Source organism: Nocardiopsis yanglingensis (genome assembly GCF_045809185.1).
Taxonomy (GTDB): domain Bacteria; phylum Pseudomonadota; class Gammaproteobacteria; order Xanthomonadales; family Xanthomonadaceae; genus Stenotrophomonas; species Stenotrophomonas yanglingensis.
This window is the reverse complement of record NZ_JBJNRH010000010.1, coordinates 56675-113614: the sequence shown is the minus strand read 5'-3', so window position 1 is coordinate 113614 and position 56940 is coordinate 56675. Positions and strand designations below refer to the sequence as shown.

The 56940-nt window shown below is 67.1% G+C and carries 46 protein-coding genes (2 of these 46 only partly in view); 22 read left to right on the top strand and 24 right to left on the bottom strand.

The window, feature by feature from the left end; translation table 11 throughout:
* The 3 genes in view from ACJ7C5_RS14340 to ACJ7C5_RS14330 are tightly spaced (at most 20 nt apart) and all read right to left on the bottom strand, a layout consistent with a single transcriptional unit that may run on beyond the window.
* A protein-coding gene (locus ACJ7C5_RS14340; protein WP_088027074.1) for a 2-hydroxychromene-2-carboxylate isomerase crosses the window boundary here: on the bottom strand, window positions 1–587 show its 5' portion. 46 nt of this gene lie to the left of the window's left edge; 587 of the gene's 633 nt are visible here — the first part of the coding sequence; the start codon lies at window positions 585–587; the stop codon falls past the left edge of the window.
* A 20-nt stretch (window positions 588–607) separates the two neighbouring features.
* Window positions 608–1870, bottom strand: a complete 1263-nt coding sequence (locus ACJ7C5_RS14335; RefSeq protein ID WP_412704268.1) for an amidohydrolase family protein — start codon at window positions 1868–1870, stop codon at window positions 608–610.
* Complete coding sequence (locus tag ACJ7C5_RS14330; protein WP_125430711.1) at window positions 1870–3279, bottom strand: amidohydrolase; 1410 nt, start codon at window positions 3277–3279, stop codon at window positions 1870–1872. Before ACJ7C5_RS14330 ends, ACJ7C5_RS14335 begins: the two co-directional genes overlap by 1 nt.
* 153 nt (window positions 3280–3432) lie before the next feature.
* Here ACJ7C5_RS14330 and ACJ7C5_RS14325 point away from each other — a divergent pair, with 153 nt between their 5' ends.
* Both ACJ7C5_RS14325 and ACJ7C5_RS14320 read left to right on the top strand, forming a co-directional pair.
* Window positions 3433–4209 (top strand): AMP nucleosidase, encoded by a 777-nt coding sequence (locus ACJ7C5_RS14325; protein ID WP_049415280.1) that lies wholly within the window; start codon window positions 3433–3435, stop codon window positions 4207–4209.
* Window positions 4210–4252: 43 nt separating this feature from the next.
* Window positions 4253–4792, top strand: coding sequence for a DUF924 family protein (locus tag ACJ7C5_RS14320; RefSeq protein WP_094002152.1), 540 nt, complete (start codon window positions 4253–4255; stop codon window positions 4790–4792).
* Window positions 4793–4869: 77 nt separating this feature from the next.
* Here the strand turns inward: ACJ7C5_RS14320 and grxD are convergent, their stop codons facing one another.
* Window positions 4870–5796: a Grx4 family monothiol glutaredoxin gene (gene grxD, locus ACJ7C5_RS14315; RefSeq protein WP_088027070.1), complete on the bottom strand. Its 927-nt coding sequence runs from the start codon at window positions 5794–5796 to the stop codon at window positions 4870–4872.
* Window positions 5797–5855: 59 nt separating this feature from the next.
* Here grxD and ACJ7C5_RS14310 point away from each other — a divergent pair, with 59 nt between their 5' ends.
* Window positions 5856–6635: a polysaccharide deacetylase family protein gene (locus tag ACJ7C5_RS14310; RefSeq protein WP_088027069.1), complete on the top strand. Its 780-nt coding sequence runs from the start codon at window positions 5856–5858 to the stop codon at window positions 6633–6635.
* A gap of 68 nt (window positions 6636–6703) precedes the next feature.
* On the opposite strand, the gene ACJ7C5_RS14305 is transcribed toward ACJ7C5_RS14310, so the two are convergent.
* From ACJ7C5_RS14305 to ACJ7C5_RS14295, 3 genes are read right to left on the bottom strand one after another with little or no spacing between them, the layout of a single operon-like run.
* The gene (locus ACJ7C5_RS14305; RefSeq protein ID WP_412704267.1) at window positions 6704–7411 is read right to left on the bottom strand and encodes a class I SAM-dependent methyltransferase; all 708 of its coding nucleotides are present in this window, start codon (window positions 7409–7411) and stop codon (window positions 6704–6706) included.
* Between the two features lie 13 nt (window positions 7412–7424).
* Window positions 7425–8042 (bottom strand): SGNH/GDSL hydrolase family protein, encoded by a 618-nt coding sequence (locus ACJ7C5_RS14300; protein ID WP_088027067.1) that lies wholly within the window; start codon window positions 8040–8042, stop codon window positions 7425–7427.
* A 3-nt stretch (window positions 8043–8045) separates the two neighbouring features.
* Window positions 8046–9320 carry a pyridoxal phosphate-dependent aminotransferase gene (locus ACJ7C5_RS14295; protein ID WP_094002155.1) on the bottom strand — a complete coding sequence of 425 codons (1275 nt, stop codon included), beginning with the start codon at window positions 9318–9320 and terminating at the stop codon, window positions 8046–8048.
* Window positions 9321–9443: 123 nt separating this feature from the next.
* Between ACJ7C5_RS14295 and rsgA the strand changes: the two genes are divergently transcribed.
* Both rsgA and ACJ7C5_RS14285 read left to right on the top strand, forming a co-directional pair.
* On the top strand, window positions 9444–10544 hold the full coding sequence (gene rsgA, locus ACJ7C5_RS14290) for a ribosome small subunit-dependent GTPase A (protein WP_412704266.1): 1101 nt from the start codon (window positions 9444–9446) through the stop codon (window positions 10542–10544).
* A 285-nt stretch (window positions 10545–10829) separates the two neighbouring features.
* Complete coding sequence (locus ACJ7C5_RS14285; protein WP_412704265.1) at window positions 10830–12083, top strand: flavohemoglobin expression-modulating QEGLA motif protein; 1254 nt, start codon at window positions 10830–10832, stop codon at window positions 12081–12083.
* A 515-nt stretch (window positions 12084–12598) separates the two neighbouring features.
* Here the strand turns inward: ACJ7C5_RS14285 and ACJ7C5_RS14280 are convergent.
* The 5 genes from ACJ7C5_RS14280 to ACJ7C5_RS14260 form a co-directional block, all read right to left on the bottom strand.
* Complete coding sequence (locus tag ACJ7C5_RS14280; protein ID WP_412704264.1) at window positions 12599–14896, bottom strand: TonB-dependent receptor; 2298 nt, start codon at window positions 14894–14896, stop codon at window positions 12599–12601.
* A 160-nt stretch (window positions 14897–15056) separates the two neighbouring features.
* On the bottom strand, window positions 15057–15581 hold the full coding sequence (locus ACJ7C5_RS14275; protein ID WP_412704263.1) for a hypothetical protein: 525 nt from the start codon (window positions 15579–15581) through the stop codon (window positions 15057–15059).
* Window positions 15582–15787: 206 nt separating this feature from the next.
* Window positions 15788–16528 carry an acetoacetyl-CoA reductase gene (gene phbB, locus ACJ7C5_RS14270; protein WP_012481221.1) on the bottom strand — a complete coding sequence of 247 codons (741 nt, stop codon included), beginning with the start codon at window positions 16526–16528 and terminating at the stop codon, window positions 15788–15790.
* 24 nt (window positions 16529–16552) lie between these two features.
* Window positions 16553–17884 carry a CitMHS family transporter gene (locus ACJ7C5_RS14265; protein ID WP_412704262.1) on the bottom strand — a complete coding sequence of 444 codons (1332 nt, stop codon included), beginning with the start codon at window positions 17882–17884 and terminating at the stop codon, window positions 16553–16555.
* Between the two features lie 72 nt (window positions 17885–17956).
* Complete coding sequence (locus tag ACJ7C5_RS14260) at window positions 17957–19093, bottom strand: OprO/OprP family phosphate-selective porin (RefSeq protein ID WP_412704261.1); 1137 nt, start codon at window positions 19091–19093, stop codon at window positions 17957–17959.
* A gap of 248 nt (window positions 19094–19341) precedes the next feature.
* Here ACJ7C5_RS14260 and ACJ7C5_RS14255 point away from each other — a divergent pair, with 248 nt between their 5' ends.
* The 5 genes from ACJ7C5_RS14255 (at window position 19342) to ACJ7C5_RS14235 (ending at window position 23851) form a co-directional block, all read left to right on the top strand.
* Window positions 19342–20031 (top strand): response regulator, encoded by a 690-nt coding sequence (locus ACJ7C5_RS14255; RefSeq protein ID WP_412704260.1) that lies wholly within the window; start codon window positions 19342–19344, stop codon window positions 20029–20031.
* Window positions 20024–21415 (top strand): sensor histidine kinase N-terminal domain-containing protein, encoded by a 1392-nt coding sequence (locus ACJ7C5_RS14250; protein ID WP_412704259.1) that lies wholly within the window; start codon window positions 20024–20026, stop codon window positions 21413–21415. The genes ACJ7C5_RS14255 and ACJ7C5_RS14250 overlap by 8 nt, the downstream gene beginning before the upstream one ends.
* Window positions 21412–22467 carry an ABC transporter substrate-binding protein gene (locus tag ACJ7C5_RS14245; RefSeq protein WP_094002161.1) on the top strand — a complete coding sequence of 352 codons (1056 nt, stop codon included), beginning with the start codon at window positions 21412–21414 and terminating at the stop codon, window positions 22465–22467. The genes ACJ7C5_RS14250 and ACJ7C5_RS14245 overlap by 4 nt, the downstream gene beginning before the upstream one ends.
* Before the next feature lie 81 nt (window positions 22468–22548).
* Window positions 22549–23232, top strand: a complete 684-nt coding sequence (locus ACJ7C5_RS14240) for a hypothetical protein (RefSeq protein ID WP_412704258.1) — start codon at window positions 22549–22551, stop codon at window positions 23230–23232.
* Window positions 23201–23851, top strand: a complete 651-nt coding sequence (locus ACJ7C5_RS14235) for a response regulator (protein ID WP_061479578.1) — start codon at window positions 23201–23203, stop codon at window positions 23849–23851. Before ACJ7C5_RS14240 ends, ACJ7C5_RS14235 begins: the two co-directional genes overlap by 32 nt.
* A gap of 601 nt (window positions 23852–24452) precedes the next feature.
* Here the strand turns inward: ACJ7C5_RS14235 and ACJ7C5_RS14230 are convergent.
* Window positions 24453–27095 carry a hybrid sensor histidine kinase/response regulator gene (locus ACJ7C5_RS14230; protein ID WP_094002162.1) on the bottom strand — a complete coding sequence of 881 codons (2643 nt, stop codon included), beginning with the start codon at window positions 27093–27095 and terminating at the stop codon, window positions 24453–24455.
* A gap of 66 nt (window positions 27096–27161) precedes the next feature.
* The gene (locus tag ACJ7C5_RS14225; protein ID WP_032129108.1) at window positions 27162–28331 is read right to left on the bottom strand and encodes an OprO/OprP family phosphate-selective porin; all 1170 of its coding nucleotides are present in this window, start codon (window positions 28329–28331) and stop codon (window positions 27162–27164) included.
* Between the two features lie 332 nt (window positions 28332–28663).
* Here ACJ7C5_RS14225 and ACJ7C5_RS14220 point away from each other — a divergent pair, with 332 nt between their 5' ends.
* Window positions 28664–30007 carry a dicarboxylate/amino acid:cation symporter gene (locus ACJ7C5_RS14220; protein ID WP_010480813.1) on the top strand — a complete coding sequence of 448 codons (1344 nt, stop codon included), beginning with the start codon at window positions 28664–28666 and terminating at the stop codon, window positions 30005–30007.
* A 275-nt stretch (window positions 30008–30282) separates the two neighbouring features.
* On the top strand, window positions 30283–32529 hold the full coding sequence (locus ACJ7C5_RS14215; RefSeq protein ID WP_412704257.1) for an NADP-dependent malic enzyme: 2247 nt from the start codon (window positions 30283–30285) through the stop codon (window positions 32527–32529).
* Between the two features lie 592 nt (window positions 32530–33121).
* On the opposite strand, the gene ACJ7C5_RS14210 is transcribed toward ACJ7C5_RS14215, so the two are convergent.
* Complete coding sequence (locus ACJ7C5_RS14210; RefSeq protein ID WP_412704256.1) at window positions 33122–33856, bottom strand: basic secretory protein-like protein; 735 nt, start codon at window positions 33854–33856, stop codon at window positions 33122–33124.
* Window positions 33857–33861: 5 nt separating this feature from the next.
* A complete protein-coding gene (locus ACJ7C5_RS14205; protein ID WP_412704255.1) occupies window positions 33862–37206 on the bottom strand; it encodes a GH92 family glycosyl hydrolase in 3345 nt (1114 codons plus the stop codon).
* Window positions 37207–37629: 423 nt separating this feature from the next.
* Between ACJ7C5_RS14205 and ACJ7C5_RS14200 the strand changes: the two genes are divergently transcribed.
* The 4 genes from ACJ7C5_RS14200 to ACJ7C5_RS14185 are packed head-to-tail and all read left to right on the top strand — an operon-like array spanning window position 37630 to window position 40857.
* Window positions 37630–37827 (top strand): zinc-finger domain-containing protein, encoded by a 198-nt coding sequence (locus ACJ7C5_RS14200; protein WP_005410967.1) that lies wholly within the window; start codon window positions 37630–37632, stop codon window positions 37825–37827.
* Window positions 37828–37842: 15 nt separating this feature from the next.
* Complete coding sequence (locus ACJ7C5_RS14195; RefSeq protein WP_412704254.1) at window positions 37843–38958, top strand: glycosyltransferase; 1116 nt, start codon at window positions 37843–37845, stop codon at window positions 38956–38958.
* Window positions 38939–40270 carry an O-antigen ligase family protein gene (locus tag ACJ7C5_RS14190; protein ID WP_097048930.1) on the top strand — a complete coding sequence of 444 codons (1332 nt, stop codon included), beginning with the start codon at window positions 38939–38941 and terminating at the stop codon, window positions 40268–40270. Before ACJ7C5_RS14195 ends, ACJ7C5_RS14190 begins: the two co-directional genes overlap by 20 nt.
* A 56-nt stretch (window positions 40271–40326) precedes the next feature.
* Window positions 40327–40857 (top strand): REP-associated tyrosine transposase, encoded by a 531-nt coding sequence (locus ACJ7C5_RS14185; RefSeq protein WP_412704253.1) that lies wholly within the window; start codon window positions 40327–40329, stop codon window positions 40855–40857.
* 109 nt (window positions 40858–40966) lie between these two features.
* Here the strand turns inward: ACJ7C5_RS14185 and ACJ7C5_RS14180 are convergent, their stop codons facing one another.
* The gene (locus ACJ7C5_RS14180; RefSeq protein WP_049444013.1) at window positions 40967–41884 is read right to left on the bottom strand and encodes an LpxL/LpxP family Kdo(2)-lipid IV(A) lauroyl/palmitoleoyl acyltransferase; all 918 of its coding nucleotides are present in this window, start codon (window positions 41882–41884) and stop codon (window positions 40967–40969) included.
* A gap of 60 nt (window positions 41885–41944) precedes the next feature.
* Here ACJ7C5_RS14180 and waaA point away from each other — a divergent pair, with 60 nt between their 5' ends.
* Window positions 41945–43243, top strand: a complete 1299-nt coding sequence (gene waaA, locus ACJ7C5_RS14175) for a lipid IV(A) 3-deoxy-D-manno-octulosonic acid transferase (protein WP_097048933.1) — start codon at window positions 41945–41947, stop codon at window positions 43241–43243.
* 215 nt (window positions 43244–43458) lie between these two features.
* The gene (locus tag ACJ7C5_RS14170; protein WP_412704252.1) at window positions 43459–44676 is read left to right on the top strand and encodes a hypothetical protein; all 1218 of its coding nucleotides are present in this window, start codon (window positions 43459–43461) and stop codon (window positions 44674–44676) included.
* Window positions 44677–44744: 68 nt separating this feature from the next.
* On the opposite strand, the gene ACJ7C5_RS14165 is transcribed toward ACJ7C5_RS14170, so the two are convergent.
* From ACJ7C5_RS14165 to ACJ7C5_RS14155, 3 genes are all read right to left on the bottom strand, one after another.
* A complete protein-coding gene (locus tag ACJ7C5_RS14165; RefSeq protein ID WP_094002171.1) occupies window positions 44745–46103 on the bottom strand; it encodes a TolC family outer membrane protein in 1359 nt (452 codons plus the stop codon).
* A 16-nt stretch (window positions 46104–46119) separates the two neighbouring features.
* Window positions 46120–46767 (bottom strand): protein-L-isoaspartate O-methyltransferase family protein, encoded by a 648-nt coding sequence (locus ACJ7C5_RS14160; protein ID WP_049398378.1) that lies wholly within the window; start codon window positions 46765–46767, stop codon window positions 46120–46122.
* A 136-nt stretch (window positions 46768–46903) separates the two neighbouring features.
* On the bottom strand, window positions 46904–47584 hold the full coding sequence (locus ACJ7C5_RS14155; RefSeq protein ID WP_032129095.1) for a TetR/AcrR family transcriptional regulator: 681 nt from the start codon (window positions 47582–47584) through the stop codon (window positions 46904–46906).
* 119 nt (window positions 47585–47703) lie between these two features.
* Here ACJ7C5_RS14155 and ACJ7C5_RS14150 point away from each other — a divergent pair, with 119 nt between their 5' ends.
* Window positions 47704–48834, top strand: a complete 1131-nt coding sequence (locus ACJ7C5_RS14150; protein ID WP_412704251.1) for an efflux RND transporter periplasmic adaptor subunit — start codon at window positions 47704–47706, stop codon at window positions 48832–48834.
* A gap of 4 nt (window positions 48835–48838) precedes the next feature.
* Entirely contained in the window at window positions 48839–52000 is a 3162-nt protein-coding gene (locus ACJ7C5_RS14145; protein WP_412704250.1) for an efflux RND transporter permease subunit, read from the top strand.
* Between the two features lie 284 nt (window positions 52001–52284).
* On the opposite strand, the gene ACJ7C5_RS14140 is transcribed toward ACJ7C5_RS14145, so the two are convergent.
* The gene (locus ACJ7C5_RS14140; RefSeq protein ID WP_412704249.1) at window positions 52285–53190 is read right to left on the bottom strand and encodes a LysR family transcriptional regulator; all 906 of its coding nucleotides are present in this window, start codon (window positions 53188–53190) and stop codon (window positions 52285–52287) included.
* 117 nt (window positions 53191–53307) lie between these two features.
* On the opposite strand from ACJ7C5_RS14140, the gene ACJ7C5_RS14135 reads away from it, so the two are divergent.
* Window positions 53308–54081 (top strand): SDR family oxidoreductase, encoded by a 774-nt coding sequence (locus ACJ7C5_RS14135; RefSeq protein WP_412704248.1) that lies wholly within the window; start codon window positions 53308–53310, stop codon window positions 54079–54081.
* A gap of 147 nt (window positions 54082–54228) precedes the next feature.
* A complete protein-coding gene (locus tag ACJ7C5_RS14130) occupies window positions 54229–55230 on the top strand; it encodes a hypothetical protein (RefSeq protein WP_412704247.1) in 1002 nt (333 codons plus the stop codon).
* Between the two features lie 48 nt (window positions 55231–55278).
* Here the strand turns inward: ACJ7C5_RS14130 and leuB are convergent, their stop codons facing one another.
* The 3 genes in view from leuB to leuC are tightly spaced (each overlapping or abutting the next) and all read right to left on the bottom strand, a layout consistent with a single transcriptional unit that may run on beyond the window.
* Window positions 55279–56340, bottom strand: a complete 1062-nt coding sequence (leuB, locus tag ACJ7C5_RS14125; protein WP_412704246.1) for a 3-isopropylmalate dehydrogenase — start codon at window positions 56338–56340, stop codon at window positions 55279–55281.
* Window positions 56330–56908 carry a 3-isopropylmalate dehydratase small subunit gene (gene leuD / locus ACJ7C5_RS14120; RefSeq protein ID WP_125430798.1) on the bottom strand — a complete coding sequence of 193 codons (579 nt, stop codon included), beginning with the start codon at window positions 56906–56908 and terminating at the stop codon, window positions 56330–56332. Before leuD ends, leuB begins: the two co-directional genes overlap by 11 nt.
* Window positions 56908–56940, bottom strand: the 3' end of a protein-coding gene (gene leuC / locus ACJ7C5_RS14115) for a 3-isopropylmalate dehydratase large subunit (RefSeq protein ID WP_088027040.1). Its footprint extends 1386 nt past the window's final position; 33 of the gene's 1419 nt are visible here — the last part of the coding sequence; its start codon lies off the right edge, out of view; its stop codon occupies window positions 56908–56910. Before leuC ends, leuD begins: the two co-directional genes overlap by 1 nt.

Here is a 56940-nt window from a genome sequence, read left to right as displayed (position 1 = left end):
CATTCGGGTTGCTGCAGCAGGCCCGGATCGGCCAGCACCGCGGCCATCAGCGGGTGCGCATCGTTGCCCCAGAACAGTTCCCCGTCGATGGCCAGGGTCGGTACACCGAACACGCCGGCACTGATCGCGGCCTCGGTGTTGCGCCGCAGCTGCTCCTTCACCGCCGGGGCGGAGATGGCGGTCTCGACATCCTCGATGCCCAGTTGCGCAGCCGGTTCGCGCAGCGCCTCGGCGCTGTCGGCGGCATTGCCGTCGCGCCAGATCCAGTTGAACAGCACGTCCACCGCCTGTGTGCTGGCGCCGGCGGCCAGGCACAGGCGCAGGGCAGACAACGGGTTGAACGGATGGCCCGGCGGGAACCGTAGCGGCGTGCCTTCGGCCTGCGCGGTCCACAGCAGCTGGCGGTAGATGAAGCGGCGCTTGGCCGGAATCTCGGCCGGCCCGAGGTTGCCCAGATGATGCAGTACCGCACCGAAGGCGATCGGCACGGTCTGGATCTGCGTGAACTGCGGCAGCTGTTTCAGCTTCTGCCAGTGCAGGTAGGAATAGGGCGAGATGAAGTCGAAATACCAGCGCAGCGTGGCCATTGGCGGCTCCTTGTAAGCAGTCAGGGATGCGCGTTGCGCTGCAGATAGCGGTCGCGCAGTTCGGTCTGGCGCGAGCGCATCGGCATCGCACGGCCGCCCAGCCAGACCTGTTCGGCGTAGTGCGCCACGTCCAGCGGGTCACCCTCCCACAGCACCAGGTCGGCACGTTTGCCGGGCTCGATACTGCCGATCTGGTCGGCCACGCCGAAGGCCTGCGCCGGCACCCGGGTCAGGCCGGCCAGGCCGTCGGCCCAGGGCAGGCCATTGGCCACGGCATTGCCCGCCAGCTGGCGCATCTTGCGTGCGTTGTGCGAGGCGTCGCCACGCTGCACGAACGAGACCGCCACGCCGGAACGTTGCAGGCGTGCCGCGTTTTCCAGGGTGGCGCCGATCTGGTCGAAGCTGGCCGGCAGGTTGGCCAGTACATCGACGAACACCGGTATCTGGGCGGCGGCCAGCTCTGGCGCCACCTGCCAGGCTTCGCTGGCACCGGCGATGGCGATCTTCACTTTCTCGCGGGCGGCCCAGCGCAGCAACTGGCGGATGTCCGATGCGCGGTCCACCTCCACCACGATGCGGCCCTGGCCGGCCAGGTAGCGATTGAGCGTGCGGCGCCCGGCCGGGGTCAGCAGCGCATGCGGCGAATCTGCAGCCACTTGGCCACGCGCCTCGTCGATCATCTGCTGCAGCAGCATCCATTGCGCGGCACGCGAATGCCCGGTCAGTTCGGAAGCCGCTGCACCGACACGCAGGAACAGGGCACGCGGGCCGATCGAGTCCGCGCTGCCATCAAGGCGCATCACGCCGCCCTGGCCGGCCACGAAGCCACCGCCGGTGGCCGCGCCCAGCGCGGTGAAGCCGATGCCTTCCAGTCGCGTTACCGGGATCAGCACCGAGGCCGGGTTGTAGGCCAGGGTGACGTCGAACTCGGGCCTCAGCGGTTGATCGCCAATCTTCAACGTGCTGTCGACCGTGCTCGCTTCGCCGGAGACCTCTTCGATGCCGATCTCGGTGATACCCCCGAACAGTGCCGGTGTCAGCGGGCGGCCATTGGCCTCCACCACGGTTGCGCCAGCCGGTACCGACAAGCCGCTGCCCACCGCACGGATGATGCCGCCCTGCACCAGCACATCGGTGTTCTGCAGACTGCCGCGTGTGCTGGCGGTGTGCACGGTGGCGTTGCGCACCAGCAGGTCCTGCGCCGATGCCGTGGTTGCCAGCAACAACAGCGCCACCACGGTAGCGCCGCGCCATGCCCGGCGACATTCATTCAACGCACCCATCAGCGCACCTCCTGGCCAAGCTGGAAATCGGAACGCGGCGTCGCCGCCGGTGCACCGCGGTCGTACAGTCTGCGGCCATCAATGAAGACCTGTTCGGCCAGCGCATACGAACTGAAGGGATTGCCGTTCCAGACCACCACATCGGCCATCTTGCCGGCTTCCAGGGTGCCGGTCTGACCTTCGATACCCAGCGCCTTGGCGGCGTTGGCGGTCATCCAGGTGATGGCGTGTTCGGGCGTGATCTCCGGCATGTGTGCACGGCGCGCGGAGGCCATCACCTTGGCGGCTTCCTGGTTCAGACGCTGGATGCCCTCGGGCGAATCGGAGTGGACGATGGCACAGCTGTTCTTCGGCCGGTCGACCAGTGCGATGTTCTCCGGAATGCCATCGAAGGCTTCCATCTTGAAGCCCCACCAGTCGGCCCACAGCGCACCACAGACGCCGTCGGCGGCCAGGCGGTCGGCCAGCTTGTAGGCCTCCACGCCGTGGTGGAAGGCGGCCACCTTGAAGCCGAACTCCTTGGCCAGGTCGAGCATGGTGGCCATCTCGTCGGCGCGGTAGCAGTGGATGTGCACGCGGATGTCGCCTTCGATGGCGCCGGCCAGCGTGTCCAGCTTGAGATCGCGCTTGCCGCCGGCATCTCCGGCGCTGTCGCCCTTGTCGCTGCCGAACCAGCCCTTGCGCTTGGCCGGCTTCGGTTTGTTCTTGGCGATATAGTCGGCGGCATCGATGAAGGCGGCGCGGTAACCGGCCACGTTGCCCATGCGCGTGGCCGGGGTCACGCCCTTGCCTTCGCCGTAGACACGCTTGGGATTCTCGCCGCAGGCCATCTTCAACCCCCATGGCGCACCGGGGAATTTCATGGCCTGGTAGGTGATGGCCGGTACGTTCTTAAGGGTCACGCCGCGGCCACCGACCAGGTTGGCCGAGCCGGGCAGCACCTGCATGCTGGTCACGCCGCCGGCCAGTGCGGTGGCGAAGCCGGGGTCCTGCGGCCACACCGAATGTTCGGCCCAGACGTTGGCGGTGACCGGCGCGGTCATCTCGTTGCCGTCGCTGTGTGCGCCGACGCCCGGGCTGGGATACACGCCCAGATGCGAGTGCACGTCGATCAGGCCGGGGGTGACCCACTTGCCCTGTGCATCGATGCGGGTCACGCCGGCGTCGGCCTGCAGCCGGGGCCCGACGGCAACGATACGACCATCGCGCAGCAGCACATCGGCGTTGTCCAGGCGCTGGCCGGTGCCGGTCAGCACGGTGGCGTTCTGGATCAGCACCGGCGCATCGGGATGCGCCTGGTAGGTGCTTGGGTAGGGATCGGCGACGAAGCGCGAGGCGCCCACCGCCGGTGCCGTGCTCAATGAAAGCAGCGCCAGTGCCACCCCGGCGCGCAACAACGTCGATGCCATGCAGTTCCCCTTGCAGCTTGGTCCAACCGTCGACGCTAGCCGGGCGGCGGCGGGCTGCCAAGTGACCTTCTTCACAGGCTGGCCAACGGCGGCTCGACGGCACCGCCCGGCTGGCCGAAAATAGCCGATCCCCCGCCGTACCGGTCCCCCACCATGAAGAGCAAGCAGGAAATCGTCGACAACTGGCTGCCGCGTTACACCGGCGTGCCCTTGGACCAGTTCGGCCAGCACATCCTGCTGACCAACTTCGGCGGCTACCTGCATACCTTTTCCGAGCTGACCGGCGCGCCCATCATCGGCCTGGACCGGCCGATGGCCAGTGCCACCATCGACGGCATCACCATGATCAACTTCGGCATGGGCAGCCCCAATGCCGCGATCATCATGGACCTGCTGTCGGCGGTGATGCCCAAGGCGGTGCTGTTCCTGGGCAAGTGCGGTGGTCTCAAGCGCAAGAACCAGCTGGGCGACCTGGTGCTGCCGATCGCCGCGATCCGCGGCGAGGGCACCTCGGGTGACTACCTGCCGCCGGAAGTGCCGGCGCTGCCGGCGTTCGCGCTGCAGCGTGCGGTCTCGACCATGATCCGCGATCTCGGCCATGACTACTGGACCGGCACCGTCTACACCACCAACCGCCGGGTCTGGGAACACGACGAGGCCTTCAAGGAGCGGCTGCGGGCGATGCGCTGCATGGCCATCGACATGGAAACGGCGACGGTGTTCGCCGCCGGCTTCGCCAACCACATCCCCAGTGGCGCGCTGCTGCTGGTCTCGGACCAGCCGATGATCCCCGACGGGGTCAAGACCGAGGCCTCCGATGCCAAGGTCAGCTCCCAGTTCGTGGAAAACCATATCCAGATCGGCATCGAGGCGCTTAAGCTTATCCGGCGCAACGGCAAGTCGGTCCGCCACCTGCGCTTCGACGAATGATGATGAAGGCCGGGCGCGGGGCGTCCAGGCCCAGGAGTAGGTAATGGACGTTGCCGCGCAAGTGGTGGATTTCTGGAAGGAAGCGGGTCCTGCGAAGTGGTTCGCCCGCGACGATGCCTTCGACGCGCAGTTCCGTGGATTGTTCCTGGATGAACATTACGCTGCGGCGTCGCGCGCGCGCGAGCATTGGCTGGGCAGTGCCGAAGGCGCGCTGGCGCTGATGCTGCTGCTGGACCAGTTCCCGCGCAACTGCTTCCGCGGTACCGCCCACTCCTATGCCACCGATGGCCTGGCGCGGCATTACGCCATGCGCGCGATCGAGGAAGGGCTGGACCTGCAGCTGGTGCCGAAGCTGCGTGCCTTCATCTACCTGCCGTTCGAGCACTCCGAGGATCCGCTGGACCAGGACCGTTCGGTGGCGATGTTCGATGTGCTGGGTGACAAGGAATACCTGCAGTACGCCGAACTGCACCGCGACATCATCCGCCGCTTCGGCCGTTTCCCGCACCGCAACGCGGTGCTGGGCCGCATTCCCTCGCCGGAAGAACTGGATTACCTCGCCGAAGGCGGGTTTGCCGGATAAGAAAAAGGGGACGGAGGGGATTAAGTCGTTTGAGGCACAAACGACTTAATCCCCTCCGTCCCCTTTTTCAGTGCCGATCAGTACTTCGGCACGCCGTTGTCCACGTCTTCCGACCAGGCGTTGATGCCGCCGGTGACGTTGAACACCTTGGTGAAGCCCAGGGCGCGGAACTGCTCGGCGGCCTGTGCGCTGCGGCCGCCGTGGTGGCACATGAAGGCCAGCGCGGTGTCCTTGGGCAGGGCTTCCAGCTCGGCGCGGCCGTTGCCGTCGAAGGTCTTGAACGGCACGCCGACCGCGGCGATGGAGCGCTCATCGGCCGGGCGCACGTCCACCAGGGTGATGTTGCCGGCACGCACCAGGTCGTCGGCATCACGCACGCTGATTTCCTGCACCGGCTTGGGCGCATTCGGGTTGTCGATGGCCAGGCCCTTGCCGCGGATGTCGTCCACCCAGTCGATGGTGATGCCGTTGGCGCGACGGGCGCTGGCCAGGTCGAACTGCACGCGCAGGCCGTTGGACTCGGCGGCAATCGCGCCTTCGTCGTGTGGGGCCAGCTGGAAGTTCGGCTGGAAGCCGGCGTCGATGCTCAGCTGCAGGGCGGCACCCGGGGCGTCGGCCAGCGCGCCCTTGAGCATTTCCACGGCAGCCGGGGTGACGGTGATGCTCGGCGGGGTACGGTCCGGCGCGGCCAGGCCCAGCACGCTGCTCAGCTCACCGCTGGCGGCCATCTGCAGCACGATGTCGCTGCCGCCGACCAGTTCGCCGTCGATGTACAGCTGCGGGATGGTCGGCCAGTCGCCGTAGGCCTTGATGCCTTCACGGATTTCCTGGTCGGCCAGCACGTTGACGTGGGCGAACTCGACGCCGAGGTCCTGCAGGGCGCCCACGGCCTTGGCCGAGAAACCACACTGCGGCATCGACGGCTGGCCCTTCATGAACAGCACGACGCGGTTGGCGTTGAGGATGGATTCGATGCGCGAACGCAGGGCGGGATCGAGGGACATGGACGTCGGGGTTCCGGGAATTCGAATCATCAATTCTAACCCTCATGGCATCATGGGGGATGAGCAGCGCAGGAACATTGCATCGCATCCCGGGCCGCCCCTGGCGCTGGCTGCCCTGGCTGGTGGCGTCGCAGCTGGCCGTGATCCTGGCCTGGACACTGGGCGGGTGGCCGTGGGGCCTGCCGCTGCTGGCGGCCAGCCATGCGCTGTTCGTGGTGCCGGTATTCCTGCCCAACAGCCGTTTCTATGCACCGGTGATGAGCCGGGCGCCGGAGGCCGGCAACAGCGTCTGGTTGACCATCGATGACGGCCCCAGCCCGGAAACCCGCGCCGTGCTCGACCTGCTCGAGCGCCACCAGGCCCGCGCCACCTTCTTCCTGGTGGGCGAGCGCGCGCTGGCGCAGCCGGAACTGGTGGCCGAGATCCTGCGCCGCGGCCACGACCTCGGCAACCACAGCCACAGCCACCCGCAGGCGCGTTTCTGGCGGCTGGGACCAGCCGCGATGCGCGCCGAGATCGAAGGTTGCCAGCACGCGCTGCAGGCCTTGGGCGGGCAGCCGGTGCGCTGGTACCGCTCGGTGGTGGGCATGACCAATCCGTTCGTGGCACCGGTGCTGCAGCGGTTGGGGCTGGTCCGGGTGGGCTGGAGTGCGCGCGGCTACGACGGGGTCGACTGCACCACGCAGGGCGTGCTTGACCGCCTGCTGCCGGACCTGCGCCCGGGCGCCATCGTGCTGCTGCATGAAGGTGCCGCACACGGCCACAACCTGGAGATCATCGAGCGCGTGCTGCAGGCGCTGGACGAGCGTGGGTTGAAGGCGCAGCTGCCGGCCGGATAACCGGTAGCGCCGGGCCACGCCCGGCGAGCGCAGCGGCATGGATGGAATCCGCCGAGCATGGCCCGGCGCTACCGGATGCGGTGCGCCACCAGCAGCCAGCTGTTGAAGGGGGTACGCCCGTGCAGCGGCCGGGGGGCCGTCACCTGCAATCCGGCTTCGGTCAGCGTCGCCTGCAGCACCTTTGGATCGGGGTAGTGGCACGGTCGCGTGCCCATCCAGCCGACCAGCCAGGCCAGCCGGTCGGCCACCCGCGTGGTGCGGTCGCGGCCATCGCCGGTGGCCAGGGGCGTACGCAGCAGCAGGCGCCCACCGCGGACCACACGCGCACTGGCGGCGCGCAGCAGCGCCTGCTGCGCACCCGCTTCCAGGTACTGCAGCACATCCAGCAGCAATACGTGCCCGGCCCGTGCCGGCAGCGGCGCCTGCAGGTCCAGACAATCGAAGTGCACATCGTCAAGTTGGGTGGCAGCACGCCGGGCACGTGCGATCTTGGCGGCATCCAGGTCCACACCCAGGTAGCACCGGCTGTCGCCGCGCTGGCGCAGCACGTGGGCAAACAACCCCAGCCCGCAGCCCAGGTCCAATACCGGCTGCCCGTCATCGGGAAGCTGCTGCAGCGCGCCGTCGTACAGCGGATCGCTACCGAGCTTGCTGCGGATGTAGAAGTAATCGCTGCGGTTGCCCCAGACCCTTACCGGGCGGAACGCCTCGGCGATGGAACGCGCCTGTGCGTTCGTCAGGGCAGTGCAGGGCAGCGGCGTGCCAGTCCGTGGCAAGCCGCCCATCGTCTCAGTCCGCTGCGCCGAGCAGGTGCGCAGCCACCGGCAACGCCCGCTTGCTCCACAGCGCGTACATCCGCGCCGAAGGATGCAGGCCATCTTCGGCAATCATCGCCGGGTCTTCGCCCTGCGCGCGGCTGATATCGGTGATGTCGACGAAGGCCACGCCCTGCTGGGTGCTGATCACCTCGGCAGCCGCGTTGAATTCGTCGGTCTCGATCTCGATCGCGGCCAGGTCGCGGCCACTGCCGGCGCCGAACGGGGTCGCACCCCAATCGGGGAAGGACAGCACCAGCACGCGGCCTGCATCACCGCCAGCAAAGCCGATTGCCCGCTGCAGCAGGGCCTGGAACTGGTTACGGTATTCGTCCAGCGGACGCCCGCGGTACTGGTTGTTGACGCCGATCAGCAGGCTGACGAAGTCGAACGGCCCCCTCGGCGCAGCCGCATCGATGCCGGCATCGAGTTCGTCGGTGGTCCAGCCGGTGGTGGCGATGGTCTGCGGGTCGCCCAGGTCAATGCCGTGCGCGCGCAGGGCGGCGGCCAGCTGGTGCGGCCAGCGGCCTTCGACCGCAACCGCTTCACCGATGGTGTACGAATCACCCAGCGCCAGGTAGGACAGCGCCACGGCTCAGGCCACCGAACGGCGTGGCTTCAGCGGCACGACCTTGGTTGCGTCCTCGGCACGGCGGGCCAGCACGCGGTCGATGCGGGCGAACACATCGCGCATCACCGAGGCTTCCGGCAGCAGGGTCACGCGGAAATGATGGCGGTAGGGCACGTTGAAGCTGGAACCCGGTACCACCAGCACGCCTTCGTTGTTCATCAGGTCCAGCGCGAAGTTGTGGTCGTCAAAGCCCTTGGCAGCGGCACCGACCACGGCCGGGAACGCATACAGCGCGCCGGCCGGCGCGACCAGCGACAGGTGCTCGCTGGCTTCGCAGGCCTCGATCACCGCGCGGCGGGTTTCATACAGGCGGCCACCCGGGGTGCACAGCTCGGAGATGGTGTCCGGGCCATTCACTGCGGCCTCGATGGCGTACTGGCCCGGCACGTTGGCGCACAGGCGCAGCGCGCCGAGCAGGTCCAGCGCGGCGCGGAAGTCGCCCAGGCGCGCGTCGTCGCCGCTGAGGTGGGCCCAGCCCACGCGCCAGCCGCAGGCACGGTGCACCTTGCTCAGGCCGCTGAAGGTCAGGCACGGATGGTCGCCGGCCAGCGGCGCGACCGGCTGGAACACCGCATCGTCGTACAGGATCTGGTCGTAGATCTCATCGACCAGCAGCAGCAGGTTGTGGCGGCGCGCGATCTCGACCACGCGCTCCAGCAGTTCGCGCGGGTAGCTGGCGCCGCTGGGGTTGTTCGGGTTGATCAGCACGATGGCGCGGGTGCGCGAGGACACCAGCGTCTCGATCTCGCTCGGGTCCGGCTGGAAGCCGTTCTCGGCGGCGCAGCGGTAGTACACCGGGCGGCCATCGTTGAGGATGGTCGAGGCCGACCACAGCGGGTAGTCCGGCGAGGGCACCAGGACTTCGTCGCCCGGGTTGAGCAATGCGCGCAGCGACAGGTCGATCAGTTCGCTGACGCCGTTGCCGACGAACACGCGGTCCGGGTGTGCATCCGGTGCGCCACGGCGGGCGTAGTAATCGGCGATGGCTTCGCGTGCCACCGGCAGGCCCTGCTGGTGGGTGTACGGATCGGTGCGGCCCATGTCGTCTGCGATCGCGCGCTGCAGGTGCTCGGGCGCGCGGAAACCGAAGTTGCCCGGGTTGCCGATGTTGAGCTTGATCAGCTTGCGGCCCTGCGCCTCCAGCTCCCGGGCTCGCCGCGCCAGTTCTCCGCGGATTTCGTAGCGCACTTCGGAAAGGCGCTCGCGGATGGCCAGGGGCTTGGGCGAGATGGTGGACATGGGGGCTGGGCCGTCAAAAGGCATGGGGATTCCATCCTACCGGAATTGCTGCAGTGCATGGCAAGGGCGCCGGGCTTGTCATTACTGGGCTGGCAGGGGGCCGTGACAGGTAGAATGGCGGCGATGACCCAGACCCCCGATTTCATCGCCCTGCAGACCATCGGCTGGCCCTGGCCGGGCCCGGCGCAGCAGGCCGACTGGCAGGCCGCGATGGCCGCGCACCCGCAGGCCCGCCCGGCACGGGTGATCGAACAGCACCGCACCCACTACGTAGTGGCCGATGGCCCGGATGCGTCGATCAAGGCCGAGTCGCTGCCGGAATGGCAGCGTCCGCGCTTCCCCAGCCACGAGCGGCCGGCCGTGGGTGACTGGGTGCTGCTCGATGGCATCCGCATCGTCGCCCTGTTGCCGCGGCGTACCGCGATCAAGCGCGGTGCGGCCGGCGAGCATTATCACCAGCAGGTGATCGCAGCCAACATCGATACGGTGTTCATCGTCTGTGGCCTGGATGCCGACTTCAATCCGCGCCGCATCGAGCGCTATCTGCTGCTGGTCGGCGGTGGCGGTGCCGAACCGGTGGTGGTGCTGACCAAGGCCGACCAGACCGAGTACAGCGAAGACGCGCTAGCGGTGCTGGAAGAGCTGGAGATGCAGGGCATCGCGCTGCATGCGATCAACGGCCTGGATGCCGACAGCGTAGCCGTGCTGCAGCCGTGGCTGGGCCCGGGCCGCACGGTGGTGCTGGTGGGTTCGTCCGGTGCCGGCAAGTCCACGCTGACCAACACCCTGCTCGGCGAGCAGCGGATGAAGACCAACGCGGTGCGCGCCAACGATTCGCGCGGCCGGCACACCACCACCCATCGCGCGCTGATGCCGCTGCCGACCGGCGCCTGCCTGATCGATACCCCCGGCATGCGCGAGCTGAAGCCGACCGGTGAAGAGACGCTGTCCGAAGGTGGCTTCGCCGACATCGAGGCGCTGGCCGCACAGTGCCGCTTCAACGACTGCAAGCACCAGCAGGAACCGGGCTGTGCCGTACGCGCAGCGATCGAGGCGGGCGAGATCGAAGAGAGCCGGCTGCTGAACTACTTCAAGCTGAAGGAAGAAGTGGCTGCCGCCGCCGCCAAGCTGGCGGTCCGCCAGGCCGAGACCGCGCAGGAACGCGGTGGCAAGAAGGGCAAGGGCCAGCAGTTCCGCCCGGCTGGCAAGAACCGCAGGCGCTGATGGGTATCGCGGGGTCGGATCCCATTGCGTCGCAATGGGCTCTGACCCCTGCAATGGCCCCGCCTCTGCCTGCTTCGGGTGGGTGCCGACTGCCCGCTCCTGGTAGGTGCCAACCTTGGTTGGCATGAATCTGTCCGCAGCCCGCCTCTGCCCGCTCCTGGTAGGTGCCAACCTTGGTTGGCACGGATGTATCCGAAGTCCGCCTTCGGCGGATGCCAACCAAGGTTGGCAGCTACCCGATCCATTGCACCTACCAACGCACGGGCAGGGCGCTATAGTCCGCGCATGGAACCGATCGCGACGCTGGACCGTGACGTGGCCCACCATGCAGCGCTCGATGCGCGCCTGGTCGAGGCCGTGGGAGGCATCCGCCTGCTGGGCCTGACCAGCTGGCCGGCAACGGTGCAGGCACCGTTCCTGGACAGCGTGGCGCGTGGCCAGCCGGTGCTGCCGAAGGTGGATTACCCACGGCTGGACTTCAGCGAAGAACGTCGCGCACTGGCCGCGATCGCCGCCGACTGCGACGACAGCCACCCACTGGGCCACTACGTGCGGCAGTCGGCGCAGAGCTGGGACCTGGCCGCGCAGCTGCTGGAAGGGCTGGGCACCGCCGCCGTCGATACCTGTTCGGTGCAGCTGTTCGGCGCGCCCGAGCAGCCGCTGCCGGGCAATGGCCCGAGCACGCGCGAAGCGGCGCGCCACTTCATCCAGATTGCCGCCGAACTGGACCACGAACTGCTGGCGCCGGAAGAACAGGTGCCGGTCTCGGCCATCGCCCTGCAACTGCAGCTGCAGAACGATCTGGACGCGTTCTTCGAATCGCGCATCATCCAGGTGCAGCTCGATCCGGAGCTGGTGTCCAAGGCCGCAGCCGGCCCGACCCGCATCCGCCTGCGCACCAGTGCACGCTTCAGCGCCTACGACCGCGCGCAGTTGTTCCACCACGAAGCGCTGGTGCATTCGCTGACCGCATTGAACGGCCGCGAACAACCGGTGTTGCCCAGCCTGGCGTTGTCCTCGCCACGGGTGACGGCCACCCAGGAAGGGCTGGCCACCTTCGCCGAACAGATCACCGGCAGCATCGACATCGAGCGCCTGAAGCGCATCAGTCTGCGTACCGAAGCGATCGCGATGGCACGCGAAGGTGCCGATTTCATCGAGGTATTCCGCTACTTCTGCGACGCCGGGCAGAACCCTGAAGAAAGCTTCGCCTCGGCGCAGCGCGTGTTCCGCGGCGTGCCGCCAAGTGGCGGTCTGGCCTTCACCAAGGACACGGTGTACCTGCGCGGGCTGGTATCGGTGCACACCTTCTTCCGCCACATGCTGGCCGAGGACCGCCTGCAGGTCTGCCGCTGGTTGTTCGCCGGCAAGATGAACCTGACCGATGCGATCGCGTTCGCGCCGTTGTTCGAGGCGGGGGTGTTGAAGCCGCCGCGCTGGCTGCCGCACTGGGTGAGCCGGGCCAACGGCCTGGCGGGCATGCTGGCGTTCTCGCTGTTCGCCAACCGGATACGGATGGACCAGCTGGCGCCGGAATGAAATGCGTTGGCGGCTTGTGGCGTCTCGATTGATATCGGGGAGAGCGGGGGGCTTGCGCTGGCCAGGACACGCCGCAAGTACGTCCCTGTAGGCTCGGCCACGGCATCCATGCCGTGGACGGTCCTGGCCAGCGCAAGCCCCCCGCTCCAGACAATTTCCCGCGAGACGGCCAGCAATCCACCAGAGGGATTGCGCTTGAAGAGCTTGAAAGGCAAAGAGCCGGGCAACGCCCGGCTCTTTGCTTTTGCTCTTCTTTGCCCTCCGCACCGTGGCGCGGGAAACCGTCGAGCAGGGTTGGATGGGCCTGCGCAGGACCGTTGGCGCCATGGGCCCGAGGCATGCCTCGGGCGGGTTGGGCAGGACGCCCAACCCCGGTCTTGCCGTGTGCGCAGGACAGCGCACACGAGCAAGGCGCCATCGAGCCCCCATGGATGGGTTCACGGCGTGTCCTGCGCCGGCCCATCCGACCCTGCCCCGCGACAACAATCAAGACGCCGCGGGGCAGCGCTTCTGACTTAGAACTCCGCCGCCACCGTCATGAACAACTGCCGCGGCGCGCTCGCATGGATCGCATAGCGCTTGCCTTCCGGATCAGTCGGTGCGAACGAGCTCAGCTGGCCGGCGTAGCGCTTGTTGGTCAGGTTGGTCGCGTTCAACGACACCCGCACGTTGCGCAGGCCCAGGCCCGGGCCGAAATCGTAGCCCGCACCGGCGTCGAAGGTGGTCACGCCCGGCACCGACTGGTCGTTGGTGTAGGTGTAGTAGCGCTTGCCGGTGTACTTCGCACGCAGGCTGGCGAAGAAGCCATCGCGGTTCCAGCTGATTTCACTGGAGGCCATGCGCTGCGGCGTATCCACCGTGATCTTGCCGGCCACCGGCACGACCGCGCCGCCGGACAGGTAGTCATCCTCGTAGGTGGTCTTGTTCCAGGACAGCGCGTTGTACCACTGCAGGCCGTCGATCGGCTTGAGGATGAAGGTCAGCTCCGCACCGTGGCTCTTCACCGAACCGACGTTGATGAAGCGTGTCACGCACTCCGGACGCGTGCCGACTTCGATGCTCGAGCACGGGTTCAGCGACAGCAGGCGGTTGTCGAACTTGACGTTGTAGGCCGCGATCGAGGCCTGGTACTTCTCGCCGAAGGTACGGAAGCCGGCTTCCAGGCTCTTGGACTTCTCCGGCTCCAGCCCGGCACTGGCCGCGAACGATTCCGGCGACACCTGCAGCGGGCCGCCGCTGCCACCGCCGACGAAGGCGGCGATGTTCTCGGCGTACGAAGCGAACAGCTCATTGTTGGCATTGAGCTTGAAGCCCAGGCCCAGCTGCGGCAGCACCGACTTCTTGGCGGTCAGCGTGCCCGAGGCGATGCTGGTTTCCACGCCCGGCTGGGCGGTGGCGCGCATGCGGGTATTCGGGCTCTTGATGCCCACATCCACGGTCAGGCGCTGGTCCAGGAAGCGCATGCGGTCCTGCACGTAGAACTGGCGCGTGCGGATATCGAAGTCCTGGTTGAACAGCAGGCGGTCCGGGTTCTTCAGGTACAGGTCGTCCAGGAACGGGCCACTGATGTAGTAGAAGTTGCGCGACACGTTGTGGTCGTTCTGCTCGAACCACAGGCCGGCTTCCAGTTCGTGGATGCCCACCGTCCACGACAGCGCGGCGGTCAGGCCGTCGCGGTTGATCGTGTAGTTGGTGCTGCGGATCGAGATCGGCAACATCTTGTCGGTGCCCGGGTAGGACGGCTGGCCCGGCGCCCACCAGTGACCCTGGCCACGGTTGTCGTGGTGGTAGGCCAGCAGCTTCAGGCGGCCCTGCTCGCCCAGGCGCAGGTCGGCATCCACCGAGTACAGATTGTCGTCGCGCAGTGCGCGGCTCTGGTAGTAGGCGTCGTCGATGCTGGTGACGCCGCCACTGAACTTGCACTTGCTGCGGTCAAGCGTGCCCGGTGCGCAGTACGCGGCGGCGACGGCGCGATCCCAGTCCGGTGCATAGATGTTCCAGTCATAACCCAGGCCACGTGCCAGCATGTCCTTGGACAGATAGGCGTAGTTGGCCTGGCTGGCGCGCGAGGTGGCCACGAACGCACCGAAACGATGGTCGCCCACGTTCCACACCGCTTTGGCGTTGAACTGGCGGGTGGTCTGGTTCTGGTACGGCGCGGCCCACATGTCCTGGTCCTGGTGCACGCCGGACACGTAGGCCGAGAAGCCGTTGATGTCGCCGGTATCCACGCGCAGGTAGCCACGGCGCTGGCTGTTGTCGCCAACGGTGACGCTGGCGCGGCCACCGAATTCGGTCGACGGGTCCATCGAGAAGTACTGGATGGTGCCGCCCAGGTTGCTGGTCGAGGCCACGCCCAGCGAACCGATGCCCTGCGACAGCTCGGCACCGGCCAGGTTCTCGGCGATGATCGCGCGGGCGATGCTCAGGCCGTTGTAGTTGCCATAGCTGTTGTCGCCCAGCGGAATGCCGTCCAGCGTGTAGCCGAGGCGGCTCTTGTCGAAGCCGCGCAGGCTGATGGTCTGCGACTCCTCGTTGGCACCGAAGGCATCATTGGACTGCACCGACACGCCCGGCAGACGATCAAGAATCTTCTGGCCGCTGGTACCCGGCGGCAGTACCTGCTTGTCGACGGCGGTGATGCGCTGCACCTGGCGGGTCTCGCCCTGGCCGATCACGGAGACGGTATCCAGCGTCTGCGCGCTCAGCGCGGCATCGGTGCTGGCGCCGGTATCGGCGGCGGAGGCGGCATGTGCGCTGGCGGCGGCGGAAAGCGCGATCGCCACGGCGATCGTCAGGTGTCGGGTCTGCATGGTGGTCCGTTGCATTGGGGGTGGTCACCGGCACGGATGCGCGGTGCATGGCCACTATGCGAACGGAACATGAAACCTTCTTTACGAAAAACCAACGAACGGTGCAGGGCAGTGGTGTGCGTCCTGCAACCTGTTCGTCATGGTGGTATGTCGGTGGGAATCAGAAGCGCTCCCCTGGCCAGCTCAATTTGAGCTGGTCCATGCAGTCACGGTCATGTTCGGAGAATGAGAACCCGATCTGGATGCCGTTCTCTACCGTGCCGAACACCGTCGACTCGTCCAGACTATGCCCTGACGGGACGGAAAGGACGTTGAAGTCCGGGTAGCGACGACCCATCTGCTTTCGCGAGATGCAGGCGCCGCCCAGCGACAGCGTAATGCCTTTGATGATTCGCCCGGACGCATCGGTGTGGATCTGGCCAGAAGGCCCCTGGATCCTCCCAGCGACCACGAATGGCGCCAGATCGATGGTAGCGCTGTCGCCCCGGCCCCTTCTTGCTTCCGAACGCGAGCCGGCCGGAGCCAGTGGCGATAGCTGTGCGACAAGGTCAGAGCGTGCCAGCTGCAAGGACCAGCGCTCCACGAGCCGCCAGGTTGCATCCGCCTCTTCCGCAGTGGCAGCAGGTGGGGCGGCCGCCAGTGGCGGGGTGACGACCACAAGAAGCGCAATCAGCAATGCACGCATGCCAACCTCCTTGATCCGCGATTCCGGCCGTTCATCCATCGGGCTCAGCGAGCGTTGGCAGGTATAACACCGGTTCTGCCGATGTATCGGGCAATGCGTCCCGAAAATGCAGAAACAATAGGGGCCGGATCCCCATCGCAAGCGAAGGTTCACCGGCCCCGCGCACTCCGTGGGGGAGGCGGTCCACGTACTGCGTGGACGAGGGCTTACCCCATGTACAGGCCACCGTTGACCGGATAGTCGGCGCCGGTCACGTACGAGGCTTCGTCCGAGGCCAGCCAGGCGCACAGGCCGGCCACTTCCTCGGGGCGACCCAGGCGGCGCACCGGTACCGAGGCGGCCAGCCGGTCCAGCACATCCGGCGGGAAGCTGCTGATCGCCTGGCTGGCGATGTAGCCCGGCGACAGCGTGTTGACGGTGACCCCGCGCGAGGCCACTTCCGCGGCCAGCGCACGGCTGAAGCCATGCATCGCGGCCTTGGCGGTGGCGTAGTTCACCTGGCCGATCTGGCCCTTGTGGGCACTGACCGAACCGATGTTGATGATGCGGCCCCAGCCCCGCGTGGCCATGCCATCGACCACCTGCTTGGTCAGGTTGAACAGCGAATTGAGGTTGGAGGCGATCACCGCGTTCCAGTCCTCCACCGTCATCTGCCGGAACAGCAGGTCGCGGCTGCCACCGGAGTTGTTGACCAGCACGTCCACTTCACCGACTTCGGCGCGCACCTTGGCGAACGCGGCGCTGGTCGAGGCCCAGTCGGTCGCGTTGCCTTCGGAGGCGATGAAGTCGAAGCCCTGTTCGCGCTGCTCGCGCAGCCAGTTGGCCTTGCGCGGCGAGTTCGGCGCGCAACCGGCAACCACGGTGTGGCCGCTGCGGGCCAGGCTCTGGCAGATGGCAGTACCGACACTGCCCATGCCGCTGGTGACGTAAGCGATTCGAAGCGTCATTGCAGAAGGCTCCTTGGTAGAGGGTCAGGCAGCGAGCGGGTACAGGCCGAACAGCAGGCTGCCGACCATCAGCAGCATCGAGATGGCGATGGCCCACTTCAGGGTGAACTTCTGGTGGTCGGCGAATTCGACCTTGGCCAGGCCTACCAGCAGGTAGGTGGACGGCACCAGCGGGCTGAGCAGGTGCACTGGCTGGCCGGCCAGCGAGGCGCGCGCCATTTCCACCGGGGTGATGCCGTAGTTGCCGGCGGCCTCGGACAGGATCGGCAGCACGCCGAAGTAGAACGCGTCGTTGGACATGAAGAAGGTGAATGGCATCGACGCCACGGCGGTGATCACCGCCAGGTACGGGCCCCACGATTCCGGAATCACCGCCAGGAAGCTGTGCGACATCGCTTCGACCATGCCGGTGTTGTTGAGGATGCCGGTGAAGATGCCAGCGGCGAAGATCAGCGACACCACCGACAGCACGTTGCCGGCGTGGTTGACCACGCGGCGGCGCTGCTCGGCCAGGTTCGGATAGTTGATCACCAGGGCGATGGCGAAGCCGACCATGAACAGCACCGGCATCGGCAGCACGCCGATGATCAGCGCGGTCATCAGCGCCACGGTCAGGGCCAGGTTGACCCACAGCAGCTTCGGACGCTTGATGTCCTCGGCGTCTTCCACCGTCGGCAACGCATTGCTGTCGTCGGACACGCTGTTGTCCATCCAGCTGCCACCCTTGGGCAGGGTCACCACACCCAGCCGGCGGCGTTCCTTCAGGCCCAGGTACCAGGCCAGCAGCAGCACGCCGGCGCAGGCGATCACCATCGACGGGATCAGCGGCACGAACACGTCGGCCGGATCCACGTGCAGCGCTGTGGCCGCGCGTGCGGTCGGGCCGCCCCACGGCGTCAGGTTCATCACGCCACCGGCGAGGATGGTCACGCAGGTCATGTTCAGCGCGTTCATGCCCAGCCGCTGGTACAGCGGCAGCATCGCCGAGACGGTGATCATGTAGGTGGTCGAGCCATCACCGTCGAGCGAGATCAGCATCGCCAGCACCGCGGTGCCGAGCACGATCTTCATCGGATCGCCCTTGACGAAGCGCAGGATCACCCGCACCAGCGGATCGAACAGGCCGGCGTCGATCATCACCCCGAAGTAGAGGATGGCGAACATCAGCATCACGCCGGTGGGCGCGATCTTCTTGATGCCCTCCAGCATCATCTCGTCGATGTTGGCGCCGAAGCCGCCGATCAGCGCGAACAGGATGGGGATGGTGATCAGGGCGACGAGCGGCGACAGGCGTTTGCTCATGATCAAGTACATGAACGTAATGACCATGCCAAAGCCGAGGATGCTCAGCATCATCTGCGGACTCCTTGCGAATACAGGACGTGGGGGAGTGGAAGGGGCCCGGGCGGCATGCCCGGAATATCAGGCCTAGAAGTCGTACTGCAGGCGCCCGGTGACCGCGCGCGTGCGGTCCACCGTGACCCCGGCCAAGCGGTCGCGGTTGCGGCTTTCGATCACGTTGAGCATGAAGCGCAGGTTGTCGCGCAGGTACCAGTTGCCACCCAGCGTCCAGGCTTCGGTGCTGCCGCGGCGCAGGTCCGGCGCACCGTCCAGGTGCTGCGCGCCCCACATCTGGTCATAGCGCAGCGCCACTTCGAAGGCACCGGCCTTGTGGCGGATGTCCTTCACCCGCGCGAAGCGGCCCGTCTTGCGGTCGTAGGCGCGGCTCTCGCCGGTGACGAACCAGCTGAGCATGCCGTACGCGGCCATCACGTCACCGCGCTGGGCACCGTCATCGAAGGTGGCGCCACTGAATTCGCCCTGCCATGACAGCGGGCCGCGCACCTGCGCGTACTCCAGCGACCACTTGTTGACGTCGGTATCGCGGCCGGCGGAGAAGTTGACCAGGGTCAGGCGGCTTTCATCGGACAGATGGCCGGCCGGCCGCGGGCGGATGCTCAGGCCCGGGGTGCCGTTGGCGCCGGGGTTGTCGTAGGCCTCGCGGGCCAGCGACAGGCCCAGGTGCAGCACGTCGCCATCGCGGGGCGAGGGGGCCCAGGTGACGCGACCGCCGGCGGCACGGCCCTTCACCTGCCAGGCGTCGATGCTTTCCAGGCTGTAGATGCTGGCCGCCCAGGTGAAGTCACCCGGATTGGCCTGCCACGATGCACCCAGGCGGTACAGCGGCGCCAGCGTGGTGCCGGCGTTGCCGCGCTCCAGGAAGCTGCCGTAGTTGGAACTGGTGCGGTCATCCAGCGAGAAATACTGCTTGAACTGGCCGACGGTCAGCTTGCCGGCCTTGCCGAAGCTGCGCGCCAGGTACACGTCCTTGGCCTCGACGCGGTCGCCGGAGAAGTCGGCTTCCAGCTTGTAGTCGACCACGAAGAACTTGCCGGACACGTCCAGCCAGGCGCGGCGGATCTCAGTGTCGTCCTTGTTCGGCGTACCGCGGGTGTCGTTGTCGAAGGTGGCGAAGTCCAGGTGCAGGCGGCCGCCCAGGCTGGCGGTGACCGGACGGTCGTCTTCGGCGGCAAAGGCCGGCGCCGACAGGGCAGCCAGAGCCATCATGGCGGCAGGACGCCGCCAGGCAAACGTGAATTCCACAAACCCTCCCAGGTGCACGCCAGGCGCGCGGCAATCGTGGGCACCGGACGGTGCGCGGCCGCAGTCTGGGTCGGGCAAGCTGTCATCGTCCTGTCAACGGATTGTGCGGTGCAGCGAAGATTGCTGCCGCAGCGCTCGCCGGGCCATGCCCGGCGCACGCCATCGCGCTGCACGCGGTAGCATTCGTTTCCCCTCCCACCCCCGTGCCCATGCGCCTGTTGCTGGTCGAAGACAATCCGGATCTGGCCGATGCCATCATCCGCCGCATGCGGCGCAGTGGGCATGCCGTGGACTGGCAGGCTGATGGCCTGGCCGCCGCCAGCGTGCTGCGCTACCAGAGCTTCGACCTGGTGGTACTGGATATCGGGCTGCCCAAGCTGGATGGCCTGCGCGTGCTTTCCGGCATGCGCGAGCGCGGCGACAGCACGCCGGTGCTGATGCTGACCGCGCGCGATGGCATCGAAGATCGGGTGCAGGCGCTGGATGTCGGTGCCGACGACTACCTGGGCAAGCCATTCGATTTCCGCGAGTTCGAAGCGCGCTGCCGCGTGCTGCTGAGGCGCACGCGTGGCCAGGCCAGTGAGGTGGTGCAGATCGGTGGGTTCCAGTTCGACAATGCCGCGCACCGCGTCAGCCTCGATGGCGAGCCGATCGAACTGCCCAACCGCGAGTACCGATTGCTGGAGATTCTGGTCGGCCGCCTCGGCCAGGTGGTCGGCAAGGACGAAATCGGCAATGGCCTGTTCGGCTTCGATGACGAGGCCGGCCCGAATGCGATCGAGCTGTACATCGGTCGCCTGAGAAAAAAACTGGCCGCTGCGCCGTTGCGCATCACTACGGTGCGCGGTGTTGGCTACCTGCTGGAAGCCAGTGATGACAGCATCGATGCCGATGGCTGATGCCCGCGCAGCGAATGCCGCACCGGGCTCGCTGCGGCGCACGCTGCTGCTGTACCTCGGTGCGTTGCTGGCGGTGTTCGCGGTGGCGCTGCTGTTCGCTGCGCGCGACTACGGCCAGCGCGCCGCCAACCGGTCCTACGACCACCTGCTGGTGTCTTCGGCGCTGTCCATCGCCGATTCGGTGGCGCTGGTCGATGGTCAGTGGCAGGTCGATCTGCCGTATGCGGCGCTGGACCTGCTGGCGATGGCGCCGGAAGATCGCGTGTTCTACAGGGTAGCCGACAACCGCGGCAACCTGATCACCGGCTACGGCGACCTGCCGGCACCGCCGCGCCGGCCCGGCGCGCAACCGCAGCTGTTCGACGCCCCCTACAGCGGCGAGACCGTGCGTTTCGTGGTGGTCGGCCGCAGTTTCGCCGCGGCCTCGGCGCAGGGCGAAGTGCAGGTGCAGGTGGGCCAGACCCGGCGTGCGCGTGAAGCGGTCGCACAGGACATGGTCAATCGCGCGCTGCTGGCGATCGGTGTGTTGTCCGGGCTGTTGCTGGCGCTGGTGGCCTTCGGCGTGCATCGGGCGTTCCGCCCACTGGTGCGGGTGGAGCGCGAGCTGTCGCGGCGCGAGCCCTCCGACCTGAAGCCATTGGACGCACGCGTGCCGCGCGAGATGGACCAGATGGTGGCCGCGTTGAACCGCTTCATGGAACGCTTGTCCAGCAGCAACGAGACCCTGCGAGCGTTCATGGCCGAGGCCGCGCACCAGATGCGCACGCCGCTGGCCGCACTGCGCGCGCAGGCGCAGCTGGCGCTGGACGACGACGACCCGGAAGACATGCGCCGCAGCCTGCAGGCGATCGAGCGCAATGCCACGCATATGAGCCGCCTGCTCAACCAGCTGCTCAGCGATGCCAGCGTGATCCACCGTTCCCACCTGCAGCGCTTTGCTGCGGTGGACCTGGCCGAGACCGTGCACCAGGCCCTGCATGAAGCCCTGCCGCAGGCGGGCCCGGCGCCGCGCGTGCAGCTGGCGATGACCGCTGAACCGGTGCAGGTGCATGGCGATGCACTGCTGCTGCGCGAGGCGATCAAGAACCTGGTCGACAACGCCCTGAAGTACGGTGGCGATGGTCCCTTGCAGATCGCACTGACGGTGGAAGGCGGGCAGGCGGTGCTGACCATTGCCGACCACGGCACCGGCATTGCCGCAGCAGACGCAGAGCGCGTCTTTGAACGTTTTGCCCGTGGCGAAGGTGCGCCGTCCGGCGGTGCTGGCCTCGGCCTCGCCATCGTCAAGCGCGTGATCGACAGCCACGGCGGCCGCATCGACCTCAGCAACCGCCCGCAGGGCGGCTTGATCGCTACCATCCGCCTGCCCCGGAGCAGTTCATGATCCGCCTGTTCGCCGCCGCTGTGGCCCTGCTGCTGGCCCTGCCGGTGCTGGCCGCGCCCGGCGATGTGCGCCGTTTCCCCGCACAGGGAGCGGTCACCGCGCAGCTGCGCATCCACGGCACCACCGACATCGAAGTGTTCGCGGTGGTCATCGCCGACTACCAGCGCCTGCATCCCGGCACTGAAGTGGTGTACGAGGACATCATCACCCAGGACCTGTACGCGCGTTACCTGCACGACCGCGGCGGACCGGCATCGCCGGACCTACTGATCTCCAGCGGCATGGACCTGCAGACCAAGCTGGTCAACGACGGCCATGCACTGCCGCACCGTTCGGCGCAGACTGCCGCGCTGCCGGCCTGGGCGCAGTGGCGCAACGAGGCATTCGGCATCAGCTACGAGCCGGTGGTGATGGTCTACAACACCCGCGTACTGTCGGCTGCGAAGGTGCCGCACACGCGGCGGCAGCTGCTGGACCGGTTGCGCGCCGAGGGCGCACCCCTGCGTGGCAGGGTCGGCACCTATGACATCGAGCGCAGCAGTGTCGGCTACCTGCTGGCGACCCAGGATGCGCAGCGTGGCAGCATCGCCGGCGCGTTGCTGGGTGCGCTCGGCGACAACGATGTGGTCCGCGAGGAGCGCACCGGCGTACTGCTGGACAAGGTGGCCAGCGGCCAGCTGTCGCTGGTCTACAACGTGCTCGGCTCCTACGCGCAGGCACGTGTCGATGCCGGCGCACCGCTGGCCATCGTCGAGCCCGAGGACTACACGCTGGTGGTGCTGCGCACCGCGGTGATCCCGCGCACCGGCCCCCACCCGGAAGAAGCCCGGCGCTTCCTCGATTACCTGCTGTCGCCGCGTGGCCAGCAGGTGCTGTCACGCGAGGCACGGCTGATGCCGATCGTGACCGGCAACGCACGTGGCGACGACGCGCCCGGCCGCAGCCGGCGTCCGATCCAGCTGGGGCCGGGCCTGCTGGTGTACCTGGACGCGCTCAAGCGCCGCCAGTTCCTCGATGCCTGGCGCAGCAGCGTGGAGCCGGCAGGGCGCTGACCTATCGCTTCATGAATGGAGCTGTTGGCCGATATCCATGATCCTTCCCTTTGAAACGGAACGAGGATGGATGCAAGCAGGTTGGCCACGATTGCCATCGAGTCCGGCAGAAAGTTCGATGTCCTTCTACGCTGGGCAGCGCTTCATCGTTGGCGGCGTCTGTGCATTGTTTTCGCGTTCGCATCGCTGCTGGTATCCGGCTACTGCGTGATTCTTCTGGTGTCATTCCACCAATCCACTCGGGAAGGGGCTGAAGGGGTAGAGCGGTATGAGCGAGCCTTGCAGGAGGATCTTGTGAAGGCGGGTATGGAATCTGCAGAACAGTGTTCCATCGCACGTCAGTCAGGATCGACAGATGCTGAAATTCACTGCCCAGCTGCAGACCGTCTGTACGCGGAGGCGCGTCTGGGGATACTCGAAGAACGTCGCCAGGAAGTACTGGCTGCGAAGGCTTACTCGGCAATGGTGCTGGACTATCTGCAGCAGTTGCGGCGGATCGAGATGGCGTGGGACAGGGATCACATTTCAGGGGTTCATGGGAAGTGGATGAAAGCCTTGGTAAGTCCTCTCGGTGTGGCTCTGGCAATGGCAGTGCAGCTGCTGCTCTATGTCGCTGTGGTTGTCCGCATTGAGCAGTTGGCGCATGCCGCGAGCATGGCCATCTCTCGTCCTCCGGAACGCGATCAGCCGGTGGAGGACGACTTGGTAGTGGGAGACGTGCCAAACTTGCCTCATGAGCGAATACACCATCCTGATCGCCGATGACCATCCGCTGCTGCGTTCGGCGGTGGTGCAGTCATTGCGGCAGAGCCTGCCGCTGGCGCAGGTGCGCGAGGTCGCCAGCGCCGAGGCATTGGCCGAAGCACTCGACGCGCACCCGGACGTGGACCTGGTGCTGCTCGACCTGACCATGCCCGGCGCACACGGTTTTTCCGCGCTGCTGCACGTGCGCGGCTCGCATCCGGACATCCCGGTGGTGATCCTCTCGTCCAACGATCATCCGCGGGTGATCCGCCGTGCCCAGCAGTTCGGTGCGGCCGGTTTCATTCCGAAGTCGGCCCCGGCCGAGACCATCGGCGAGGCGGTGCAGACGGTACTCGATGGTGGCCTGTGGTTCCCGGCGATGGCCGCCGAGCGTTCGGAGGCCGATGCGCTGCTGGCCAGCCGCCTGGCGCAGCTGACCCCGCAGCAGTTCCGCGTGCTGCTGTGCCTGGCCGATGGCCTGCTCAACAAGCAGATCGCCTACACGCTGGGTCTGGCGGAAAACACGGTGAAGGTGCATGTCACCGCGATCCTGAAGAAGCTCGAATGCCACAGCCGCACGCAGGCAGCGGTGCTGGTGAAGGCGCTGGAGCCTGAGGGCGACGCCGGCATCGGGTTGTAGTTTCCAGCCAACGGCGCAGCCCCTCGTGGGTGGGTTTGGGTTGGTCGCGGAAAGCAGAAGCCGCGAGTGGGCCGGTCGGGTTAGGTGCGCGGGGGACGCCGTGAATCCGTCCCTGGAGGCTTGGCAGCCGCATCCATGCGGCTGACACCCCCGCGCACCCAACCCGACCGGCCTCTGACAGATTTCGGTGGCCTGTCACCCACGGAGAAGAAAAAGAAGATCAAAAGCAAAGGCAGCCTGGCAGGCCGCCTTTTGTAGAGCCGAGCATGGGCTCGGCTCTACACGAGCAAGCGCAGCGCCGCGACCCGCTTTTGATCTTCATTTTCTTTTCCGTGTGTGGACGCGCACGGAACGTGTCCGTGGCCGGGTAGATGGGCTGCGCAGGGGCGTGAGCCGCATGGGCCCGAGGCATGCCTAGGGCGGGTTGGGCAGGACGCCCAACCCGGGTCTTGCCGTGTGCGCAGGACAGCGCACACGAGCAAGCGGCGACCGAGCTTACAGGGACGTACTTGCAGCGTCCCCTGCGCAGCCCATCTACCCGGCCTCACCCATGAACCGCGTTACGCCTCCACCCACGAGGGGCTGCGCCGTTGGCTGGAAGCTACCCCCGATGCCGGATCAACAACTGACTCATCAACGCCCGCAGCGCCGGCGGCTTCACCGGCTTGGCCATCATTCCCCAGCCACGCTCGGCGGCCATCTCACGCAATCCCGCGTCGCGCTCGGCAGTGACCAGCACCACCGGCGGGCGGGCCTGCCACAGCTCCGCCAACGTCTCGTACAGCACCGGGCCGTGGTGATCGCCCATGCGCACATCCAGCAACACCAGCTCCGGCACGGTTGCTGTACTGGCCAACTGCAGAGCTGCCTGCGGGCCATCGGCCAGAAGCACCTCGCAGCCCCAGCGCTCCAGCAGCGCGCGGCTGGCGGCGCACACGTGCGGGTCGTCGTCGATCACCCACACCCGGCGCCCGCGCAGCGGATTGTCTGCAGCAGGCTCCTGTACCAGCACCGGTGGTGGTGCCGTGGCGGGAATCGCGCTGGCCTCGCCGAACGGCACACCCACCGCGAACACGCTGCCCCGGCCCAGCTGCGAGCGCAGCCGGATCGGATGCCCGAGCAGACGACCGATGCGATCGACGATGGCCAGGCCAAGGCCGGCGCCGCGCTGCTGGCCGTCGTGCAGGCGGCGGAACTCCTCGAAGATCTCGCCCTGCAACGCGTCCGGAATGCCGGGACCCTGGTCGTGCACTTCGATCCACAGCATACCTTCGCGGCGACGGCAGCCGAGCAGAACGCGGCCGCGTTCGCTGTAGCGCAGCGCGTTGGACAGGAAGTTCTGCAGGATGCGGCGCAGCAGGGCTTCGTCGCTGACCACCACCGCATCGGTATCGACCCAGTCGACCGCCAGCCCGCGTGACTGCGCGGCGATACCGAATTCGCGCGCCAGCGTCTGCAGCAGCGGACCCAGTCGGAACGCCTGCACACGGGTTGGCAGGCTGCCCGATTCCAGCCGCGCGATATCCAGCAGGCTGTTGAGAATCGCATCCTGCGCGGCCAGTGCAGCGTCGATGTGATCGCTGGTCTGCTGCTGCGCCGGGTCGCTCAGCTTGCCGCGCAGCACCGAGACGAACATGCGCGCGGCATTGAGCGGTTGCAGCAGGTCGTGCACGGCCGAGGCGACGAAGCGGGTCTTGTAGCGGTTGGCCTGCTCGGCTTCGCGGCGTGCTTCGTCCAGGTCGTGGGTGCGTTCGGCAATGCGGTGCTCCAGCGCATCGGCCAGCGAGCGCAGTTCGCGCGCCGCGTTCTTGTAGCTGGTGATGTCGGCATAGCTGGTAACGAAGCCGCCATCGGGCAGGGGATTGCCGCGGATTTCCAGAACGGTACCGTCGTCCTTCTCGCTCTCGCGCATGTGCGGGCGGCCACTGCGCAGGTGGTTCAGGCGACGCTCGATGGCCTCGTCCACCGGGCCGGGACCGAGCAGGCCGCGGCGGGCGTTGAAGCGGAACAGCTCTTCGATCGGCCGGCCCACGCGTACCAGGTCCAGCGGGAAACGGAACAGCTCCAGGTAGCGCGAATTCCAGGCAACCAGACGCAGCTCGCGGTCGATCACCACCACGCCCTGTGGCAGGTGCTCGAGGCTGCGGCTGAGGCCACTGTCGGCGTCGGTAGCTGCCTGCAGCAGGCCATCCTGCGCGGTACGCAGTTCCTGCGCATGTTGCTTGAGCAGGGTTTCCAGCTCGCGGCGGCTGCGCAGTCGATGCTTGGCCAGGCGCCGCCGCTGCTGCACGAACAGCACCAGGAAGCCCAGCGCCAGCCACGCGGCACCGCCAGTGAGGGCGGCTGCGCGACCGGCGGCGGTGGCGGCACTGGCATCGTGCAGCAGATGCAGGTTCCAGCCTTCGGCGGGCAAGGGCAGGCTCTGCCACAGCATCAGCTGCGGCAGTGCGGGATCCAGCAGGCGCACCATGCGGCCGCCATCGGCCAACACATCCTCGGTACGCGCGCGCAATGGCTGCAACGCGCGGTCGGCGTACTGGCGGGCGTCCAGCATCTCGCGGCGCTCATCGGCACCCAGTGGGCGTAGCAGCCGGTAGCGCCAGCTGTCACGGTTGGCCAGGAACACCACGTCGTGGTCGTCGCTGGCCAGCACCACATCCGGGCTGCTCAACCATTCCTGTTCCAGCGCGGACAGCTCGACCTTGATCACCACCACGCCGAGCCGCTTGCCGTCTTCCTCGATGGCCTGCGACAGGTAGTAGCCCGGCACGCCGGTGGTCATGCCGATGCCGTAGAAGCGGCCGCGGCCCTGCGCCAGTGCCTGGCGGTAGTAGGGGCGGTAGCTGTAGTTCTCGCCGACATTGGTGGTCGGCTGGTCCCAGTTGCTGGCCGCCACTGCCACGCCGTCGTGGCCGACCAGGGTCAGGGTCGAAGCACGGGTAACTTCATTGGCGCGTTGCAGCTTGAGGTTCAGCCGCTGCTGTTCGGCAGGCGAGGGCGGCACGCGCAGGGCGTGCAGAAGATCCGGATCAAGCGCCAGCACCTGCGGCAACGTACCGAAGCGGTCGATGCGCTGCTGCAGGCCCTGGCCATACAACTGCAGCTGGCGTTGTACCTGGCTGCTTTCCTCGCCCAGGGCGCGCCGCCAGGCGTAGTGGCCGGCGGCCACCGCACACAGCACGGTGCCACCGACCATCACCAGGATGGTCAGCAACAGCATCCGGTGGCGGCTGAGCCAGTACATGGCGGCAGTCTACGCAGGGCCGGCGGGCGTGGCGTGCACGCCCGCCGGGATCTGACGTGGAAGGGGTCAGAAGTGCATCTGCGCGCGCAGTTCGAAGATCTCCGGCGTGCTGTGCACACCGCGACGGCTGGCGTCGACCTTGACGTAGTTGGCCTGGAACTTGAAGTGGCTGGTCAGGTACCAGTTCGCACCCAGGGTCAGGTCGTGCTGGCGGCCGCCGAGGATGCTGCCATCGTCGAGGTCCATGCGGCTGTAACGGGCCACCAGTTCCACCGCGCCGTAGTCGTGCGCCGGCTTGATGTTGGCCACGGCACCCGCGTTGTACGGGCGCGATTCGCCGGTCAGCACCCAGCTGGCCATCGCGTACTGGCCGCTGCCGGTGTAGTCGGGCTTGCCGTCATGGCGGGTGACCGTGGCGCGCAGGGCTTCGGCCTGCAGCGAGAACGGGCCGCGGATCCAGATGCCCTCCAGGCCGGTGCGGCGGATCTGGTCAGCGGTGACCAGCGCGCCGGAATCGACATAGCGGATGTCGGTCAGGCCGGCTTCCGGACGTGCGCGCAGGCGCGCGCTGGCCTCGTGGTGCACGTCGCGGCCATCGCTGTAGCCGCGCGGATTTTCCTGCGAGTAGGCCAGGCCCAGGTGGATTACGTCACCCGGCGCCTTCACCGGCGTCCACACCGCACGCACCGCCTGGGTGGTGCCCGGGTTGTCACCCTGCAGGTCCTTGCCACCATAGGCGCCGGCCTGCAGCAGGTACTGCGGACGCTCCAGCACCCATTCCACACCCGTGCGGCGGCCGGCGTAGAAGGCCTGCACGGGCAGTGCGGTTTCCAGGAAGCTGCCGGCGCGCGAAGACGTGTTCGCGTCCAGGCCGACCGGGGTCTTCATGTAGCCGAAACGGAAGCGGCCGATGTCGCGGCCGAAGAAGGCCTTGCTTTCAAAGCGCACGAACACGTCCAGCCAGGTATCGGACTGGAAGTCGTAGTAGACCATCGCGTCGTAGACGCCCTTCTTCTTCAGCGTTGCACCGAACTCCTTGCGGCGCACGGCGTCGTCGTCCTCCAGGCCGCTGCCCGAGGAGAAATCGTTGTAGTCGTAGGCGATGTTGGCGGTAGCGGCCAACTCGGTGCCGTCGCCGAAGGCGTATTTGGTCGGCCAGTTGTCGAAATCGGCAGCCGAAGCGAAGGCGGGAAGCGCGGCCAGCGACAGGGCCAGCAAGGTGGGAATCGGGCGCATGTTGGGTGCGGCTCTCTCAGATTGCGTGTGGACAGGACAACAACGGCCGCAAGGGCCGGAACTTTCGCAATGACGCGCCCGGCCGTTCAGCTCGGGCCACCGGCCTCCGCGTGATCGGGCGGTGCGGCGCCAGTGTAGGCATCGCGGCCACCTGAACCGGGGGGCTAGTACCAATAGGTTATCTGCGCCAGCGTGCCCGGCGCGTACAAAGGCGTCCATTGGTCGCACCCCCTGCGCGTGCAGCACAGGGCCTGCGATCAGTTTCCACGGTAACGGTTCCCGTGCAGTCCCGGGGCCGTACGTGCCTGAAAACGCCCCTTCCGGAGTCCGCCATGCACATCCCGACCGCAGCACCGGTGCCTGCAAAGCCGTTGCCGATCTATCGCCAGCTGTACTTCCAGGTGATCGTGGCGATCGTCCTGGGCGCCATCCTTGGCCACTACGAACCGTTGATTGGCGAGAAGATGAAGCCGCTCGGCGATGCCTTCATCAACCTGGTGAAGATGATCATCGCGCCGGTGATCTTCCTCACGATCGTCACCGGCATCGCCGGCATGACCCACCTGCGCACGGTGGGCCGCGTATTCGCCAAGGCGATGGCGTACTTCCTGTTCTTCTCCACGCTGGCACTGATCGTCGGCATGATCGTGGCGCACGTGGTGCAGCCCGGCGCCGGCATGAACATCAACCCGGCCGAGCTGGACCAGACCGCGGTGCACAGCTACGTCGAGAAGTCGCATGACCTGACCCTGGTCGGCTTCCTGATGGACATCATCCCGAAGACGCTGCTCAGCGCGTTCGTCGATGGCAACATCCTGCAGGTGCTGTTCGTGGCCGTGCTGTTCGGCATCGCGCTGGCATCGGTGGGCGAGAAGGGCAAGCCGATCGTGAACTTTCTGGAGGCGCTGGTCGCTCCGGTGTTCAAGCTGGTGCACATCCTGATGAAGGCCGCTCCGATCGGTGCCTTCGGCGCAATCGCCTTCACCATCGGCAAGTACGGCGTCGGCTCGCTGATCAACCTGGCCTGGCTGGTGGGTTCGTTCTACCTCACCGCCTTCCTGTTCGTGGCGGTGATCCTGGGCCTGGTCTGCCGCCTGTGCGGCTTCTCGGTGTTCAAGCTGGCGCGCTACCTGAAGGCCGAACTGCTGCTGGTGCTGGGCACGTCCTCGTCGGAGTCGGCGCTGCCGTCGCTGATGGAGAAGATGGAACGCGCCGGCTGCAGCAAGTCGGTGGTCGGCCTGGTGGTCCCCACCGGCTACTCGTTCAACCTGGACGGCACCAACATCTACATGACCCTGGCCGCGCTGTTCATCGCCCAGGCCACCAACACCGAACTGACCCTGGGCCACCAGATCGCCCTGCTGCTGGTCGCCATGCTCAGCTCCAAGGGCGCCGCGGGTGTTACCGGCGCCGGCTTCATCACCCTGGCCGCCACCCTGGCGGTGGTGCCGGAGGTGCCGGTGGCCGGCATGGCGCTGATCCTGGGCGTGGACCGCTTCATGAGCGAATGCCGCTCGCTGACCAACTTCATCGGTAATGCCGTGGCCACCGTGGTGGTCTCGCGCTGGGAGGGGGCGCTGGACCGCAACCGCCTGCAGCTGGCGCTGGACGGTCGCGAAAGCGAGCTGCCGCCGCTGATCGATGCCGTGCCCGAGGCGCTGCCGGCCAGAGGCTGATCCAGGTGTGTGGTACCGCGGGGCCGGTCACGACAGTGGTACGGCCCCGCGGCGTTTCAAGGCGTCCCATGGCTGTCATGGGAGGCACCGAAGCTGGTGTCGCGGTACCGTCGCATACGGCACGGAATTGTGCGGTCGCAGCATGCTTGCGACAGGATAGCGACAGGTCCAGACGCTCCAACGGGGGTATCATCCCCTGTCCCTTCTGCCCATTCATGTAACCCACATCGATGTCCAACGAAGATTTCAAACAGGCCGCCCTCGATTACCACCGGATGTCCCCGCCGGGAAAGATCAAGGTTTCCGCTACCAAGCCCATGCTGACCCAGCGCGACCTGTCGCTGGCGTATTCGCCGGGCGTGGCGTACGCCTGTGAAGCGATCAAGGCCGACCCGCAGCAGGCCAGCGAGCTGACCGCCCGCGGCAACCTGGTGGCGGTGATCTCCAACGGCACCGCGGTGCTGGGCCTGGGCAACATCGGCGCACTGGCCGGCAAGCCGGTGATGGAAGGCAAGGGCGTGCTGTTCCAGAAGTTCGCCGGCATCGATGTGTTCGACATCGAAGTGGACGAAACCGACCCGGACAAGCTGGTCGACATCATCGCCTCGCTGGAGCCGACCTTCGGCGGCATCAACCTGGAAGACATCAAGGCGCCGGAATGCTTCGTGGTGGAGCGCAAGCTGCGCGAGCGCATGAAGATCCCGGTGTTCCATGACGACCAGCACGGCACGGCGATCATCGTCGGCGCGGCCGTGCTCAACGCCATGGCGATCACCGGCAAGAAGATCGAGGAAGTGAAGCTGGCGACCACGGGCATGGGCGCGGCCGGCATTTCCTGCGTGAACATGCTGGTGCAGCTGGGCCTGAAGCCGGAGAACATCCTGGCCTTCGACCGCGAGGGCGTGATCCACACCGGCCGTACCGACCTTGACCCGGAAAAGCAGCGCTATGCGCGCGATACCGACAAGCGCACCCTGGCCGAGATCGTCGACGGCGCGGACATCTTCCTGGGCCTGTCGGCACCGGGCATCCTGACCGCCGACATGGTCAAGACCATGGCGCCGGATCCGGTGATCTTCGCACTGGCCAACCCGACCCCGGAAATCATGCCGGAACTGGCGCGCGCCGCCCGTCCGGACGCGATCATCGGCACCGGCCGTTCGGACTACCCGAACCAGGTCAACAACGTGCTGTGCTTCCCGTACCTGTTCCGTGGTGCGCTGGACGTGGGCGCGACCGCGATCAACGAGGAAATGAAGATCGCCTGCGTGCGCGCCATCGCCGCGCTGGCGCGCCGTGCGGCCACCGACATGGGCTCGGCCTATGGTGGCGAGACGCCGAGCTTCGGCCGTGAATACCTGATCCCGCGCCCGTTCGACCGCCGCCTGCTGGTGGAGCTGTCGGCCGCCGTGGCCCAGGCCGCGATGGACTCGGGCGTGGCCTCGCGCCCGATAGACGACATGGGCGCCTACCGCGACAAGCTGGCCCAGTTCGTCTACCGCACCAGCCTGATGATGAAGCCGGTCTACGACCGCGCACGCAGCGACAAGCAGCGCGTGGTGTACGCCGAAGGCGAAGAAGAAGTGGTGCTGCAGGCGGTGCAGAACGTGGTCGATGACGGCCTGGCGCACCCGATCCTGATCGGCCGCCCGGAAGTGATCGAGTCGCGCATCGAGCGCCTCGGCCTGCGCCTGAAGATCGGCGAGAACGTTGAAGTCACCAACATCAACGACGACCCGCGCTTCAACGAGTACTGGCAGTACTACCACGGCCTGACCGGCCGTCGTGGTGTGACCGTGGCCGCGGCGAAGAACCTGATGCGTTCGCGCCCGACCCTGATCGCGGCAGTGATGGTGGCCCGTGGCGAAGCCGATGCGATGCTGACCGGCATCGTCGGCCGCTTCCACAAGAAGCTGGGCTACGTGCGCAGCGTGCTGCCGCTGGAGCCGAAGGTCACCTCGACCTCGGCGATGACCGGCGTGATCAACCAGCAGGGCGTGTTCTTCTTCGTGGACACCCACGTGCAGGAAGACCCGACCGCCGAGCAGCTGTGCGAAGCGACCCTGCAGGCGGCCTACCGCATGAAGCTGTTCGGCATCGAGCCGAAGGTGGCGCTGCTGTCGCACTCCAACTTCGGCAGCCATGATTCGAAGGATGCGCTGAAGATGCGCCAGGTGCGCGAGCTGCTGCTCAAGCGCAACCCGCGTCTGAACGTGGACGGTGAAATGCAGGGCGACACCGCGTGGGATGAAGCGCTGCGCCAGAAGCTGCTGCCGGGCTCGACCCTGCAGGGCCGCGCCAACCTGTTCGTGCTGCCGAACCTGGAAGCGGCCAACATCGCCTACAACCTGGTGCGTGTGTTCACCGACGGCGTGGCGATCGGCCCGATCCTGATGGGCGTGAACAAGCCGGTGCACATCCTGACCACCAGCGCGACCTCGCGCCGGATCCTGAACATGACCGCGATTGCTGCGGTGGATGCGCAGATCCGCAAGCAGCTGGAAGCGGAAAAGAAGGCGTAAGCCTTCTTTCCGATTCCAGCTGCAGAAGCGCGCCCCCGGGGCGCGTTTCTGTTTCCGCGCAGCGGAAACGGGTAGTGCCGGCCGCTGGCCGGCAACCCCGATGACGTCCAGGCGCACGACGGCAGCCGGCCAGCGGCCGGCTCTACCTCCGGGCTTGTGCCACACGTACTACGCAACCCGGTCATTTCGCAATCGCCGCGGTCGCTGCGCGTTTCTGTTTCCGCGCAGCGGAAACGGGTAGTGCCGGCCGCTGGCCGGCAACCCCGATGACGTCCAGGCGCACGACGGCAGCAGGCCAGCGGCCGGCTCTACCTCCGGGCTTGTGCCACACGTACTACGCAACCTGGTCATTTCCCTGCAACGCCATTGCGGCCCAATACGCCCACGCGGCCCGGCCGTGGGAAGGGACCGGACCGGCCTTCCCACCCTGGGCCCGACCAACTTTTCATGGGCGAGGGTGTCATGCGCAATCGAGTGACGCGGCGGTACTTCCAGCAGCTGTTCGCGCTCTACGCAGGTTTCGTGCAGTCGCGCTGAGGCAGCGATGCGGTAGCGCCGGGCAATGCCCGGCGAACGTGAAGTGCGTGGGGGTTCAGTGCCGCTTGCCGCGGCGCGCCGGCGCCGGCGGCGGTGCATCCGAACGCGGCTTGGCGTACTGCGTCCACAGTGCCGGCAGTGCCTTGCCGGTGTGCTTCTGCCACAGCGCAGGCGTATAGCGGCCGCTGCGCAGGGCCTTGTCCAGTGCCAGCACCAGGCCCGGGTGTTCGGCGTCGGCCCACTTCAGGAACGCACCGGTCACCCGGTAGCCGCTGTCGACGTTCTGCCCCTTCTCGACCTTGACCGGCAATGCCCAGCCGGCGGCGGCGTTATCCATGCCATAGCGGTCGCGGGCGTAGTCGGCGATGCCTTCCACCAGCCAGCCCGGTACCCGTGCATCGCCGTAGCCGGGATACCCCTGCACGATATGCATCGCCTCATGGGTAACCAGGTCGATGTCGTTCGGGTGTTGCGCCAGCCAACCCGGATTGATGGTGATCGTCGCGGCCTGTTCCTTGTCGCCAACGAAGGCGATGCCGGTGTAGGCCGGATCGATCACGATGCGCACCATCGACGGCGCCGCTGGATGGAAGTCCGCACGTTCGCGCAGGTAGGCGAAGTAGAACGTATCGATCACCCGCTTGCGCTGCGGCGCGGCCAGCGCGCCACGGGCATCCTGGTAGTTCAGCGTCACGCCGTCGCGGGTCAGCTGCGTATCGAACGCCTGGGTCTGGCCGAAGCTGGAGAAGGAAAGGGCAACAAGGGCCAGAGGCAGAAGACGGAAGCGCATGCCGTTCATTGTACGGTGCCGGCCGCCAGCAGTTCGATCTCCGCCAGCGGCAGCCGTGCCGGTGCCGCCAGGCGCAGCCGGTACTCGCTGTAACGACCGGGTTTGGCGATGCGGAACGGACGGGTCTGGCGGGCGGATTCGAAGGCTTCGCCGCTGCGCTGGTCGAGCACGGCCCAGCTGCCGCCGCCGTTGCGTGCTTCCAGCGTCCACTCGCCGCCCTGGATGCGGCCGTCACCGCTGGTCAGCGTGTACATCGTCGGGGTGCCTTCGGCCAGGCCGGTCAGCGCGATGGTTGCGCCGCCGCCCAGGCCCACCGTCGTGCCAGCGTCGTCATCAACCAGCGCGGGCAGGGCATGCCCATCGGCCAACGTGGCCTTCGCGCCGCTGCCGAGCAGGTCGTGCAGGAGCTGCGGGCGCTGGCCGCGCGCGGTCAACGAGCGCGGCACGTCATCCACGCCGCTGCCCCAGCGCGACGGCTGCGGTCCCATCACGAAGTCCAGCGTCGCACCCTTGGCGATCAGGTCGTGCGGCACCCAGGTCTTCGTCCAGGGCTGGCCGTTGATCTTCAGCGACTGCACGTAGACGTTCTCACGCGAGTTGTTGGCCGCGTTCACGGTCAGCACCGCGCCGCCCTGCAGCTCCACCCGTGCGTGCTGGAAGGCCGGCGAGCCGATCACATACTCCGGGGCGCCCATGCGCAGCGGGTACAGGCCCAGTGAGGCCAGTACGTACCATGCCGAGGTCTCGCCGTTGTCCTCATCGCCCGGGTAGCCCTGGCCGATCTCGCTGCCGACGTACAGCCGCGACAGGATCTCGCGCACATGCTGCTGGGTCTTCCACGGCTGCCCGGCGTACAGGTACATCCACGGGATGTGGTGCGCCGGCTGGTTGCTGTGCGCGTACATGCCCATGCGCACGTCGCGCGCTTCGGTCATCTCGTGGATGGTGCCGCCATAGGAACCGGCCAGTGCCGGGTCCGCGGTTTCCGGCGTGGCGAAGAAGGTATCCAGCTTCGCCGCCAGCTTTTCGCGGCCACCGTACAGCGCGGCCAGGCCCTCGCCATCGTGGGCGGCGGTGAAAGCGAAGGTCCAGCCATTGGATTCGGTGTAGTCATGGCCCCACACGCGCGGGTCGTAGTGCTTGGCGTCCACGCGCCAGCGGCCATCTTCCCTGCGGCCCTGGAAGAAGCCGGCGGCCGGATCGAACATCGTCGCGTAGCTGGCGGCGCGGTGACGGAAGTAGTCGGCCTCGGTGCTGTAGCGCTCGCGTGCGGCCGGCGTGGTCGCACGCTTGGCCAGCGCGTCGGCCATGTTGGCGATGCCGAAATCGTTGAGCGCACCTTCCATCGTCCACGACATGCCCTCATGCACGTCGGCGCTGGCATAGCCACGGAAGGTCGAGCGGTCCATGCCCTTGCGGCCGACATGACGGTCGGGCGGCACCACGGTCGCGTTCTTCAGCGCGGCGGCGTAGGCCTCGGCCGGATCGAAGCCGCCGATGCCCTTCAGCCACGCATCGGCGAAGGCCACGTCCGAGCTGGTACCGACCATCAGGTCGGCGTAGCCCGGCGACGACCAGCGCGCGATCCAGCCGCCGGCGCGGTACTGCTCGATGAAGCCCTGCACCAGCTGGCCGGCATCGTCGGGCGTGAACAGCGCATAGGCCGGCCAGGTGGTGCGGAAGGTGTCCCAGAAGCCGTTGTTGACGAAGACCTTGCCGTCGCGCACGGCGGCGTAGCTGCGGGTCGCGCTGCCGTCGGTGTTGTCATCGCTGGCGCTGGCCTGGTTGGCGTAGCGCCAGTCCGGTGCGGCCGCGCTGCCGGCATTCTCGTGGCCGGAATTGGGGTACAGGTACAGCCGGTACAGGCTGGAGTACAGCGTGGTCTTCTGGTCGTCGCTGGCATCGCCGATGTCGAAGCGGGCCAGGCGCGCGTCCCATGCATCCTGCGCGCGGCCGGCCACGCTCTCCAGCGTATCGGTGGCGGCGATCTCAAGTGCCAGGTTGTGCCGTGCCTGCTCCACCGAGATCAGCGAGGTGGCGATGCGCATGGTCACCTTCCGGTCGCTGCCGGCGTCGAACGTGATGTAGCCGGTCGGGCGGCCGGTGTCGAGGCGCCCACTGCCGCGCCACGGCTTGTCGAAGCTGGCCACCACGTACATGCGGCTGGCGCCGTTGGACAGGCCGCTGCGCGTGTCGGTGTAGCCGGACAGCGTCTGCGTGGCGGCGTCCAAAGTCAGGCCACCGCGTGCATCTACGTTGTCGAACAGCAGGTTGGCGTCGCCGCCCTCGGGGAAGTCGAAGCGGAACAGCGCAGCATGATCGGTCGGTGCGATCGATGCAGCGATGCCGTTGTCGAAGCGCACGTCGTAGCGATACGGGCGCGCGCTTTCATGGCTGCGATCGAACGACAGCGCGCGCTTGCGGCGGTCGGCGTCCGGCACACCACGGCTGGCCGAGGGCATCACCTGGAAGGTCTGGCGGTCGCCCATCCACGGGCTGGGCTGATGGCTCAGCGCAAGCGCCTGCAGTTGTGGACGGTTCTGTGCGTCGTTCTGTTCGTTCCAGCGGTACAGCCAGTTCAGCGCGCCGGCATCGGTCACCGGGGTCCAGAAGTTGAACCCGTGTGGCACCGCGGTGGCCGGGAAATTGTTGCCGCGCGAGAAGGTGCCGTTGGCCTGGGTGCCACGGGTGGTCAGCACCCAGTCGGAGACGCGTGTTGGCTGCTGCCTCGGTACTGTGTCCAGGTGCACATCATCGATCCAGCCGGAGACCGGTGCACCGTGGGCACTGGCCACGTCCAGTTCGATCGCGACCACGCGGCGGCCCATCAGCGCGGGCACGTCGCCCAGCCGCACCGCCTTGCGCGCCCACTGCTGCGGGTACAGCGTCTTCGACTCGCCCTGCGCGTGTGCACCGAGGGCCACGCCATGCTGGTCACGCGCGGGGCTGGCGGAGACGCGGCTGCCGTCGTCCAGCAGCAGGTCCAGCGACACATAGGTCGAGGCCACGGTGTCCTTGCCGACGATCTCCGGCAGCACCAGCCACGACAGAGTGGTATCGGTCCCGATGGTCATGTCCGCCTTGAACAGCTCGCGCCGCGCGCTGCCGCCTTCGCTGCTGTAGCGCAGTGCGTGCAGGCCGCTGTAGCCCGCATTGCGCTTGGCGGCGTAAGGCGCTGCAGGGCCGTTGCCGATCGTGACCTGCAGTGCACCCGCGGCCTGCGACGGGGCAGGTTCGCCGGGCTCGAACGAGGTCTGCAGTCCCTGTGCCAGCACCGGCATCGCGGTAGTCGCGCAGGCCAGGGCCAGGGCGAGCGGAAGCAGGGCGCGGCGTGGATCGGACAGGGTCATGCAAGGGTCTCCCGGAAGGGCAGGCGGCGGGCAGAACCCGCATCGGCGGACACCACGGACAGCATCGCTCCGCCCGCCGGGATGGCAGTGGAAGAGGCGATGCCGGTCCGGTGGGGGCGGGCCATGCGATCGGGTCGGATTGGGGTGGGTCGGGGTGCGACCTGGCCCGATCCTGCAACAGCCGCAGCAGCCTGACAAGTGCCATTTAGTTCGATCCAAATGCGGGAAATTTCGCGGTCGGCGGGTTTCCGGCGTGAATCCGCTGGATCGATTGAAGGATTTCCGCCAGCGCGCGGCCTTGGATCTGCCGTGCAACCCCGCGAGGAAACGCCCCGCGGCGCGCAAAGACCTGTTGCGGCGCAATGTCGGGGCGGCCCGGATGCTAGAATCACAGGCCTCGCAACCCGTTCATCGACATCCGCCATGAGCCATACCGCCACTGCGCCCGCCAACGCCGAGAAGCGCTACACCGTGCACCGCAGCGATCTGCCGCTGAGCTGCCCGACCCCGGAAATGGCGCTGTGGAACTCGCATCCGCGCGTGTACCTGCCGATCGAAGACGAGCCCAATGGCGAAGCGCAGTGCCCGTACTGCGGTTCCGTGTTCGTGCTGGCCGACTAAGCGGCCGCCCCCTCGATGCGCCGATTGACCGTGGTGCAGTTGCTGCCGGCGCTGCACTCCGGCGGTGTCGAGCGCTCGACCCTGGAAATCGCTGCGGCGCTGGTCGCTGCCGGCCATCGTGCGCTGGTGGTCTCCGCCGGTGGCCGCCTGGTGCAGCCGCTGCTCGATAGCGGTGCCGAGCACCTCACCCTCGACATCGGCCGCAAGTCGCTGCTGACCCTGCGCCACCTGCCGACGTTGCGCCGCCTGTTCGCCGAAGTGGGCGCGGATATCGTGCATGCCCGTTCGCGGCTGCCGGCCTGGCTGGGCCTGTACGCGATCCGTGCCATGCCCGCCGCCCAGCGCCCGCACTGGGTGACCACCGTGCACGGGTTGAATTCGCCCAGTCGCTACAGCGCGGTCATGACCAGCGGTGAACGCGTGATCTGCGTGTCCAACAGCGTGCGCGACTACGTGCAGCGGCACTATCCGACGGTTCCCGAAGCGCGGCTGCAGGTGATTCCGCGTGGCGTCGATGTCGCACAGTTTCCGCGCGTGGCCCGCGCCGACCGCCGGCCACGACTGGCGCTGGCAGCCGATTACCCGTGGCTGGCGCAGGTTGAGGGCCCGCTGTTGTTGCTGCCGGGGCGGGGCACCCGGTTGAAGGGACATGCTCATGCGCTGCAGTTGCTGGCGGATGTCCGCGCGGCCGGTGTGCCGGCACAGCTGTGGATGCTGGGCACCGATGAACCGGGCCGTGAAGCCTACGTGGCCGACCTGCGTCGGCAGGCCGCTGCTTTGGGCCTGACCGACGCCGTGCAGATCAGCACGCCGACCGCGCGCATTGCCCAGGCCTATGCGGCCAGCGATCTTGTGCTGCAGCTGTCGGACAAACCCGAAGCATTCGGCCGTACCGTGGTCGAGGCGCTGTCGGTCGGTCGTCCGGTGCTGGGCTGGGATCATGGTGGCGTCGGCGAACTGCTTCGGCAGCTGCAGCCCACAGGCGTGGTGCCGCTGGGTGATGCCCGCGCGCTGGGTGAACGTGCGCTGGCCCTGCTGGCGCAGCCGCCGTCCCTGCCGACCCGCATCCCGTTTACCCTGCAGGCCATGCAGCGCGATACCCTCCGCCTCTATGCCGACCTCGCCGGCTGACCCCGCCGTCACCGTGCGCGACGACCGCGCCGGGCGCTGGGCGCCCTGGTGGGTGCTGGCGTACGTGGCGCTGTGGCCGTTGCCGGGCATCGCTGAAACCGTGCTCGGTCTTGGCGCGGTCTACGCCGCCGCGCGTATGGTCATGCGCCGCCTGCAGCGCCGTCCGCATCTGTTGAGCACGGCAGCCTGGGCGCTGACCTCGATCCTGTTCCTCGGCTATTGGCTGCCGCAGGCATTCTCGGCGTTTGACGCGATCGATCCGGCAGCGTCGTGGACGAAGGCGGCCGCCGGCCTGCGCTACCTGCCCTTCATGTGGCTGGTGGCGATCGCGGTTGCCACGCCGGAACGGCGGCGGCTGACCTTCGGCGGCCTCGCGGTGATCACCGCTGCGTGGACGCTGGATGCGCTGGTGCAGGCGGTAGTGGGTACCAGCCCGTGGTTCTGGTCACTGGAGCAGCTGAAGCTGGCGGTGAGCGGCCATGCGCTGTGCCCGGCAGATGAGGCTGCAGTGGCCGACCGGCTCAGTGGCGCCCTGGGTCCGTGCAACCTGAAATTCGGTCAGGTGTTGGCCAGTCTGTCGCCGTTCCTGTTGCTGCCGGTGGCGCGCCGCTTCGGCAATGCGGGCTGGGTGCTGGCGGCCGCCGCGCTGGGCAGTGTGCTGCTGCTGGCCGGCTCGCGTGCCTCATGGATCACCTTCGCGCTGGTGCTGGCCTACAGCGGCGTACGCCAGTTCGGCTGGAAGCGGCTGGCGGTGCTGGCGCTGGTCGCCGTTCTCGGGGCGGGGGTGCTGACCGCCAGCGTGCCGCAGTTGCGCGAGCGCTTCGCACGTACGGCGATGGCCTGGGATGGAGGCGAACGGGGTGTCGACGAGGCGCTGTCCGGTCGCGCGCGGATCTGGGAAGCCGCCGTCTGCATGATTGAAGCGCACCCGGTCAACGGGGTCGGCGCGCGCGGTTTCCGCGATGCCTATCCGGCCTGCGTGGCCGATGAAGGACCGGCGGTGTGGGGCAATGCCCCCGCGTTGCACGCCCATCAGATCGTGCTGGAAATCCTGGCAGAAACCGGTGTGCTGGGCCTGCTGCTGTGGCTGGCGGCGGTGGCCCAGGCCTGGCGGGCATGGCGCTATGCGCCGGCCGCCGCCCGTGAGCGTGCGCGGCCGGCGATGCTGGCGCTGGCGGTCACGGTGTTCCCGCTCAACACCCATCTGGCGTTCTATTCCGCGTTCTGGGGTGGCCTGACCGTGCTGCTGGCAGCGCTGTTCGCCGGCAGCCTGCTGGCGCGCGAATCGGATGAGTCTGCGCCGGTGAGGTGACCGCGCATCTGTGCATGGCAGGGATCAACCATGGAGCCGATCAGTAGATCCACGTCATGCGTGGATGGGGCTTTCCCGACCCGAACACGGTGACATCTCCAATATCGGTGTCCCCACCGGTCGCGCACGCTGGAGGCATGGCCAGCCCCAGACTCCGCTACGGTCGATTTTCCCGATCCGGTAACGTGTATTCACTTACCACGGCAACCCTCGGACGCGAAGCGTTGTTCGCCGATGCGGCAAACGTGGCGATCCTGATCGACACCCTTCGCTTCGTAGAGCGCAAGGGCTTCAGCCACAGCCTCGCCTGGGTGGTGATGCCCGACCATCTGCACTGGCTGATGGAACTGCGCAGCGAAACCCTGGCCGAGTGCATGGCCCTGCTCAAATCACGCAGCAGCCGACTGCTGAACCGGCGATTGGAACGGCGAGGGTCGCTGTGGCAGCACGGTTACCACGATCACGCCGTACGCAGCGATGAATCCCTTCATGAGAAGGCGATGTACATCCTGGCCAACCCGGTCCGTGCGGGCCTGGTCAGCGCGTTGGGTGAGTACCCGCACGCATGGTGCCGTTGGCCGTTGTAGTTGCCGGCATCGGAACGGAGAGCATCCACGCATGGCGTGGATCTACTTCAGCGTGCCCTTGCGTCATCAAATCCACGCCATGCGTGGATGAAACCCTCCCGTCCCACCGTTACTTGTAGAAATCGCTCCGGCCGCCGGGCTGGCGCTTGAAACGACGGTGGATCCACAAGTACTGGTCGGGCGCCTCGCGCACCATCTCTTCGATGGCCTGGTTGACCCGCGTGGTATCGGCTTCCACATCCTCGCTGGGGAAATTCTCCAGCGGCGCACCGATCTTCAGGAAGTACCTGCCGCCTTCGCGGCGATGGAAATACGGGATCACCGCACAACCGGTCATCCGTGCCAGCTGGTGGGTGGCGGTGATGGTGGACGCGGTGTGGCCGAAGAACGGCACGAACACGGTGTCCTTGCCACGCATGTCCTGGTCCGGTGCATACCAGAGGAAGCCACCCTTCTTCAGGTGCCGCACGGTGGCGCGGATGTCCTCGTTGGCGAACATCGCCTTGGCATAGCGCAGGCGGCCGAACTTCACCGCCCATTCGTATACCGGGTTCTTGTGCTTGCGGTACATGCCCGAAAGATCAACGTAGTCGCACAGCAGGCGCCCGCACATCTCCAGGGTCATGAAGTGGCCGGAGACCAGCAGCACGCCACGGCCTTCGGCCTGCATCTGCCGCAGGTGCTCCAGGCCTTCGATCTGCACCTGCGGGCGGATGCGGTCGATACTGCCCCACCAGGCACGGATGCACTCGAACACGCCCACGCCCAGCGCATCGAAGCTGTCGCGTACCAGACGCTGGCGCCAGGCTTCATCCTTTTCGGGGAAGCACAGCTGCAGATTGACCTCGGCGGCGCGACGGCGGCTGCCGAGCAGGCGCCAGGTGATCCAGCCGACGCCCCGGCCCAGCGCACGCTGCAGCATCCACGGCAGGCGGGCGATGGCGAAGGCGCCGAACATGGCGGCGAACATCGGCCAGTTGCGCGGATCGCGCAGCGACGGGCGGACGGCGGTGGTGGCATCGGACATTGCCCCATTCTACCAAGGCGGCCGCGTGTCTTTCCCGGGGGGCTCCCGTATCCTTGCCGCATGCGTAAAGACCCTGTCGAATGGATCCTGCGCGGCCTGTATTCGGTCGTGCTCTACATCCTGCTGCCGATCACCGTGTACCACCTGGTCTGGCGCGGCTTCCGGGTCCGTGAATACTTCCGGCGCTGGGACGAGCGCTACGCCTCCTATCCACAGCCGACCGGCCAGCCACGGGTCTGGCTGCACGCGGTGTCGGTGGGCGAGGTCAATGCCGCCGCGCCGCTGGTCAACGCCCTGCGTGAGCAGCGCCCGGACATCCGCTGGGTCATCACCACCATCACCCCGACCGGCTCCGAGCGCGTGCGCGCGCTGTGGGGCGATGCCCTGGACCACGTCTACCTGCCGTACGACGTGCCCGGCAGCGTCAATCGCTTCCTCGGTCACTTCCAGCCCAGCCTGGCGCTGATCCTGGAAACCGAACTCTGGCCGAACATGCTGTTCGGCTGCCGTGACCGGGGCATTCCGGTCTACATCCTCAATGCGCGCCTGTCTGCACGTTCGTTGCGCGGCTACCGGCTGCTGGCGGCGCTGATCCGGCGCGCCCTGCGTACGGTCACCTGCGTGGCCGCGCAGTCGCAGGATGACGCGGACCGCTTCGTGCAGCTGGGCGCTGCCCCGGAGCAGGTCCAGGCGCTGGGCAACCTGAAGTTCGACATCACCACGCCGGACGTGCAGGGCTTCGTCGAGCAGTTCCACGCCCGCGTGCCGGCCGGGCGCCCGGTGTGGATCGCCGCCAGTACCCACGATGGTGAAGAACAGGCGGTGGTCGACCTGCACCGTCGCCTGCGCCAGCAGCATCCCGACCTGCTGCTGCTATGGGCGCCGCGGCATCCCGAGCGCTTCCCGAAGGTAGAGGCGCTGGCGCGCGAACAGGGCTGGAACGTGGCCACCCGGCGCGCGAAGCAGTGGCCCGAGGCCGACACCGACGTGTTCGTCATCGACACCCTGGGCGAGCTGATGCCGTTCTATGCCTGCGCGCAGGTGGCATTTGTCGGTGGCAGCCTGCAGCCGATCGGTGGCCACAATCTGCTGGAGCCGGCGGCGATGGGCACTGCTGCCGTGACCGGCCCGCACCTGCACAACTTCGCCGAGATCTCGCGCCGCATGCGTGAGGCCGGCGCACTGCTGATCGGCGAGGACGTGCAGGCGGTCGGCGACCTGTTGCAGCACCTGCTCGACGATGTACAGGCGCGCCAGGACATGGCGCGCGCTGGCTGCACGCTGGTCAGCAATGGCCGAGGCGCCCTGCAGCGCACGCTGGCGCTGGTCGCGCCGCATCTGCCACCACCGCGGAGCTGAGGCGGATACCGGCAGCAGGCCGGTCGGCTGACGTGATCGACTGCATCAATTCTGCTTAGCGACCGGAATCCTGTCGCAGAAGGACCGGTTGCGGGCCTTCCATCGTGTCTGCGGTCACATCGCGGAGCCCCCGGCACAGATTCTGATACCGCCCCGTGGCGCAGGCTGCCAGCCTGCTGCCGACCGCACCTGGGCGGATATCAAGGGGACTTGCGATGGACAGCGACAACAGCTGCGATCGGGATGCCTGCCTCGGCAGGGATCACGTCGCGACGGTGGCACTGACGCTGCTGCTGGGTGGCAGCGTGATCGCTCTGGTCGGTCAGCACACCGCCGCGCAGGCGGGACCGGCCATCGTACTGAGTCTGTTGTTGGCCGCGCTCGGCACCATGCCCCTGCTGTACTGTCTGCACGTCCTGAACCAGCAACTGCCCGTCGCTGGTCTGCAGGGTCTGCTGCGCGCGGGATGGGGCAGGTCATCCGCCGGCCTGCTGGGTGGCATGTTGCTGCTGGAGCTGGTGGCGACCAGTGCCGGCGCGGCGCAATCCATGGCCAGTCATCTGCGCGTGTTCCTCCTCCGCTGCGGCATCGATGCCGGCAACGCCATGCCGGATGAGCTGGCGGCGATGTTCGGCCTGCTTCTGCTTGGCGTGGTCGGGTTGCTGCCGCCACGTCGCGCGGTACTGGTTGCCTGTGCGCTGCTGACGATGAAGATCGGCATCGGCCTGCTCCTGCTGGCCCTGGCGGCGCGTTACGTGCACTACGCACTTTGGGTCCCATGGTTGCCGGAAGCAACGGCGCCTTATCGTTTCGGTCTGGGTGGGGTGCTGGCGGCGAGCGTACCGCTGCTCGGTGTGTTCGCCAGTGTTGGCCTTGCACTGGGATTTCCCGGCACGGGCCGGCAGGAGAACGCACGACAGCCGCTGCTGCTGGCGGGGGTGCTGCTGCTGGCCATGTTGCTGCTCATCGTGCTGGCCGCGTTGCAGGCAGGCCTGGTGGAGTTTCCGGCATTGGCCAGTACGCGACCGTTGTCGGTGGCACTGCAGCAGCACCCGCAGCTGCACTGGATGATGCCGTTGCTGCCACTGGCCGGCGCGGCAGGGTTGGCGGCGCTGCTGCTGGTGTTGATGGGGGGGGCTGCGCGCCTGGCGATGCAGCTGTGGCCTGCGGCCCGCCATGCAGCGCCGGGATTGCGGGCGCGACTGGCGTGCGGCGCGGTGGTGTTGTCGGCGGCGATGCTGGCGCTGGTGCTGCCCGTCGGTGCGCTGCCGGTGCTGCCTGGTTCGGCAACCCTGCTGGTGATGGCGGCCTTGTGCCTGGCCGTGCTTCGCGTGCAGGCGTCATCCTCACGCGTCTTGCCGGTGCTTGCGCCCGTGGCTGCGGCACTGTGCGTGTTGGCCGCAGTGGAGCGGATGCGCGTCTGGCCCGGCTGATCGCCGTGCAACGCCCACAAAAAAGCCACCCTCGCGGGTGGCTTCTTCGTTGCCGGCAGGGCGACGACTCAGTGCGTGGTCGTCGACGGGTTGCCCGCGTCCTGGGTCAGCAGGCGGTTCACGTCCTGCAGCTCGGCCACATCCAGCGCACCCAGCGACTGGCTCAGCAGCAGGCGGTTCTGCAGGAAGGTGTAGCGGGCGTTGGCGTAATCCAGCTGCGCCGAGAACAGGATGCGCTGGTTCTGGATCACGTCCAGCACGGTGCGGGTACCGACTTCCAGGCCAACCTGCGATGCGTCGTAGGCGCTCTGTGCCGAAACCACCGCCAGGCGACGGGCTTCCACTTCGCTGATGCCCTGCACCAGGGTCTGGTAGGCATTGCGGGTGTTGCGGTCCAGGGCGCGCTTCTGCTGTTCGTAGCCGTCCTGGGCGATGTCACGCTGGGCCAGCGCCTGGCGCACGCCCGACTGGGTGGCACCGCCGGAGAAGATCGGCACGCTCAGGGTCAGGCCGATGCTGTTGGTGCGCGCGTCCGGCGACAGCGAACCGGCGCCGGTGCTGTCACCCCAGGTCGCGCTCTTGCCCCAGCTGCCGCCCAGCGACAGGGTGGGGTAGTGACCACCACGGGCGGCCTGCACGCCGGCTTCGGCGGCACTGACCTTGAGTTCCTGCGCCTTCAGCGCCGGATTCTGGTTGGTGGCCTGGTGCACCAGCTCATCGATGTTGCCGCGGTTGGCCGGCACTTCCGGACGGAAGTCGGCCGGCAGGCCGCGCAGGTTGACCACCGGCTGGCCGGTCAGTTCGGTCAGGGCCTGGTAGTTATCGGCCAGGGTGTTCTGCGCAACGATGGTGTTGGCACGCGCCTGGTCGTACTGGGCGCGTGCTTCGTGCACGTCGGTGATCGGCGCCAGGCCCACTTCCAGGCGCTTGTCGGCGAAGTCGAACTGCTTCTTCGCGGCCGCTTCGTTGGTCTGTGCGGCATTCAGCGATTCGATCGCCACCAGCACGTTGAAGTAGGCCGCCGAGGTGCGCACGATCAGGCTGTCGTTGGCCGAATCGAGGGTGAAGTCCGCCGCCTTGCTCAGCTCGCGCTGCGAACGCAGGTTGTTGATCTGGGTCCAGTTGAACAGCGTCTGGCTGCCGTTGATCGTGTAGTTGCGGCGCTTGCTGGTGACCGTGCCGGAGTTGGCGTCATGGTCGGCTTCGCTGCGCGAGCGGTTCAACGTGGCCGTGCCGTCGATCTGCGGCAGCAGGGCGGCGCGCGCCTGCACGGCGCCTTCCTTGTCGACCAGCCGGGTCGATTCGGCGGCGGACAACTGCGGATCGCCGTTGCGCGCCATCTCGTAGACCTGCAGCAGGTCGGCGGCATGGGCGGACAACGGCAGCAGGGCAGTGGCCAGCGCAACAGCGAGGGATCGGCGGATCATTGCGGCTTCCTTGGACTCAGAGGTGGAACTGGGGTGCCGGGGCGGCACCGCGCAGGTAATCAATATCGGTCTCGAACAGGGACTCGGTGCTGCCGTCGGCCTTGACCAGCAGGGCCTCCATCGCCGGCGAGCGGCCGTGAATCACGAACAGGCGACCACCCGGACGCAGCCACGAAGCAAACTGTGACGGCACCACGTCGACCGCACCAGTGACACAGATCACGTCAAAGCGGCGTTCGGTCTGCCAGGACAGGGCGTCAGCCACTTCCACGCGGACGTTGGTGCCCAGGCCGGAAGCGTCCAGGCGGGCACGCGCGGCGGCGGCCAGTTCCGGGTCGATCTCCAGGCTCAGCACGTCGCGCGCCAGCGCGCCGATGCAGGCTGCCAGGAAGCCGCTGCCGGTGCCGATTTCCAGCACTTCGTCACCCGGCTGCAGATCCAGTGCCTGCAGGGTACGGCCCTCGATGACCGGCTTCATCATCTTCTGGCCATGGCCGATCGGCAGTTCGACATCGGCATAGGCCAGTGCCCGGTGTGCATCGGCGACAAAGGCCTCGCGCGGCAGGCGGGCCAGGACGTCGAGCACCTTGATGTCCAGCACGTCCCAGGGACGGATCTGCTGTTCCACCATCAGTTCGCGGGCGTGGGCGTAATCAATCGTCATGAGGTTCAAATCCAGCGCAGTGGGCCGGCCATTTTACCGGTGCCGGAGGCCGGCGGCGCGCCCAGAGCATCAGCTGCCGGGTGGCCGGGGTCGCAGTGCCGGAAGTCATCGCGACCTCCGGTTCGTTCAGTTTTGGTTATTCAGCCGTACCGGCCCCTCGCGGCGCATAGGCGCGCAGGAAGAAGTCGATGCTGGCGGTCACATGGGCAAGAGGGTCGCACTCCACCGGTGACAGTGGCATGCCGCACATCATATGCATGTGCACTTCGCCCTTGACCAGAGTCAGGAACTGCTGGCCGGCCAGGTAATAGTCGGGGATGTCCAGCTCGCCGCGTTCGCCGCGCGCGCGCAGGAAGTCGGCCAGGGCCTCGCAGGTACGCTCCGGGCCGGCCTGCCAGAACAGCTCGCGCAGGCGCTCATCGGTCTCCGGCGCCATCATCATGCGCTGGATCGAGATTGCCGCGTCGGAGGTGATCAGTTCGAAGAAGGCCAGGCCGATGCCGATCAGCTGGTCGCGCAGCGGGCCATCCGCGTCGGCCACGAACAGGGCATCGGGCAGCATTTCAATGCATTTTGACTGCACGGCCTCGGAGAACAGGGTCTCCTTGTCGCCGAAGTGGCTGTACACAGTCAGCTTCGAGACGCCCGCCTGAGCAGCGATGGTGTCCATGCTCACGCCGGTATAGCCCTGTTCGATGAACAGTGCCTTGGCTGCTTCAAGGATCGCCGCGCGCTTGCCGAGGTCCTTGGGACGCCCGGGTCCGGCGGCCTTGGCAGCGGGCTTGGCCGACGGCTTGCGGGAAGTGGGAGAACTCATCGCGACAATACTAGACCAAGCGGTTCGATATTTATACTATACCGGCCGGTTTATTAAATTGGGCCGGCAGTCGCGGCTCCCCCCTTAGTTGCAACCCTGCGTTTTCAGGACGTTGACCGATGAAGATCGTGCGCTGGATGGGCGGTATGGTGTGGGTGGCTGCGCTGGCAGCCTGTTCGGGACAGGAACAGGCGCCACAGGCGGCCGTGCCGGTACTGGTGGTTCAACCCGGCGAACAGGCCGGACAGGCGCCGGCGGCGTTCCCGGGCACGGTGCGTGCCCGGCAGGAAAGCCCGCTGTCGTTCCGCGTCGGTGGCAACCTGGTCAAGCGCCATGTCGATGCCGGGCAGCGAGTAAAGAAGGGCGACGTGCTGGCCGAGCTGGATGCAGCCGACTTCGCGTTGCAGGCCCGCGCTTCGCAGGCGCAGCTGGCCGCAGCTGAAGCCGACCTGGTGCGTGCCCGCGATGACCTCAAGCGCTACCAGGTGCTGGCCGACCAGCAACTGGTCAGCCGTTCGCAGCTGGACCAGCAGTCGGCCGCGTTCAAAGCGGCACAGGGCCAGGCCAACGCCGCCCGCGCCAACCTCGATGTGCTGCGCAACCAGGCCGACTACGCGCAGCTGCGTGCACCGGCCGACGGCGTGATCGCCAGCCGCGAGGCCGAGGCCGGGCAGGTGGTGTCCGCCGGCCAGACCATCTTCAACCTGGCCGCCGACGGTGGCCGCGAAGTGCTGATCGACCTGCCCGAAGCCACCATCCGCGATTATGCGGTTGGCCAGCCGGTCGAGGTGGAGTTGTGGAACCGCCCGGGCCAGCGCCTGCCGGGCACGATCCGCGAGATCGCTGCCGCCGCCGATCCGCAGGCACGCACCTATGCAACCCGGGTCAGCCTGGCAGCCGATGCGCTGGCCGATGTCGAGCTGGGCCAGAGTGCACGCGTCTACAGCAGCGCCGGCCGCCACGGCACCCTGCAGCTGCCGCTGGGCGCACTGCAGCGCGGTGCCAATGGTGCCGCCAGCGTGTGGGTGGTCGATCCGGCCAACAGCACGCTGAAGGCCGCAGTGGTCACCACCGGTGCGTTTGGCAGCGAGAGCGTGCCGGTGCTGTCCGGCGTGAACGCGGGTGACTGGGTGGTTGCCGCCGGTGGCCACCTGTTGCGGGCGGGCCAGCCGGTGATCGCCGTGGATCGGCAGAACCGTCCGGTGCTGAAGCCGGCCGCGCCGGCGGCTGCCGCCAAGGCCAAGGAGTAAGCCGGTGCGCCGCTTCAATCTATCCGAGTGGGCGCTGGCCAACCGACCCCTGGTGCTGTTCGCGATGCTGGCGTTCGCGCTGATCGGTGCGTGGTCGTACAAGCATCTGGGCCAGTCCGAAGATCCACCGTTCACCTTCAAGGCAATGGTGGTGCGCACGCTGTGGCCGGGTGCCACCGCCGAACAGGTCTCGCGGCAGGTGACCGAGCCGCTCGAGAAGGCACTGATGAACACCGGCGAGTATGAGTTCATCCGCTCGTACTCGCGACCGGGCGAGTCGCAGATCATCTTCATGGCGCGCGACAGCCTGCGTTCCAAGCAGATCCCGGACCTCTGGTACCAGGTACGCAAACGCGTGGGCGACATCCGCTCGACGCTGCCACGCGAAATCGTCGGCCCGTTCTTCAACGATGAGTTCGGCGACACCTACGGCAACATCTATGCGTTGACCGGCAAGGGCTTCGACTACGCGGTGATGCGTGATTACGCCGACCGCATCCAGCTGGAACTGCAGCGCGTGCCTGACGTCGGCAAGATCGACCTGGTCGGCCTGCAGGACGAGAAGGTGTGGATCGAGCTGTCCAACACCCGCCTGGCGACGCTGGGCGTGTCGATGCAGCAGGTACAGCAGGCGCTGGCCGACCAGAATGCGATCACCGGCACCAGCTTCTTTGAAACCGCCACCGACCGCGTGCAGCTGCGCGTGACTGGCCAGTTCAACGACATCGAAGCGATCCGCCAGTTCCCGATCCGCGCTGGCGACCGCACCGTGCACCTGGGTGACATTGCCGAGGTCAAGCGCGGCTTCGCCGATCCGGCGTCGCCGAAGATGCGCTTCATGGGCGAAGAGGCCATCGGCCTGGCGGTGGCGATGAAGGATGGCGGTGACATCCTCAAGCTCGGCGCCAACCTTGATGCCGAGTTCGAACGGCTGCAGAAGACCCTGCCGGCCGGCATGCAGCTGCGCAAGGTGTCCGACCAGCCGCAGTCGGTGGAGGAGTCGGTCGGCGAGTTCGTGCAGGTGCTGACCGAAGCGGTGGTGATCGTGCTGCTGGTCAGCTTCTTCTCGCTGGGCCTGCGCACCGGCCTGGTGGTGGGTGTGACCATCCCGCTGGTGCTGGCGATGACCTTCTTCGTCATGCACTACTTCGACATCGGCCTGCACAAGATCTCGCTGGGCGCGCTGGTGCTGGCGCTGGGCCTGCTGGTGGACGATGCGATCATCGCGGTGGAGATGATGGCCACCAAGATGGAGCAGGGTTACGACCGCCTGCGCGCGGCCAGCTTCGCTTGGGAGTCGACCGCGTTCCCGATGCTGACCGGTACGCTGATCACGGCGGCCGGCTTCCTGCCGATCGCCACGGCCGCATCGAGCACCGGCGAGTACACCCGTTCGCTGTTCCAGGTGGTGACCATCGCACTGGTGGTGTCGTGGATTGCCGCAGTGCTGTTCATCCCGTACCTGGGCGACAAGATGCTGCCGGACCTGTTCAATCCGCAGCCGCCGAAGCCGGGCAGCCTGTCCGCGCGCTGGCTGGCCAAGCGCCAGCAGTGGGCCGACCGCTATCCGGCGCTGGCCAACCTGATCGCACCGCCACAGCACGGGCACGACCATGATCCGTACCAGCGCCCGTTCTACCGCAGCTTCCGTCGCTTCCTCGATGGCTGCCTGCGCCACCGCTGGTGGGTGATCGCCGCGACCATCGCCCTGTTCGTGTTCTCGCTGATGATGTTCCGCTTCGTGCCGCAGCAGTTCTTCCCGGATTCGACCCGGCCGGAACTGATGGTGGACATCGAGCTGGCCGAGGGCGCGTCGTTGCGCTCGACCCAGGCCCAGGCCGAGAAGCTGGAGAAGCTGCTGTCCAACCGCGAGGGCATCGCCAACTACGTGTCCTACGTGGGCACCGGTTCGCCGCGTTTCTATCTGCCGCTGGACCAGCAGCTGCCGGCCACCAACTTCGCCCAGTTCGTGGTGTTGGCCAAGGACATCAAATCACGCGAAAGCACCCGTGATTGGCTGCTGCACGAAGTGATTCCGAAGTTCCCGGACGTGCAGATGCGCGTGACCCGCCTGGAAAATGGTCCGCCGGTCGGTTACCCGGTGCAGATGCGCATCTCCGGCGAGCACATCGAGAAGGTGCAGGCGATCGCGCGCCAGGTCGAAGCCAAGGTGCGTGAGAACCCGCACGTGATGAACGTCAACCTGGACTGGAGCGAGCCGAGCAAGGTGGTGCGGCTGGTGATCGACCAGGAGCGTGCCCGCGCGTTGGGCGTGAGCAGTGCCCAGGTCAGCCAGTTCCTGTCCAGTTCACTGGCCGGGCAGTCGGTGAGCGTGTACCGCGAAGGCAACCGCCAGATCGAGATGCTGCTGCGCGGGCCGGCCGATGAGCGCAACCAGCTGGAGCTGCTGTCCAGCCTGTCGATGCCCACCGCCAACGGCGGCAGCATAACGCTGTCGCAGGTGGCGACGATGGAGTACGGCTTCGAGGACGGCATCATCTGGCACCGCAACCGCCTGCCGACGGTGACCGTGCGCGCCGACATCAGTGATGGCATGCAGCCGCTGGACGTGGTGCACCAGATCCTGCCGACGCTCGACGGCATCCGTGCCGAACTGCCCAGCGGCTACCTGCTGGAAACCGGCGGTACCGTGGAAGATTCGGCACGTGGCCAGAACTCGATCAAGGCCGGCATGCCGCTGTTCCTGGTGGTGGTGGCGACATTGCTGATGCTGCAGCTGCGCAGCTTCTCGCGTGCGGCGATGGTGCTGGTGACCGCGCCGCTGGGCATCATCGGTGCGACGTTGTTCCTGCTGCTGTTCCGCGCGCCGTTCGGCTTCGTAGCGCTGTTGGGCACGATTGCACTGGCCGGCATGATCATGCGCAACTCGGTGATCCTGATCGACCAGATCCAGCAGGACATCGATGCCGGGCATGACCGCTGGCATTCGATCATCGATGCCACGGTGCGCCGTTTCCGCCCGATCGTGCTGACCGCGCTGGCAGCGGTGCTGGCGATGATTCCGCTGTCGCGCAGTGCGTTCTATGGCTCGATGGCAATCTCGATCATGGGTGGCCTGATCGTGGGCACCGTGCTGACCCTGGTGTTCCTGCCGGCGCTGTACGCGGCGTGGTTCCGGGTGAAACCGGATGAATCCGGGGCGTAATGCCCCGGGTTCTGCGGCCAGGGTCGGATCCCTTTCCCGCTGGGAATGGGCTCTGACTCCATCCACGAGGTGCACATCCACGCATGGTGTGGATCTACCGCGGTGGGCCTGGTGGGTGCCAACCTTGGTTGGCACTGATGCATGCATCCACGCATGGTGTGGATTGATCTGCTCGCGGGACCTGCTTTCTGTAGAGCCGAGCCATGCTCGGCTGCTCTTCGCGCGATGATGGGATGAGTCGAGCATGGCTCGACTCTACAGAAGCATCCACGCATGGCGTGGATCTACTGCAGCTTCAGGCCGGTTCGTAGCAGTGGCACCAGCCATTCGATGAACACCTGCACGCGTTGCGCACGGTGTTGCCGGTGCGGTTGCAACAGCGTCACCGGCAAGGGCTGCGCCACGTACTGCGGCATTACCTCCACCAATGCGCCTGACTGCAGTTCGGCCTGCACGTCGTAGCGCGGAATCTGCAGCAGCCCCAGTCCGGCCACGCAGCACGCGATGGACGCCTCGGCGCTGTTCACCCGTACCCAGCCAGGCATCGGCAGCGTGCGCAGCTGGCCACCGTCCTGCCATTCCCACGGTTCCACCCGTGCCGTGGTCGGCGATGCATAGTTCACCGCGCGGTGCTGCTGCAGGTCGGCAGGATGCTGCGGCACACCGTGCTCGCGCAGGTAGGCCGGCGCGGCAACGTTGACGAAGTCGAGCTGGCCCAGTGTGCGCGCCACCAGGCTGGAGTCACCCAACTGACCGACCCGCAGGACCGCATCGCAACCGTCCTCGATCAGGTTCACCGCGCGGTCGGTCATGCCCAGGTCCACTTCCACCTGTGGATGGCGCGCGAAGAAGTCGGGCAGCGCCGGGGCAATGATGCGGCGGCCGATGCGGCTGGGCACGTCGATCTTCAGCAGGCCCACCGGCTGCGCGTCGTCCTGCCGGAACAGCGATTCGGCGTCTTCAACCTCTTCGATCAGGCGCAGGCAGCGGGCATGGAACACGTCCCCATCATGGGTGGTGGACACCCGACGGGTCGATCGCTGCAGCAGGCGGGTGCCGAGCCGCTGCTCCAGTTCGGCGATGGCCGCCGATACCGTGGAGCGGGGCAGGCCGAGCTGGTCGGCGGCGCGGGTGAAGCTGGCGCTCTCCACCACCCGGGTGAAGATACGGAAGCGGTCGATCCGGTCCATTGTTCGCTGGCTCTGGAAAGTTAAGTCAATGTGGCGGGCTTTATCCGCATTTTCTGCACGATATCGTCGTCAGGGCAGGGTTGCCACCCCGGGTAGCCCCCTCCTGAGACAAACGCCATGACCGACCATTCCCTCAAGGGCAAGACCGTGCTGATCGCCGGTGGCGCCAAGAACCTGGGCGGACTGATCGCCCGCGACTTTGCCAGCCAGGGCGCCAAGGCCATCGTCATCCACTACAACAGTGCCGCCACCCAGGCTGATGCGGAAGCAACGGTCGCCGCCGTACAGGCTGCTGGCAGCAAGGCGGTGGCGCTGCAGGGCGACCTGACTTCGGCCGCAGCGATGGAGCGCTTGTTCGCCGATGCCGTGGCTGCAGTCGGCCGGCCGGACATCGCCATCAATACCGTCGGCAAAGTGCTGAAGAAGCCGATGCTGGAGATCAGCGAAGCCGAGTACGACGAGATGAGCGCGGTCAATGCGAAGACCGCGTTCTTCTTCCTCAAGGAAGCCGGTCGAAACGTCAATGACGGCGGTCGCATCTGCACCCTGGTCACCTCGTTGCTGGGCGCGTTCACGCCGTTCTATTCCAGCTACGCCGGTACCAAGGCGCCGGTCGAGCACTTCACCCGTGCGGCGTCGAAGGAGTTCGGTGAGCGCGGCATCTCGGTGACGGCGATCGGCCCCGGTCCGATGGACACGCCGTTCTTCTATCCGGCCGAGAGTGCCGATGCGCAGGCGTACCACAAGACGGCTGCGGCACTGTCGCCTTTCACCCGTACCGGCCTGACCGACATCGCCGACATCGTGCCGTGGATCCGTTTCCTGGTCACCGATGGCTGGTGGATGACCGGGCAGACCATCCTGGTCAATGGCGGTTACACCACCAAGTAGAGACGAATCACGCGCGATTGGGGAGGACCTGAAGCGTCGCGCCATGCTCGACGCTTCATCCTGTAGGCCGTCCACGGGCACAATAGCCGGCTGTTCTGGGCCCGGAGTGCCAGCATGTTCCCTCGCACGTTCCAAGCTTTCACGTTGATGTTGATTGCCTCCAGCGGCGTTGCCGATGCAACGCCCGCAGGAACCGATGCCCAGCAGTTCCAGCAGAACCTGATCGCAGTGCTGGAATGCCGCGCGACACCTGCGGTGCGGCAGGCACTGGGCAGCCAGCTGCGGGTCGTCCGCTATGGCTCTGCAACGGAACGACCGGCGCACCTGCGTGGCTGGCGCTTCATCGCAGCCGATCACCCCGAGATCGAGAGCGCGGTCACGCGCATCGAACTGCCTGCGCCCATCACCGCCAACGGCATCACCACCCGCGAGCTGCTGGCTGACGACCTCGGTCTGGGCATGTTCCTCGATGCGGTGCAGCGTGAGCGGATTGTGGCTGAGGACGGCCTGCGGATGCGGACCAGCACGCTGCACGAGCCGTTCCGGGCCTGGTGGCAACCAGCGTCGGCCGTTGCTGCGGCGGCACAGGCCTGGCGGGTGATACGAAGCGAAGGCGCAGGCAACCGCCTGTCGTGTGATTACCTGGAGCGATATCAGAAACTGGACGACCAGCAGGCGGCCGACCGCCTGCGCGAGGACCTGGTAGCGGTTCTGGAGTGCCGCGCGGACGCGGCGGCCTGGCAGCGCTTTGGCGAATTCTGGACGCGTGTCAGCGCGCACAGCCCGCTTGGGTGGCCGGCGCAGGTACGCGCGCTGGACGCACCTGCATGCATGGCTCGCGAAGGCGGCTCCCGTTGTGAGCGGATAACGCTCGATGCGCCGATCACCGTGCATGGCCTGACCGTGTCGTCGGTGATGATCGAGCCCAGCTACGCGTCAGGCCATGTTGCAGCGGACCTGGGCATGGTGCCCGTCGACGATGCACTTCAGGCGGCGATTCCAGGTGCTAAGGCGGCCGGGGAAATCATCTGGACCTTGCCGGCATCACCTCTGCAGGAGCGGCCGCGCGAGCGCTTCGTGGTGCGCATCACCGATGGGCGCACACTGATGGGGTGTGCGACGTCCAAGGCGGTCCACAGAGGACGGTAGCCCTATGCGTGCGCGCCGGTGCCGGGCAATGCCCGGCACCGTCATGCATCAGCCCAGCTTCGCCAGCACCGCATCTGTCGCGGCGGCGGTACTCACCGCCTGGCCCTTGGCGGCCAGGTCGGCAGTGAACACACCATCATCCAGCACGGCGTGCACGGCGGCTTCCACCGCTGCGGCTTCTGCTTCCAGGCCCAGCGAATGGCGCAGCAGCATCGCCGCACTGAAGATCGTTGCGTACGGATTGGCGATGCCCTTGCCGGCGATATCCGGCGCCGAACCATGGATCGGCTCATAGATGCCAACTGCGCCCGGCTCACCCAGCGAGGCCGACGGCAGCAGGCCCAGCGAGCCGGCCAGCATCGAGGCTTCGTCGGTGAGGATGTCGCCGAACATGTTCTCGGTGACGATCACGTCGTACTCGCGCGGCTTGGCCAGCAGGTGCATCGCCATCGAATCAACCAGCTGGTGCTCCAGCGCTACATCCGGGAACTCCTCGCGGCCGATGCGCGCGGCCACGTCACGCCACAGGCGCGAGGTTTCCAGCACATTGGCCTTGTCTACAGAGGTGACCTTGCCGCGACGCTGCTGCGCCAGGCGGAAGGCACTGCGCAGCACGCGTTCGATCTCGGCCACGGTGTAGCGGCACAGGTCGCTGGCGCTGTCGGCGTCGCGGGTCTTGTCGCCGAAGTAAATGCCGCCGGTCAGTTCACGCACCACCACGAAGTCCACGCCCTGCAGCAGCTCGGCCTTGATCGGCGAGGCGTGCAGCGCGGCTTCATGGGTGCGCACCGGGCGCAGGTTGGCGTACAGGCCCAGCGCCTTGCGGATCGCAAGCAGGCCCTGTTCCGGACGCACCTTGGCGTTCGGATCGGACCACTTCGGGCCACCCACCGCGCCCAGCAGCACCGCGTTCGCGGCCTTGCAGGCTTCCAGGGTCGACGCCGGCAGTGGCTCGCCATGGCGATCGATGGCGACGCCACCGATGTCGTGCTCGCTGAAGGTGAAGGTGTGGTTGAAGCGTTCGGCGACCGCCTTCAGGACGGCAACCGCGGCGGCGGCCACTTCCGGGCCGATGCCATCACCGGGCAGGACAACAATTTCAGCGTGCATGCTCACTCTCGTAGCGTTCGATTTCAGGGACACGGCCCAACAGATACCCCAACTGGTCGACACCTTCCAGCAGGCAGGTCTGCGAGAAGCCATCCAGCGGGAAGGAATAGACGCGGCCGTCGGGGGTGCGCAGCTCGCGCGCGGCCACGTCGATGGTCAGCTCATCGTCTGGCCGCTGCATCAGCGCCTGCACGTCGGCCTCGTCCAGCACGATGGGCAGCAGGCCGTTCTTCAGCGCGTTGCCGCGGAAGATGTCGGCGATCTCGCTGCTGACGATGGCGCGCAGGCCCAGGTCGGTCAGTGCCCACGGCGCATGTTCGCGCGAGGAACCGCAGCCGAAGTTGCGGCCCGCCAGCAGGATGCTGCGGCCGGCGTTGTGCGGCTGGTTGAAGGCGAAGTCGGCCACGGGCGAACCGTCGGCCTGCCAGCGCCAGTCATTGAATGCGTTGCGGCCCAGGCCGGCGCGTTCGGTGGTGGACAGGAACCGTGCCGGAATGATCTGGTCGGTGTCGATGTTGGTCTGCGCCAGCACCACGCTGGACGAGGTCAGGGTACGGAAACCGGCCATCACGCCACCTCCTGTGCGAACAGTTCGCGGGT

Excerpts from the sequence above, each read along its gene's own strand:
- ACJ7C5_RS14335 (WP_412704268.1), bottom strand. The coding sequence starts at position 1,870 with ATGGGTGCGTTGAATGAATGTCGCCGGGCATGGCGCGGCGCTACCGTG.
- ACJ7C5_RS14330 (WP_125430711.1), bottom strand. The coding sequence starts at position 3,279 with ATGGCATCGACGTTGTTGCGCGCCGGGGTGGCACTGGCGCTGCTTTCA.
- ACJ7C5_RS14325 (WP_049415280.1), top strand. The coding sequence starts at position 3,433 with ATGAAGAGCAAGCAGGAAATCGTCGACAACTGGCTGCCGCGTTACACC.
- ACJ7C5_RS14320 (WP_094002152.1), top strand. The coding sequence starts at position 4,253 with ATGGACGTTGCCGCGCAAGTGGTGGATTTCTGGAAGGAAGCGGGTCCT.
- grxD (WP_088027070.1), bottom strand. The coding sequence starts at position 5,796 with ATGTCCCTCGATCCCGCCCTGCGTTCGCGCATCGAATCCATCCTCAAC.
- ACJ7C5_RS14310 (WP_088027069.1), top strand. The coding sequence starts at position 5,856 with ATGAGCAGCGCAGGAACATTGCATCGCATCCCGGGCCGCCCCTGGCGC.
- ACJ7C5_RS14295 (WP_094002155.1), bottom strand. The coding sequence starts at position 9,320 with ATGTCCACCATCTCGCCCAAGCCCCTGGCCATCCGCGAGCGCCTTTCC.
- rsgA (WP_412704266.1), top strand. The coding sequence starts at position 9,444 with ATGACCCAGACCCCCGATTTCATCGCCCTGCAGACCATCGGCTGGCCC.
- ACJ7C5_RS14285 (WP_412704265.1), top strand. The coding sequence starts at position 10,830 with ATGGAACCGATCGCGACGCTGGACCGTGACGTGGCCCACCATGCAGCG.
- ACJ7C5_RS14280 (WP_412704264.1), bottom strand. The coding sequence starts at position 14,896 with ATGCAGACCCGACACCTGACGATCGCCGTGGCGATCGCGCTTTCCGCC.
- ACJ7C5_RS14275 (WP_412704263.1), bottom strand. The coding sequence starts at position 15,581 with ATGCGTGCATTGCTGATTGCGCTTCTTGTGGTCGTCACCCCGCCACTG.
- phbB (WP_012481221.1), bottom strand. The coding sequence starts at position 16,528 with ATGACGCTTCGAATCGCTTACGTCACCAGCGGCATGGGCAGTGTCGGT.
- ACJ7C5_RS14265 (WP_412704262.1), bottom strand. The coding sequence starts at position 17,884 with ATGATGCTGAGCATCCTCGGCTTTGGCATGGTCATTACGTTCATGTAC.
- ACJ7C5_RS14260 (WP_412704261.1), bottom strand. The coding sequence starts at position 19,093 with ATGGCTCTGGCTGCCCTGTCGGCGCCGGCCTTTGCCGCCGAAGACGAC.
- ACJ7C5_RS14255 (WP_412704260.1), top strand. The coding sequence starts at position 19,342 with ATGCGCCTGTTGCTGGTCGAAGACAATCCGGATCTGGCCGATGCCATC.
- ACJ7C5_RS14250 (WP_412704259.1), top strand. The coding sequence starts at position 20,024 with ATGGCTGATGCCCGCGCAGCGAATGCCGCACCGGGCTCGCTGCGGCGC.
- ACJ7C5_RS14245 (WP_094002161.1), top strand. The coding sequence starts at position 21,412 with ATGATCCGCCTGTTCGCCGCCGCTGTGGCCCTGCTGCTGGCCCTGCCG.
- ACJ7C5_RS14235 (WP_061479578.1), top strand. The coding sequence starts at position 23,201 with ATGAGCGAATACACCATCCTGATCGCCGATGACCATCCGCTGCTGCGT.
- ACJ7C5_RS14230 (WP_094002162.1), bottom strand. The coding sequence starts at position 27,095 with ATGTACTGGCTCAGCCGCCACCGGATGCTGTTGCTGACCATCCTGGTG.
- ACJ7C5_RS14225 (WP_032129108.1), bottom strand. The coding sequence starts at position 28,331 with ATGCGCCCGATTCCCACCTTGCTGGCCCTGTCGCTGGCCGCGCTTCCC.
- ACJ7C5_RS14220 (WP_010480813.1), top strand. The coding sequence starts at position 28,664 with ATGCACATCCCGACCGCAGCACCGGTGCCTGCAAAGCCGTTGCCGATC.
- ACJ7C5_RS14215 (WP_412704257.1), top strand. The coding sequence starts at position 30,283 with ATGTCCCCGCCGGGAAAGATCAAGGTTTCCGCTACCAAGCCCATGCTG.
- ACJ7C5_RS14210 (WP_412704256.1), bottom strand. The coding sequence starts at position 33,856 with ATGCGCTTCCGTCTTCTGCCTCTGGCCCTTGTTGCCCTTTCCTTCTCC.
- ACJ7C5_RS14205 (WP_412704255.1), bottom strand. The coding sequence starts at position 37,206 with ATGACCCTGTCCGATCCACGCCGCGCCCTGCTTCCGCTCGCCCTGGCC.
- ACJ7C5_RS14200 (WP_005410967.1), top strand. The coding sequence starts at position 37,630 with ATGAGCCATACCGCCACTGCGCCCGCCAACGCCGAGAAGCGCTACACC.
- ACJ7C5_RS14195 (WP_412704254.1), top strand. The coding sequence starts at position 37,843 with ATGCGCCGATTGACCGTGGTGCAGTTGCTGCCGGCGCTGCACTCCGGC.
- ACJ7C5_RS14190 (WP_097048930.1), top strand. The coding sequence starts at position 38,939 with ATGCCGACCTCGCCGGCTGACCCCGCCGTCACCGTGCGCGACGACCGC.
- ACJ7C5_RS14185 (WP_412704253.1), top strand. The coding sequence starts at position 40,327 with ATGCGTGGATGGGGCTTTCCCGACCCGAACACGGTGACATCTCCAATA.
- ACJ7C5_RS14180 (WP_049444013.1), bottom strand. The coding sequence starts at position 41,884 with ATGTCCGATGCCACCACCGCCGTCCGCCCGTCGCTGCGCGATCCGCGC.
- waaA (WP_097048933.1), top strand. The coding sequence starts at position 41,945 with ATGCGTAAAGACCCTGTCGAATGGATCCTGCGCGGCCTGTATTCGGTC.
- ACJ7C5_RS14170 (WP_412704252.1), top strand. The coding sequence starts at position 43,459 with ATGGACAGCGACAACAGCTGCGATCGGGATGCCTGCCTCGGCAGGGAT.
- ACJ7C5_RS14165 (WP_094002171.1), bottom strand. The coding sequence starts at position 46,103 with ATGATCCGCCGATCCCTCGCTGTTGCGCTGGCCACTGCCCTGCTGCCG.
- ACJ7C5_RS14160 (WP_049398378.1), bottom strand. The coding sequence starts at position 46,767 with ATGACGATTGATTACGCCCACGCCCGCGAACTGATGGTGGAACAGCAG.
- ACJ7C5_RS14155 (WP_032129095.1), bottom strand. The coding sequence starts at position 47,584 with ATGAGTTCTCCCACTTCCCGCAAGCCGTCGGCCAAGCCCGCTGCCAAG.
- ACJ7C5_RS14150 (WP_412704251.1), top strand. The coding sequence starts at position 47,704 with ATGAAGATCGTGCGCTGGATGGGCGGTATGGTGTGGGTGGCTGCGCTG.
- ACJ7C5_RS14140 (WP_412704249.1), bottom strand. The coding sequence starts at position 53,190 with ATGGACCGGATCGACCGCTTCCGTATCTTCACCCGGGTGGTGGAGAGC.
- ACJ7C5_RS14135 (WP_412704248.1), top strand. The coding sequence starts at position 53,308 with ATGACCGACCATTCCCTCAAGGGCAAGACCGTGCTGATCGCCGGTGGC.
- ACJ7C5_RS14130 (WP_412704247.1), top strand. The coding sequence starts at position 54,229 with ATGTTGATTGCCTCCAGCGGCGTTGCCGATGCAACGCCCGCAGGAACC.
- leuB (WP_412704246.1), bottom strand. The coding sequence starts at position 56,340 with ATGCACGCTGAAATTGTTGTCCTGCCCGGTGATGGCATCGGCCCGGAA.
- leuD (WP_125430798.1), bottom strand. The coding sequence starts at position 56,908 with ATGGCCGGTTTCCGTACCCTGACCTCGTCCAGCGTGGTGCTGGCGCAG.